Raw genomic sequence first — 55,083 nt, 5'->3', positions numbered from 1 at the left:
GCAGTGCCCAGCAGCGCGATCACCACCACGATGAATTTCACTGCGTAGGGAAAGGTCTGCTCCTGAATCTGCGTGGCCGCCTGCAGAAAGGCCACCAGCAGGCCGGCGATGGCTGCTGCGATGATCGGCGGCGCGGACAGCACCAGCACCAGCCATAGCGCTTCGCGGGCGAGCTGTATTTCCTGGTCGTACATATCGCCCCCTTACTGGTAGGTCAGCACGAGGCCGTGAATCAGCTTGGCCCAGCCGCTGAGCAACACGAACAGCAGCAGCTTGAACGGCAGGGAGACCATGGTGGGCGACAGCATCATCATGCCCATCGCCAGCAAAATGTTGGACACCACCAGGTCGATCACCAGAAACGGCAGAAACAGCAGAAAGCCGATCTGGAACGCCTGCGTCAGCTCGCTCACCGTGAAGGCCGGCACGATCACCATATAGTCCTCGGCGGTGAGGTCTGCCTGGCGGTCGGCCGGCAGCAGGCGCTTGGCGCTCTGCAGAAAGAAGCCGCGCTCGCCTTCATTGCTGTGCTTAATCAGGAACTGGCGCAAAGGCTCTTTGCCGGATTGCACGATCTGGCCAAGCTTTTCCATACTCATCGGCCCCGGCGCCTGCGTGCTCATCTGCGTCTGCACGTCCTTGTAGCTGTCCATGATCACCGGGTTCATCACGTACACCGACAGGATGATCGCCAGCCCGTTGATCACCACATTCGGCGGCACCTGCTGCAGGCCCAGCGCGTTGCGCAACAGGCTGAGCACCACCACGATCTTGGTGAACGACGTCACCATCACCGCCACGAACGGCGCCATCGCCAGCGCCACCACCATGGTGATGACAAGCGCGGGCGAGAAGCTATTGAAGTCCATGTTCACCTTCCCTTTGCGCGATGCGTACGCCGAGCCAGTCGCCCAGCGCCACCAGTACGCCCTCGCCGAAGCGCCGCCCGCCGAGCATGATGCCCACCGTGCTGCCGATCAGCGGCGCGTCGTGATGCAGCGTGCTGCCGGGGCGCAAGGCGCCGACGTCGTCTAGATCCAGCGTGAGGCGCGTCAGCAAAAACAGCGGGCGTGCCGTGTCGCTGCCGACGGCGATCAGCGGCCGATTCGAGATGGTCCATTCGCCCTGGCGGCGCTGCACCGCCCAACCTTCCGGCAGGCCGTAGATGTTGCGCACGGTGTCCTCGTCGGGTTGCAGCCGGCCTTCGCAATCGGCTTCGTGGCCCACCAGCAGCACGTCGCCGGGCTTCAATGCCGTCACCGTGGCGGCGTCGAGCGTGCGTCCGGCCACGATCAGCCGCAGCGACAGCGATGTCGCATCGCTCACCAGGGACGGATAAGTGGCATCACGCGTCCACTCCTGGCGCGCTGCCAGCGTGCGCAACTCAGCGGGACCCAGCGCCAGCCAGCCTTGCAACAATGCGCCCTGATGGTCGCGGAATATCAGCGCCAGCCACAGCCGCTCAAGATCGCCTCCAGCGGCAAGGAACGCCGCTGGCAGCAACTCGTGACCGGTCAGCCGCGCCAGTGCGCTCACCAGCGATTCGTGCGCCAGCGTCCACGCGAGCAGGCGCGCTTCGCCTTCATAGTCCTGCCAGCGCGCATCGCCCAGATTGCTTTCGCCGCTCTCCTGTTCCAGCGCGACCAGCACCGAGCCGTAAGCGTGATCCAGCCGCACACAGGGCAGGCTGGCGGCATGCTGTTGCCCGCGTCCGGCATACAGCATCAGCACGCTCTGCTCGGAAGCTAGTTGCAGAAGATTGCCGCGCGCCAACAGTGCACGCGCCGCGGACAGCAATCCATCGCCAGGTACAGAAGCGGCCACCACGGCCTCCAGGGCGGCCACGGCTTAGCCCTGGCCCAGCACAGCGCGGGTCAGCTCGACCACGTTGTGCGCGCCCAGCTTCGCCATCAGGTTGGCGCGATGCAGTTCGACCGTCTTGGGGCTGATCTTCAGATCGTCGGCGATCACCTTGTTGAGCTTGCCGCTCATGATGCCGTCCAGCACCTGCCGCTCGCGCCGTGTCAGATGCCCCAGCGCGCTGGACGCGGCCTGTGGCGCGTGCGAAGAAAGCGCGGTCTGGATCGCTTCGATCAGCAGCGGCGCATCGAACGGCTTCTCGATGAAATTGGCTGCGCCATGGCGCATCGCATCCACGGCAAGCGGTACATCGCCATGGCCAGTGACAAAGATCAGCGGCAATGCCAGCCCGCGATGCGACAACTCACTCTGTAATTCCAGCCCGCTCATGCCGGGCATGCGGATGTCACTCACGATGCAGCTGCGCGCCGTCGGCGCATTGCGCGACAGCTCCTTGAGCAACGACTCCGCGCTCGAAAACGCCTGCACCTCAAAGCCGGTCTGTTCGAGGATCCAGACGCAGGATTCGCGAAACTCCTGATGGTCGTCAACCAGATAAATACGTGTCCCATTGGCTGGGGTCATCAGACGGTCCCTCGTGGCACGGTGAACACCATCGCGCAGCCGCACCGCCCTTCCGGGTTGGGTTCAGCGAACAGGCGTCCCTCGTGGTACTCGATGATCGAACGGCAGATCGCCAGGCCGATGCCCAGTCCGTCCGGTTTGGTGGTGTAGAGCGGCGTGAACAGGCGGCACAAGTCATCGGCGCCGATGCCGCAGCCTTGGTCGATTACGCGGATCTCGACCATATCGTCGTAATCGAGGCGCGCCGTGACGCGGATACGCCGGTTCGACGGCGGCGTCTCGCGCATGGCCTCGATCGCGTTCTTGATCAGGTTGAGCAGCACCTGCTCGATCATCACGCGGTCGGCGAAGATCGTAGGCAAAGCTTCCGGCAAGGTGTTGGTGATGCTGACCTGGTGTTGTTCGGCCTCCAGTCGCAGCAGCTCGATCACGCCGTGAACCAGGGCGCGCGCATCCAGATTCTGCCGATGCGGTTCGCGACTGCGCACAAACTCGCGGATGCTGCCGATGATCTGCGCCGCACGTTCAGTCTGCCGGCGCGCCAGGCGGATGCCGCGCAGTAATTCCTCGCCGCGCGGATCCTGGCTGATGATCTGCTCGCAGCCACCCAGGTAGTTGATCGCTGCCGCGAGCGGCTGGTTCAGCTCGTGCGCCAGCGTGGTGGCCATCTCGCCGACGCTCATCATGCGCGAGGTCGACAGCAGCTGCTCGTGTTGCTCCTGATGGCGGCGCAAGGCGTCGATGCCTTCGCTCATATTGATAAGGAACACCGCCTCCGCCGCACCATCCAGCGACAGCTCGCTGCGCTCGAGCCGATACCAGCGCCGGGTGTCGTTCGCGTAATAGATCGGGCAACGGCCTTGCTCGCCCACGCGCTCGAACGAGGCGTCGAAGGTGTCGCGTGAAGGCATGTCGTCAAATTGCGGAAACTCGTTGCGGAAGGCGGCGTTGTCGGCCAGTGCGAGTCCGTCTTCCTGGGCGAACACGATGCACGGCCAGGGCAATGCATCAATCCACGCGTATCCCTGCGTATCCTCGGCGGAGGCAATCCCTGCATGCGTCGGCTTGCGGTGAATCCGTGTCACAGGCATCGTGACCATCCCTCGATAAGGCAGGTGTCGCGCTTCGTCCCCCAACGAAAGACACAGTGGCCAAGTTCGGATTGTTCGATAAGGAATAATGCCATGAAGAGATTACTGTGCAACGTCATGGCCGGATTATCTGTGCCGGCCTCCGCATGGGCCGCTGATACTCCCGACGGCGGCAGTCTTTGGTTGGGCCTTTTGTTACCGCTCATTGCAGTGTCGGCGGCCCTCTTGGCGTGGTTATGGTGGTTGCGCAAGGGGCAGTCCCTGCGGGGCCCTGCGGGGCCACTGAAAGTGGTGCAGGCGGTGGCCGTTGGTGCCCGTGAACGCGTGGTAGTGCTTGATGCACAAGGGCGGAGGCTGGTGCTAGGGGTCACTCCGAACCGGGTCGAGCTGATCGCGGAATTACGCAATGATGACATCGCTAAATAATGTGACGAATATCACGATGTAAACGTTATTCAAGCAAACGTTTTGAATATGTCTGTCAAATGATCTTCATATTCACAACGCTGAATTTGAAAACCTAGGGTTTTCCCTAGGTATCGATTTTCCGGGGCGCTGTGTACGTTCCCACTTCACCGAGCGCCGACAGGGGGCGACGGCTGAAGTGGATCGCGTGCTTTCTGTGCGCGGCGGCATCGGCAACGGCAGTGGAGAGCGTGATCGCACGCTCTAGGGATGAGTGTGTCCGGCTGCCGGAGTGGTGTGTTTTGCGTAGCGTTGTCGCACCAGCATCGTGTCGCGTCACGGGTCGTCGCCATGGCATAGGCGGTGATGCCGATAGAGGAGCATCAAGCCATGGCGCTTGAGGCGATCCTCGCGCGCCTGGCGCCCGGTCCGGGCGGCTCGCGCAGCTACAGCGACCTCGTGCTCGTCGCGGGCGTGGTGGCGATCATCGGCTTGATGATCCTGCCGCTGCCTATGGTGGCGATCGATGCGCTGGTCGCGCTGAACATGCTGATCGGCGTCGGCCTGCTGCTGATCGCCATCTATATCCCTGCGCCGGTTGCGTTCTCCAGTTTCCCCAGCGTGTTGTTGCTCACCACGCTGTTCCGCCTCGCGCTGTCGATCGCCATCACGCGCTCGATCCTGCTCAATGCCGACGGCGGCCACATCATCGACACCTTCGGCAACATGGTGGTGGGCGGCAACCTGATCGTGGGCCTGGTGGTGTTCCTGATCATCACCGTTGTGCAATTCATCGTGGTCGCCAAAGGCGCAGAACGCGTCGCCGAAGTCGCCGCCCGCTTCTCGCTGGACGCCATGCCCGGCAAACAGCTATCGATCGATTCCGATCTGCGCTCGGGCCTGCTGGAAAAGGACGAGGCCCGCCGTCGCCGTCGCCTTCTGGAAATCGAAAGCCAGCTGCACGGCTCGCTTGATGGCGCCATGAAGTTCGTCAAGGGCGACGCCATCGCCGGCATCGTGATTATCGTGATCAACCTGCTGGGCGGTCTGGGCGTGGGCGTGATGATGCACGGCATGAGCCTGGGCGACGCAGTGCATACGTACAGCGTGTTGACCATCGGTGACGGCCTGGTGGCGCAGATTCCGGCGCTGCTGGCGTCGATCTCGGCCGGCCTGATCGTGACCCGCACCGCCGGTGATGAGGAAGAACGCAACCTTGGCGCGATCATCGCGAAGCAGATTTCCAGCGAACCGCGCGTAACCATGATCGTCGGCTGCATTGCGCTGGGCATGATGCTGGTGCCGGGCTTCCCGATCATCGTGTTTCTGCCGCTGGGCATGGTGCTGGTGGGCATCGCGGCGTGGCGCATGCGTGAGCGCGTAGGCTTTCTTCGCCGGCTGTTCAAGGTGCCGGAAAGCCAGGCGGAACTGCTGCCGCCCGATGTGGCCGATAGCGATGCACTGCTGCCTTCCGCGCCCTTGATGCTCGAAGTGCACATGTCCGCGTTGCAATCGCTGGGCAGCACCCAGGTGCGCAATCTGTTCCGGCAAGTGGTGGGCAGCTTGCGCGAGGAATACGGCGTGCCGCTGCCCAAGCCAGCCCTGCGCGCCGGATTGAATTTGCCCGAGCACGGCTATGCGCTATACGCCTACGGCGTGCGCATCGCCCATGGTGTGCTGAGACCTGGTCAGTTGTTCCTGCCTGGTCGCGCCGCCCTGCCTTCCGCGCCGGAGGGAGAGGCCAATGCGCTGACTGCCGAAGGCACGCATGGTTTCCCTGGGCGCTGGGTCGCGCGCGACAGCGCGCGTCATGCGCAGGCGCTGGAAGCGCCGCAGATGCTGCACGAACACATCCGCATGGCGCTGGAACGGCATCTGGCCCTGTTCGTCGGCATCCAGGAAACCTCCAATCTCTCCAACGGCCTCAGCCGGGACTATCCGGACCTGGTGCGTGAAATGCTGCGCGTGGTCTCGCCGCAGCGCGTGGCCGAAGTGCTTAAGCGTCTGGTGGAAGAGCGCGTGCCGATCCGTCAATTGCGCGATGTGTTCGAAGCGATCACCGACGCGGCGAGCCGCGAGAAGGACATCGTGCTGGTCGCCGAATACGTGCGCATGGCCCTGCGTCGCCACCTCAGCTATCGGTACTCCGACGACGGTCAGGTGCTGCGTGTGCTGGTGGCGCGTCCGGAATTGGAAGAGCGCCTGCGCCGCTCTGTGCACACCGGCCCGGCTGGCACCCAGCTGGCGGTGGAGCCGGATCTCGCCGCACGCCTGCTGGCGCAGATCGGCGAAGTCGCGCGCGGTGAACACGGCAACTCGATGGTGCTGCTCAGCTCAATGGACGTGCGGCGCCATCTGCGCAAGCTCACCGAAGCTGAGTACGCCGACATCCCGGTGCTTTCTTATCAAGAGCTGGTGCCCGACCTGCGTCTGGTGCCAGTGGGACAACTGGCTGCCTAAGGCGGCCCTCAATCGATGACAGGCAAGGAATCCAGGCAGATGGGCTACATCAGGGGAAGGATGGTCGGCATGGACACCAGGCGGGCATTGACCTGCGTGGTCGCGCTCGGCCTGATGCTGTTCGCCGCGATGACGCAGGCGGCAGCCATACCGTTCAAGAAGAGCACGACGGAGATCCAGACCGATAAATCTTTGCGCGAGATCCTGCCGGATTTCTTCCACGATCAGGGACTGGAGGTCGTGCTCAGTCCGCAGGTCGCCGCGCGCAGCGGTACCGTCAATGGCAGCTTCAAGGGCACCTATGCGCAGGTATGGCGCAAGATCGCCGACACCAATGGCCTGCTCGCCTATTGGGACGGTTCGGCCGTCTATGTCTATCTGGATTCCGAGCGCATCACTGACTACACCAGCGTGCCACTGCCGCTGGAGCAACAGTTCATGTCGGCCATGGCCAGCGTGAACTGGGCCGACTCCGCCAGCGGTAATGTGTGGAAGCTCGAACCCAGCACCGGCCTTGTCACCATCACCGGCACCAAGCGCTTCGGCGAGCAAGTGAAGCAGATGTCGCAGACGGTGGCCGGCCTCGGCCAGAACGTCAGCACGCGCTTCAAGTTCTATCCGCTGAAATATGCCTGGGCCTCGGACACCACCATGACGCTGGGCAATCGCCAGGTCACCATTCCAGGTGTAGCGAGCGTGCTGCGCGCGCTGGTGAGCGAGCAGGGCTCCGGCCAGTTCAGCGGCGCCAGCGAACGCCTGGCCTCGCCGCGCATGCGCGGCCTGCGGGGGCAGGGACTGGCTGGCGCGGGCCAACAACCGCCGCCGCCGCTGGGTAACTACAGCGTGCCGGCACAGGACAATAGCGACGATGGCCTGACACCGCCCAACGCGCCGCTGGGGCCATCCAGTCAGCGCGGCAGCCTGGAGGAGGTATCGGGTGGTGGCGATACGCGCATCGTCGCCGACAGCTTCCGCAACGCCATCATCGTGCGCGACACGCCCGACCGCCTGCCGATGTACGACGAGCTGATCCGCCAGCTTGATATAGCGCCGCAGATGGTGGAGATCGAAGCCACCATCATCGACGTCGACAAGAGCAAGGCGCGGCAGCTCGGCATCAACTGGTTCTATCGCAACCATCGCACCACGGTGGGTTTCACCAGCGGTAACCAGACCCAGGCCGACTCCGTCGCCAACAAGGCGCTGTTGCTGGCCGCGCTTGGCCTCGGCGACACCAGTGGCCTGCCCAGTCTGTTCAACAACGGCCTGCAGATCGGCACGATCCTGGGCAATCCGGCCAAGTTCGTGGCCAACATCAATGCGCTGGAAGACGATGGCATCGCGCATGTGGTCACCCGTCCGCAGGTGATCACGATGAACGATGCCGAGGCGGTCATCCAGAGCAACCAGACCGTCTACGTGCCGGTCGCGGGCGCGTACAACTCCGATCTCTACAACGTGATGGCCGGCACCACCCTGCGCGTAACGCCGCACGTGGTGCAGGAGAACGGTGCGCCGCACATCCGCATGATGGTGCAGATCGAGGACGGCAATATCACCTATTCGCCGAAGGATGCGCAGAACATCCAGTACCCCATCGTCAGCCAGAACGCGGTGAACACGCAGGCATTCATCCAGGACGGACAGGGCCTGCTGCTGGGCGGCCTGATCCAGGATCAGTCGAAGAACAACGAGCACAAGATTCCGCTGCTCGGCGATCTGCCGCTGCTGGGCTATCTGTTCAAGACCGTGGAGAAGCAGCGCGCACATACCGAGCGCCTATTCCTGATCACGCCGCGACTGGTGATGCTCAACCACATCACCGGTCAACAGACGCCGAGTTCACCGCAGGTGAGCATGGAGAGCCAGGAACAGATCGACAAGAAGCAGGCCAGCGACGAGGCCTGGTGGAACCACAAGAAAAGCAACGTGCAACAGCCCACGCCGGTGCCGGTGATCGTGCAGCCGATACCTGCGGCGCCCGCGCCCGTTCCTGCCGCCAAGAATCGCTAGCCCGAGTGATGTCGCCATGAGCGCCCTGCCGACCGCCAAACACCGCCCACCTAGTTCACCACCCAAGGTGCAACTGGCCCTGCGCGTGTTCAGTGGCCTACATGCGGGTGCCGAGTTGCGCCTGCCGCAGCGCGGCATCCTGATGATCGGCCAGGCCGACGACTGCGATCTGATGCTCGGCGATGCCAACATCGCCAACCATCACTGCGTACTCACCGTGATGGGCGACCAAGTGCTGTTGCGTGCGATGGATGGCGCGGTGGAAACCCACGACGGCCATGTGGCGGTGGGCGAGAACGTGAGTCTGGAACACTTCGCCATGGTGCGCCTGGGCGACGTGCAGCTCGCCGTCGGACCGCACTGGAGCGAGCGCTGGCAAGCGCTGGCCGACGCGGCCGATGCAAAGGTATCGGCATTGACCGAACGCCAGCTTGCCGGCCGCCGTCGCGGCGTGCTGGTGATGGCTGGCCTGTTGCTAGCGGTGGCGGGGCTGGTATTGATCGGCAGCTGGAAAGTCACGCATCCCACCGTGCAGGTGCGCAGTGCAAGCGTCGCCGACCAGCTCGACAAGGTGCGCGCCGTGTTGCGTGGCATGTCGTTGATGCATGTCAGCGCCAACAGCGGCGAAGGCGGTCGCCTGATCGTGCGTGGCGTGGTGGGCAACGTGGCGCAGCTGCCCGAACTCAAGCGCAGACTGTCGGACGCCGGCCTGATCACCGAACTGACCGTGCGCGATTGGCCCAGCGTGGAGAAGCAGGTCAATGACATCTTCGCCATGCACGGCTACACGGTGGAAACCAAGCTGCTCGACCAGGGCGGGGTGGAAGTCGGTGGCCATTTCGGCGACATCGCCAAGGCCGAGCGCGTGCAGAAAGACGTGCTCGGCTCCAGCGATATGCAGAACCTCAACACCGATGCGCTGGGCCTCAGCCTGGCGCTGAAGAACTACGACGAGCGCACGCCGGAGCCGGTCAAACCCGATCCGGGCAAGCGCATCCGCCACGTGGTCAGCGGCCACGACCCGTACCTGATCACGCGCGACGAGTCGCGCTACTACCCGGGGAACCTGCTGCCGCAGGGCGGTGTGTTCCTGAATGTCAGCGCGGAGGGAAGCATCCTCATGCGCATGCCCGACAACCGATACATGCAATTGAACAAGCACGACGACTACCAGGTGCCACAACCGCTGGACGACGAGGCCGCGTCGGTATTGCTGCCGCCGGCCAACCCGGCCGCGGCGGTATCGGCGGCAGCGCCTGCCGATACCGCGGAACCTGTGGTTGCCGCGAAACATCACGGCAATGGCAGTCGTTGAAACGAGCAACAGGCGGGCTTTGCAGCCCGCTGGCGCTGGACGGCATCGCCGCCCGACGCCGAACGCGGTGGCCCTGGCCGCCGCATCATCCGGAGCCCACCGTTCGGCGCGGCCCCGTTATCACCTAGGGAGACGAGCATGAGCAGCAACAACTCAATTAATGGCAACGGTAGCGTCAGTCAGTTTCCGAGCATCAACACCACCATCGGCGCCGGCAGCGCCGCCGCGGGCCAGTCGGCCAGCGTCGATCAATCCAAGAGCTGGTTCGAAGCCATGGCCAAGGCCTGGGGCAACGCGCTCGATCAGCAGGCGTCGAAAGTCACCGATCTCTCGTCCAAGGTGAGCGACGGTGGCGCGGATCAGCCGTCGGTGATGACCCAGCTCACCGCCGAGAGCCTGAAGATGCAGTTCCTTTCCACCAATGCCGCCACCTCGAACAACGCCGTGGGCCAGGCGCTGGAAACCCTGGGTCGCAAGCAGTAACCCGGCGCGATGCCAGGAGGGATGACCATGAATGTGCTTCCGACCCAGATGGTGAACGTCGCCCATTTCGCGGCGACCGAACCCAAGGCCGCTACGCCTGCGCACGTCGACGACGTGGCCAAATTCCGCCAGACTTTTGCGGACGCCACGCCCGCCAACGTGGTGCAGAACGAGCAGGTGACGCCGGTGTCGCACGAAATGTCGGCGGGCTTCAAGGCGGTGCTCAGCCAGTTTGACTCGCTCAACGGTCGCGCCAACCAGCTTGGCCGTCTGTCTGAGGCGATGAAGGCGAACGGGCGCGACCTGTCGCCCAGCCAGGTGATCGACATGACGCTGAAATGCCACGAGCTGGTGTTCCAGGCTGAGCTGACCAGCAACGTGGCCAACCGCAGCTCGGAAGGTGTGCAGCAACTGTTCCGGCAGCAGTCCTGAGGCGTATGCGATGACCAAGCCGTGGAACATCGGCCGAATGGGACGGCTTGCGGCCCTGGCACTGCTGCTGGGGCTGCTGGCCGGCTGCAGCCGGGATGTGCTGTACGCCAGGCTGGACGAGCAGCAGGCCAACGACGTGGTGGCCGCACTGATCAACGGCGGTGTCGACGCGGAGAAACGCCCGGCCGAGCGTGGCGAAGGCTGGCAGGTGTTGCTGGATCGCCACGATATGCCGGCGGCGGTAGCAATACTGCGCGACGCCGGCCTGCCGCATCAGGGTGTCGACAACATCGGCCAGATGTTCAAGAAGGACGGCTTCGTGTCGTCGCCGATGGAGGACAAGCAGCGCTTCATCTATGCCCGTGAGCAGCTGCTGGGCAACACGCTGCGCAAACTCGACGGTGTGATCGACGCGTATGTGTACTTGTCACTGCCGGACAAGAGTCCGCTCGACGACAAGCCAGCCAGCGGATCGGCCTCGGTGGTGATCATCGCCCGACCCAACGCCGGCATCGAGAGCCGCGCGCCGGATATCAAGGCGGCGGTGATGACCGGTACCGAGGGCTTGAGCGACCCCAGCCGCGTCACGGTGCAGTTCTTTCAGCGCGCGCCGACCGAGGTGACGCCAGCACCAGCCCACGCTGGTGTGATTGCTGGCGGCATGCGCGGCGACGTGGCCTCGCTGTTGCTGATCGGTTTCGCGGCGTTGGCGGTGTTGCTGGCCGGCTTGCTGCTGTGGCGCAATCGCAACGCGTTGATGGGGCATCCATCGCGCGCGATGACGCGCCGCGAGGCATCCGGTGAACACTGAGCAAGCCATGCGCCGGCAGCATGCACAGGCTTTGCTCGATGGCCTGCATGCGGAGCGTTGCGCTGGTGTGCCTGTCGCGTTGTTAGAACAGGCACGGCGCTCCGCGCTCGGTCGCAGGCATCTGGCGCGCGCGGCATGGCGAGCCGCGCCGACGGTCTTCGCCCCCGATCATGAGCGTTGGCAGGCCTGGATCGAGACGGAAGACTGGTTGCACTGGCCACATACAACGCTGGAAAGCTTCACTCACGAACTGGGCGCCGTTGCTTTCGGTCCCGCCCTGCGTGTCGCGGTGGAGCGCAGCGAAGTGTTGTTTTTGCGAGAAGCCTTCGGACTGGATGCATGGCGCCGCGCGCAGGCAGCCGACCCGTGGCGCGGTGCTGCACCGGAAGCTGTGCGTCATATGGGACGTGCGGCTATGCAGCGTTGCGAGCGTGATGCGCAGGCCTTGCGCGATGCGGTGTTCGAGCGCGGCAAGATCGAGTTCCTCGGTCATGCCGGCCGTAGCGATGCCCGGCTTGCCGAGCGATTGGCGCTGGCTTACGCGAGCGCGCCGGCCTTGCCTTGTATCAAAGAGTGCTGGCTGCCCGCCGGTACCGTGGCCGAATTGCTGGCTTCTTCTCGCGAGAGCGACGAAGCCGGCGCGGCAGAGGCTCCGCCGGAATGAATGCCTTGTTTGCCGATAGCGATCGCTTCCATTTGTACCTCGACACCGGGGTGATCCCCGCCGAGTCCTGGACGCCTTTGCAGGAAGCTCAGCGCATCCTGGATCAGGCGAACGCCGTACTGCGGCAGGCGCAGGCAGAAGTGGAACAGATCCGCGCACAGGCCAAGTTCGAAGGGCTGGTGGAGGGGCGTGAACGCGGCCTGCGCGATTGCGCGCAAGCGCTGGAAGCGCTGGTGGTGGCGCGCGCCGCCGCCACCGTTGAACTGCGCCGCCGCGCCAGCGAGATCGCCATCGCGGTGGTCAAACACATCGCACCGGTCATCGGTGCGGAACGATTGGTCGCTTCGCTGGTGGCCGAGGCGATGCAGAAGCTGGTGTTCGAGCCGCACCTGCTGGTGCGCGTGCATCCCGACGTGGCGGAGCAGGCGCGTGCCGAAGTCGCGGCACTTGGCGCGGCGGCCGCGCCGGATACCGAAATCATCGGCGATCCGGAACTGGATCGCTTCGACTGCATCATCGAATCCGCCGGCGGCATGGTGCGCGCCGGCTTCAACGAACAGCTCGAACAGGCGCGGGTGATCCTTGCCGCCGCCGAGCAGACGGGAGGACGCCGTGAACGTCCCGACGCCTGAAAGCCTCGTGGTGCCTGGCGACGATCCGCTGCTGCTCGCCCTGAGCAAGCGCGACACCCTGCAGCGCGTGGGGCGCGTAGCCGAGGCCTACGGCACGCTGGTACGCGCCACCGGCGTGCGCGCGGCGATCGGTGAACTCTGCCTGCTCGAACAGGCCGATAGCGGTTTCTGCCTGCCGGCTGAAGTGGTCGGCGTGTCGCAGCAGCAGACGCTGCTGACACCGCTGGGTCCGCTGGAAGGTATTTCCACCGCAACGACGGTGACGGCGACCGGTAAACAGGCCACCGCGCCGGCCGGCGTGAGCCTGCTCGGTCGCGTGATCGACGCGCATGGCGATCCGCTCGACGGCCTTGGTCCGCTGGAGCGGGTGGAGCGCGTACCGCTCTACGCGGCATCGCCTAACCCGCTGAGCCGGCAAGCGATCGACGAAGCCATGCCGACCGGCGTGCGCGCCATCGATGCCACGCTCACCATCGGTCGCGGCCAGCGCACTGGCATCTTCGCGGTGGCCGGCGGCGGCAAGAGCACTTTGCTGGGCATGCTGGCGCGCAATGCGCAGGCCGATGTGAACGTGATCGTGCTGGTTGGCGAGCGTGGGCGCGAGGTGGGCGAGTTCCTGCACGACAGTCTGGGCGAGGAAGGCCTGCGGCGCAGCGTGGTGGTGGTGGCTACGTCCGACCGGCCCGCGCTGGAACGCAGCCGTGTTGCCTGGCTGGGTACGGCGATTGCGGAGTACTTCCGCGACCGCGGCATGAATGTGTTGCTGATGATGGATTCAGTGACGCGCTTCGCGCGCGCCTTGCGCGATGTGGGCCTGGCCATGGGCGAGCCACCATCGCGGCGCGGTTTCACGCCTTCGGTGTTTTCCGCGCTGCCGCGGCTGTTCGAGCGCGCCGGTACCAATGAGAAGGGCGCGATCACCGCGTTCTACACCGTGTTGATGGAAGACGAAGACGGCAACGATCCGATCGCGGAGGAAGTGCGTTCGATCCTCGACGGTCACATCTATCTCTCGCGCCGCCTGGCGCAGGCCAACCATTACCCAGCCATCGACGTGCTGGCCAGCGCGAGCCGACTGATGCCGCGCGTTACCCAGGGCACCCATCAGCGCGCTGCCGGTCTACTGCGGCGCTATGTGGCCAAGTACCGCGAGATCGAAATGCTGTTGCAGCTGGGCGAATACAAGCCCGGCGGTGATGCCGACGCGGATACCGCCATCGCGCGCATCGATGCCATCAACCAACTATTGCGCCAAGGCACGCATGAGGCGGCCGATTTCGCTGCCACTCGTTCGCGTCTGGCTGGAGTATGCACATGAGCACCACTTTTCCGCTGGAGCCTTTGTGCGCCGTGCGCGGCATTCGCCTGCGTGCGCTGGAAAGCGAACTCAAGCAGTGCCGCGAGCGCTGGCAGCTCACCGAACAGGAGCGTGCCGCGGCCGACGAGCGGCTGCAGCAGGCCCAGTTCAAGCGGCAGGATTTCGCTGATCGCGCGTGGACCGGCATGTTCGCAACGGGTCAGCCCACGGCGCTGGCGGTGGAGCGCTACGAGCGCCACCTGGCTTTGCTGGATCAGCACATCAGTCAGCGCCGCATCGAACTGGAAACGCGCGAACGCGACTGCGCGGAAGCACAGGCCGCACTCGATCTCGCGGCGACGGCATGGCGTCAGGCGCGCAATAAGCTCAATGCGGTGGATGAAATGAAACAGGGTTGGCTGCGCGAGATGCGCAACCGTGTGGAATTGCGCGAGGAGCACAGCCTGGAAGAGCTGTCCCTGCGCCAGGCCCACCTACGCTGAGGTCGCTATGCGCAATGAATCCAGCTCCACGACGACGCGCGATGTTCATCCCGTGCATCACGCGCATACCCCGCGCGGCGCGAAGGACAAACAGGATCCGGTACGCGGACGTGAAGAGGTGCAACGCTTCCGTAAGCTGATGGACGGTACCGTCACTCAGCACGGCAAGGATGGCGAAGAGACGGTATCGGGCACCACGGTAACCGGGCACAAGTCGTTGCAAGAACAGGAACAGGCACTGCGGGATCTGTTGCAGCGTCAGCTGGATGCTGCAGGTGATGAGGCGCTGGCGCTGCCGCCGCGCGGCGACGGCGACGATCATCAGGAAGCGGACGCCGATAGCGGTCAGGACAATGACCAGGGTTTTGCCGCCGCCGGCCCGCAAGCTTTGCATCAGGCGCAACAAGTGCTGCTGCAAACGGCGGAACAGCCCGCGCCGGCCATGCAGGCGGCATTGTCACCGGCGCTCGCGGAGTTGATCGAACGGCACGTCAAGCAATTGCTGGTGCCGGACGCGAACTCGCGCAGCTCCGCGCAGGCACGCGAGATCATGATCACCCTCAAGAACGGCGTGCTGCCCGGCGCCGAACTGTGGCTTAGCCGTACCGACAAGGGCTGGAAGCTGCGCGCCGATATGCGCGGTACCGAGGCCTACCGGCAATTGCTTGAGAGCGCGCCGCAGCTGATCGAACGCTTCGCCAGCAAACAGCTTGGCGAGCTGGAGATCGACCCCGTGCTGTTGAGCTGAGGTGCCGTCATGGGTATCGAAAGCCTCCTCAAGAACGATCCGGTAATCCAGCTGCTCGGTGGCGGCGGAAGCCACGGCGCGCAAGGCAATGGCCATGTGCTGCTCAACTTCGCAATGTCGCCCGGCGACACGATCAATACCATTGCGGAAAAACTTGGGCTGCCAATCGACGGCCTGCTGCAGTCCAATCCCGGGCTTCGCGCCGACACGCCGCTGACCCCCGGCCTGACCGTGCAGCTGCCGACGTCAAACCTTGGGGATATTCGCAGCGCACTCGGTGGCGACAACGGTCATGGCTACGGCCGCGAAAATAATGATGGCGCGAATGGTCCGTCGAGCCCGCGCGAACTGCCGCTGCCGCCCGATCTTGCCGATGCCCTTCGCGGCAGCGACAAAGTCGATGGTTTGCGTCTCGGCCTATCTTTGTCGCTGGGTGCGAATGCGCAGTCGGTGCCATTGATTGCCGCCGGCCTGCTCAACACGACCGATACCGCGCTGATGGTCGGGCGCGAGCAGCCGCTCGCAGGCAGCGTCTGGCCGGGCGCTACCGGTCCTGGTACCGCGCCGGTGAACTATGTGCCGAGCGCGGATCGTGGCAGCGTGGTGGCCACCGGCCTGCCTTCGTCCTCACTGGCGACGGCGCGCGCTGATGGCGTGATGCTTAGCTTCGCCCAGGTGGCCGGCGCGATGGCGCAGGCAGCGATGAATCAGCAGCACCATTCCGAATCGGTGCCGCCACCGCCGCCCATGCCATGGCTGGATGGCACGCGCCCGAATCTCCTCGCCACGCCGATGGCTTCGCCGGTGGCATTCGCGCAAGTGGCGCCGGCGGTGAACTGGAGCGTCGCGGCGCCGGTAGTCGACGGCAATGAAGCGAAGCTGCAGATCATGGCCTTGCTGGCGGCACAGTTGGGGCAGGCTTCGTCCGGTGGTACCAGTGTGGCGAATGTGCAGGCGCCGGGATTCATCGATCCACAGGCCGTGGCAGCGCATGCAGCGAGCATGCGTGCAGGGCGCAGCATCAATCTGGGCGCGGGGCGCAGTCTTGAGTTCACGCTGGTCAACGATCGCATGCGTCGTGTGGGTGCTATTGGCGATGAAGAGCGCACCTTGGGTGGCCGCCGTGGCGGCAAGACTGAGGTGAATTCGGCGCGTGGCAAGAAGGCCGAAGCGGAAGAGGAAGCGCAGCGGGGGCAGGATCATGATGAGGGGCGGCGTCGGCGTGCGGCGGTGGCGGCGATGCGTCGGCGGCGGCGGAAGTTGAGTGTGCGGTGTCGGCCGCGGAAAGGGGGGCGGTTGCCGTTGCGTGAGGTGGGGAGTGGGCGGTATCCGGCCGGGGTGGATTGGGCGGAGTTTCGGGGGCGATTGCCGCCGAGGTATTTGTGGGGCGATTCGTCGCCCGATGCTTGAAGCCTGCGCCTTTCTTCAGAGGGTTGGGTTGAGAGTTCAACCCTTGCGATATCCCTTCCAACTTCGTCATTCCGGCGAAGGCCGGAATCCAGTGGCGTTATCGCTCGGTCTTAACGTCTGTGTGCCCTGGCTCGCCTGCCGCGGGCTTCCGAACCGCTGCCGCGGTCCGGGTCACTTTCTCTTTGCTGGCCCAAAGAGAAAGTAACCAAAGAGAAATGGCCTGAGAGCAGACGGTGTGCTCTGTAGCTACGCCTTTTCCAGTGTCAGGCGGCGGGATGGTGTTCTTCGGGTTATCCAGGCCTCGCCATCGCACGGACTGCCCGTGCGACGGCTCGCTGCGCATCGCCTTTATGACATCGCCAGAAAATTTCCATCAATCGCGTGGGTCCAGCCACCGGCGTCGAGTTGTACCCATTGGCGGGTGTTGGTGTCTTCGTAGACGCGGGTGCCGTCGTCGGTGGCCCAGTCGAGGAGGCGGCCGAGGATGGGGGTGTTGATGATGCTTAGGGGTTGCGTGCTGTTTTGGTTGAGGTGGTCGACCACGATGGCCTGGTCGCCTTGGGTGATGGTGAGTTTGCTGGAGTAGAACTCGCCGTTGCCGGCGGGGGTGGTGTTGATGGTGAGTTTCGTGCCGTCGTCGAGGCTGAGTGTGAGTGTGCCTTTGAAGGTGCCGATGGCCTGGCCGTTGTTGTCGAAATGTGGATCCCCCCAGATGCGTGTGACTTCGCCGGTGGCTTTGTTGGTCAGCACGAATTGCGAGCTGCTTTGATCGATGTCGAGCGTGTAATGGCCGAGGTCGATGCGTGCGTGCTGGCCGTCGTTGGCTTCCACGTTCCACGGTTGCGTGGTGATGTTGCCTGGGTTGCCGCTGGCGAATTGAATGTAGTCGATGATGATGTTGGCTTCGGCGCGACTGATGTGACCGTCGGCGGAGGCATAGCCGATCAGGCTGAGTACGAAGCGGCGATCATCGGCGCTGAAGTTTGAGAGGTCGGCGTTGTCGAGGGCTTGTGCCACGCGCTGCGCGCCAGTGCTTTGGTCGGTTTCCGCCAGCATGTTGGCGGCGCTGCCGAGAAAGGCGGCGTTGCGGAAGCTCTGCACGGCCTGGTTCACCAGTTGCGTGAAAATGTTGGCGAACAGCGCGCTGCCGGGATACGCGACCGGCATGCGGATCGGTGCGTTGATCGGGGTATGCGCGGGTGTCAGCGCAGGCAGGCCGAAGCCGCTGTTGGGTGTGGCGTAGCCGTGGATCAGGCTGACCAGTGCATCGGCGTCGTTGCCGCTGATGTAGCCGTCGGATGAGAGCGAGCCGGCCAGGCTCTGCAGTACGCGTTTCTCGCTCGGCGAAACCTGGTTCAGATCCACCGAATCCAGTGCGGCGTGCACGCGCTGCGCGCCCAGGCTGGCGCCGGCACGGTCGATAGTGGCGTTGAAGTTGTTGCGGAAAAGCGCATTGTCCAATGCATCGAAAACGGTCGTCATGTCCTTCCCCTTCGCGCGTGATGTGTTGCGGTATCACGGATGATGGGTACGACCGATGCAGCGCGATACTTGGGAAAACCCTTGACTGGGGAAAGCCCTAGGGTGGAAGCAAGAGGCAGGGCGTCACGCTCTCTCCCTGTTCCTGCGTTACTGCACGCCGCGCTCCACACTCACGCCATGCTGGCGCAGCCACTGATCGACCTGCTCATGCTCGGCGCGCGCGGCAGGATTAAGGCCGCCGGCAGGCAGGATATTGAAGTAGGTCTGGAAGGTGGCGCCCTGCTGATTGCGGCGAGTGGCATCCGCGCCGGCCTGCAACAGACGCAGCACGCAATGGGTCTTGTGCACCTTGGCGGCGACGTGCAGCGGTGTGTTGCCGAGACGGTCGGCGCGATTGGGATCGGCGTGATGCATGAGCAAGAGATCGAAGGCGTCGTCCTTCGGGTTCATCAGCGCAGCGGCGAGCGGGGGTGCCTGGGTGACGCCGTGCGGTGCATTGGGATCGGCGCCGTGATCAAGCAGGGATTTCAGGTAGGCGGGATCGTTGGCCATGGCAGCGAGATGCAGCACGGTGGCGCCGCCGACGCCGGGGCGCGTGGGATCGGCGCCGGCCTGCAGCAGGGCGTTCATGCCGCGCAGATCCTGGTGCAGCAGGGTCCACTCCAGCGGCGTGACGCCGCGGTCGCCTTGCGCATTGATGTCGGCGCCAGCGGCCGCGAGTGAGCGCACGCGGGCGGCATCGCCGGTGGCAGCGGCATCGAGCAGCGCGACCACGCGGCTGTCGCTGAAAACCTTGCTTGCGTCCGTGTCGCTCATGGCTTCTCTTCCCGCAGCGGCACCGCTAAGCGCCAGGCTGGTCAGCAGGCACCAGGCGTAGTGCCTGGTGCGTTTGTGCATACGCATCATGCCGGGTTCTCCGGTGTCGGCCCAGCGCCAAACGCCGCACAAGGCGGCGTGGGCGAAGGCAAGTACATCACGGTTGATGTCACGATTTCATGGCGAGGCGCGCAAACCTACGCACGTTGTTCACGGAGACCAGGGGTGATCCTTCTCCATGGCGGCGATGACCGCATCGTCCATGTGCAGATCGACCGAGTGCTTGGCGACGTCAATGGCGTATTTCGCTTCCAGCACTTCGGCCTTGCCGGTGGCCCAGTCATACCAATGGATGTCGGGCTTGGCGACCGGCGCGGGATCGTTGAGCGTGATCTTGTGACCCACGGCATCCGGCAGCGGCGTGTGTTCCTGCGTGGTGGTGAGGATTTCGCCGTTCACGGCGTAGCGGCGGATCAGTCCGTTCTCCGCCTGCTGTTTCAGGGCGGCCGGATCGCCTTCGGGAATGAGCCGGCGGATGGTGGCGTCGTTGAGGCCCGCGGCATTGAACGTGACGCCGGCCGAATCCGTCGCCAGCGAAGCGATGGAGGCGAGACCGCCGCCAAGCGAGTGGCCGGTGATCGCCAGGCTATTGCCGAAAGCAGCTTTGGCCTCGGTGGCGAGCGAAACGGCCTGGTTGTATTGCGCGGCGGAAATGCCGAGGCCCTGTTCCGCGTTGTTCAACCAGTCCTTGGCGTCATTGGAGCCGGCGAAGGCCAGTACATGGTCACCGTTCTTGTCCTGGTAGATCGCTGCGCGAAAACCGGTGGTGGGATCTTCCAGTGAGGCGGGATCGATGCCGGCCCGCATCAACTGATCGTTATTCAGTCGCGTCCAGCCTTCGATGCCCTTGCTGTTGGGGTCGTACACATCCTGGCTGAGCTTGGCCAGCTGCAGATCGATAGCCTTGGCGACGGTGCCGCGCACTTGCGCGTCGAAGTTCGGCGCGGCAGCGGTGGCGGAGTTACCGAACATCGCGTGAGTCAGCCCAGCCAGCTGCGGATTGAACGCGAACTGCGGCAGCGATACGTGCGCATCGGCGCTGGCGACATTCGAGGCGGTGGCGGGTGTCTGTGTGTTGGCGTGATCCACCGGCAATGCGGCGCTGCTGCGATTGGACTGAAGTTCCAGATACATCGCGTCCACCTCCCATGGCGATGCGACGACGATAGCGGCGTGTCTGCAGCAGGCGTCAGCTAGGTCGCTCCCTAGCCTGGGGTTTTCCCGAGGTTAGGGTTCCACCTAGCTCGGGAAAGCCCCAATGGGAGACGGGTGAAAGGCGGTGCTCCAATTCGGCCGCCGCATTTCATTTTCTTTACCGTCCGCGAGGCATTCCATGACTGCTGTCAGCGCTGTCCGCTCCACCCAGACACTCGCCGCAAGCGGCGACAACTCGGCCACCTATACCGTGCAGCATGGCGATTCGCTGTCGGGTATTGCGCAGCGTTTCGGCGTATCGCTCGCGGCGCTGGAGGCAGCCAATCCGCAGATCAGCAATCCGGACCGGATCTATCCAGGCGATCGCGTCACGATTCCAGGTGACCACGGTGGCGGCACGCCAGCGCCGGTCGGCGGCAGCACGCCGCCCGCGGGCAATGCCGGACCGGCCTCGGGGTTCAGCATCAGCCAGAACGGCGTGAAGATGATCGAAGGCTTCGAGGGCTACAGCGAAAAGGCCTACCCCGATCCTGGCACCGGTGGTGCGCCGTGGACGATTGGCTACGGCCATACCGGCGGCGTGCAGCCGGGCCAGACCATCACCCGCGCGCAGGCCGAGGAATATCTCAAGCAGGATCTGGGCTGGGCACAGGATGCCGTGCGCAAGAACGTGCATGTGCCGATCAACCAGAACCAGTTCGACGCCTTGGTCAGCCTGACCTACAACCTTGGTGCCAACGGTTATCCGGGGTTGCTCTCCAAGCTCAACGGCGGCGATTACGCCGGAGCGCAACAGATGTTCGGGCAATACGTACATGGCGGTGGTCACGTGCTGCCGGGGCTGGTGAGCCGCCGTGCGCAGGAAGCGGCACTGTTCGGCAGCTCCGCGCCTGCCGGTGCGCCGGCTCCCGCACCAACGCCTGCTCCCGCTCCTGCACCGGCTCCTGGTGGTGCGCACGGTGGGAGTTACACCGTGCAGCCGGGCGATACCTTGTCGGGTATCGCACAGCGTCAGGGTGTGTCGTTGCAGGCGCTGGAAGCGGCCAATCCACAGATCGGCAATTTCAATCACATCTATCCGAGGCAGGTGATTCATTTGCCTGGCGGCGGCGGTAGTGCGCCGGCGGGTGGAAGCTACACCGTGCGTTCGGGCGATTCGCTGTCGGGTATCGCGACGAGCCATGGCGTATCGCTGGCGGCGCTGGAGGCGGCGAATCCGCAGATCAGCAATCCGAATCGCATCTATCCGGGGCAGGTCATCCACATTCCCGGCGGATCGAGTGGCAGTGCGGCGCCCGCGCCCAAGCCGGCGAGCCACGACTACACGGTGCGTTCGGGCGATACCTTGTCAGGCATCGCTGCACGCAATGGCGTGTCGCTGGCGGCGCTCGAACGGGCCAATCCGCAGATCAGCAATCCGAACCGCATTAGCGTAGGTCAGGTCATCCATGTTCCTGGCGCGGGAAGTACGGGTGGCAGCACAGGTCCGGGTCCGGTGCAGGGATCGAGCGGCGCCAGCGGCAGCAAGGTGGTGGATCTGGCGAAGCAGTTCCTTGGCCGCAATGCCTCCGATCTGAAGCGCAGCGGTCAGTTGCCGATGGAGAGTTGGGTGCCCTCCGACCTGTGCTGCGCCAACTTCGTGACGGCGGTGCTGCAGAAGGCGGGCGCGATCAACTTCCACAGCAACCAAGTGTCCGAAGTGGCTTCCAAGCTACAGGCGCAGGGTTGGCACAAAGTCGACGCGGCGCATGCCAAGCCGGGCGATGTGTGCATCCTCAACAACGGCGGCCACGTCGAACTGGTGGCCAGCAACAACGGCGGCAATGTGCAGCTGATCGGCTCCAACAACTCCAATGCCGATGGCACGCAGAAAGTGGGTTATGGACATCCCTACGGCGGCGCGTGGTACCTCACGCCTCCGTGAGCCTTCGGGCGATGGAACCGATCAGGGGCGGCCATGTGCCGCCCCTGGTTTTTCTGGAAGGCTGAAATCAGTGGTCGAAGATGGCGGCGGGCGCGCCGTATTGCGTGGCCCAGTTTCCCCATGCCACGTCGGTGGGGCCGATCGCTTCGGCTTTCACCGTCCACTGCTGGCCGGAGCGTTGCAGCAGGGCGGCGTAGATGTGGGATTTCATGCCGGCTTGCGCCGCTTCGGCGTACTCGGTGCCGGTGTAGTCCAGCGGTTTGCCGCCTGCGCCCTGCATATGAGCCTGCAGAAAAGCCCAGTCGCCGGAGGTGTTCAGTTGGTCGACTACGAGCAACACGGGCTGGTGCAGGCGTTGCTCCAATGGCGTGCGGGCTGCGTCCAGCAAAACTTTGCGCTCGGCACTGTCGGCGGCGGGCGATTGCACGGCGCTTTGCGCGTGGTTGGCATTCATGGCGGTCACGCTCATCAGCAGAGTGGCGAGAAGGGCAGGAAGGCGTGCGGACATGGCTCGAGTATGCCGCCGGTCTGCCGGTGCCGGACCTGGGGTTTTCCCCAGTGGCGTGGGCCGTAACGGGCGGGGCGTTAGAATGGGCACATGCATATCTTCAAGATTTTCCATATCGAAGCCGCCCACCGCTTGCCGAACGTGCCGCCAGGCCACAAGTGCGCGCGGCTGCACGGCCATTCTTTCCGCGTCGAGATCCATGTAAGCGGCGAACCCGACCCGACCCTGGGCTGGGTGATGGATTTCGCCGACGTGAAGGCAGCGTTCGCACCGCTGTACGACCAGCTGGACCACCACTATCTCAACGACATCGAGGGGCTTGAAAACCCGACCAGCGAGATGCTGGCACGGTGGATCTTCCAGCGCCTGGAGCCGCGCCTGCCGGGGCTGGACAAGGTGGTGGTGCATGAGACCTGCACCTCGGGGGCAAGTTGTAGCCGAAGCAGTTTTTGACGCGTCGCCACATTTCATGGCTTTGTCATAAATAGCCGTGTTACGTGAATTTTTTCCTCCGTGTCAGCTTCTTCACAAAAAATATATTGCACTGCACAAAATGACTTGCTAGGCTTGCTCCACTACCCTAATTCCCGCCGAGGGAGCCAGTCATGACTCAGCAATTCAATACCCAGATTTTTGCCTACGCCAAGCAACTGACCGACAACGCCTTCAAAGCGCAGTCGGTAGCCCTCAAGGGCCTGGAGAAGGTCGCCGAGCTGCAGATGAAGGCGCTCGAGAAGCACTCGCAGGTCACTGCCGATTTCATCACCGAAGCGTTTGAAGCCCGTGACGTCGACGGTCTGCGTGGCCTGTGGGAAAAGGGCACCGCGCTGAGCCGTGAGAACGCCGAGCGCGCCGTGGCCGTGACCCAGGAAATCATCGCTGTGACGCAGAAGACTGCCGAGTCGCTCAATGCGCTCGCGCAGGAGCAGCAGCAGGCCGCCAACGACGCTGTGGCCGCCCCGGTTGCCGCGGTCAAGAAGGCTGCCGCCGGCAAGTAATACGCTTCAACGTCGCTCTCCCTCAGCGACGCCCGAGGCCGGACTGGTTTCCAGTCCGGCCTTTTTCTTGTCCGCACGCCGGGCAGGACAAGTTGTCGCAGGGTGCGCGGCTTGTCGCTCTAAATGCCCCACTGATATACTTTTTGGGATTGGACCGTGGCCCGCAGCTGGATCGGTGCCGCCTAGTGCGAAGCCGCGCGGGGACCTCACGTGCTCAACAGTCTTGCCTCCGGACGTCGTCTTGCGCTGCGCATTGTCTTGCTGCAGCTGCTGGTAGCGGCGTTCGTTGGCCTCGCCTTCCTGACGCAGGGGGTTCGCGATGCGGTCGCGGCCTCTGCGGGTGCCACCATCGTGGCGCTGGGTACTGCGCTGCTTGCGGCGCGTACGTTCTCGGGGTTGGGTGGTGGCGGCATGACCGTGGGGCGCATGTTGTCGGGCATGGTCTTGAAATGGATCGTAATCGGCGGGGGGCTGATCATGATCCTGGGTCAATACAAACTGCCGCCACTGGCCGCTATTACGGGGCTGGTGGCTGCGTACGCAATAAATCTGCTGGCGTTCAGATTCAAGGGTTGAGACATGGCAAGTGAGCCGCAGGGCGGTCTAACCGAATATATCCAGCATCACCTTCATCACAATGTGGTGAGTTTTGGTGACAGCAACTTCATGAAACTGAACCTCGATTCGGTCGTGGTGGCGTTTCTGCTGGGTGCGCTGTTCTGTTTGTGGTTCTGGCTCAAGGCGCGTAAGGCGACCTCAGGCGTACCGTCGAAAGGGCAGGCGTTCGTCGAGTTGATCGTCGAATTTGTCGATACCCAGGTGAAGGACACCTTCCACGGCGACCGTCGCACGGTAACGCCGCTGGCGCTGTCGATCTTCATGTGGGTGGTATTCCTCAACGCGATGGACTTGCTGCCGCTCGATGCGCCGGGCTGGGGCGTGAGGACCGTGGCTGGTGCTGAGACCGCGCATCACACCTTCTTCCGCTGGGTACCGACCGCTGACATCAATACCACGGTGGGTCTGGCGCTGGCTGTGTTCTTCATTGTGATCGGCCATGGCATCAAGGCCAAGGGTGGCCTGGGCTTCGGCAAAGAGCTGATGACCGCGCCGTTCCATGCGCACAACCCGATCGTGGTTGCGATCCTGGTGCCGTTCAATTTTCTGCTCAACGTCGTTGAATACCTGTCTAAGCCGGTGTCGCTCGCCATGCGACTGTTCGGCAACATGTACGGCGGCGAGTTGGTGTTCATGCTGATCGCAGGTTTGTTCGCGAGCTGGTTGAGCTTCCTGCCGGGTGTGATCTTCAACACCGCGTGGGCGATCTTCCACATCCTGATCATCCTGCTGCAGGCGTTCATCTTCATGATGCTGACGATCGTCTACATCGCCACGGCACGTGAACACCACTAAAGCTTTTCGTTTGATTCTGTTTTTTGCTTCATCTTCTTTTGTACTAACTAACCCGTTACCGATTTACAGGAGATCACCATGGAACTCATCGCACACGTGCAGGGCCTGACCGCCATTGCCATCGGCATCATCATCGGCCTCGGCGCTCTGGGCGCTTGCTTGGGTATCGCCATCATGGGTTCCAAGTTCCTCGAGTCCGCTGCCCGTCAGCCGGAACTGGTTCCGCTGCTGCAGGGTCGTATGTTCCTGCTCGCCGGTCTGATCGACGCCGCGTTCATTATCGGTCTGGCCGTTGCACTGCTGTTCGCGTTCTCGAACCCGCTGATCGCGGCGCTCAAGACCGCCGCTGGCGGCTGATTGACGCGAAGTGAGTCGCCGCAGCAATCAGAAGTTGCTGCGGCGATCGGCGGTTTAACGCGTTACCGGAGTTAATTGGAAAGCTCATGGATATCAATCTGACTTTCCTGGGCCAAATGGTGTCGTTCGCCATCCTGGTCTGGTTCACCACCAAGTTCATCTGGCCGCAGCTCAATGCCGCGATCGAAGAGCGTCAGAAGAAGGTTGCCGATGGTCTGGCCGCCGCCGAGAAGGCGCGCGCCGAACTGAAGGATGCCGACGCCAAGGTGGCTGTCGAGATCAAGCAAGCTCGCCAGCAGGCCGCCGAGATTATCGAGCGGGCTCAGCAGCAGGCCAATCAGATCGTGGACAAGGCCCGCGAGGATGCGGTGGCCGAAGCCGTCCGTCTGAAGGCTGCCGCCGCCGACGAGATCGTCAGCATGCAGCAGCGCGCTCGTGAAGAATTGCGTGGCTGGGTGGGTCGTCTTGCGGTGCAGGGCGCCGAGAAGATCGTGCAGCGCGAAGTCGACGCGACGGCCCACAAGGCCATGCTCGACCAACTCGCCGCCGAGATCTAAGCCATGGCCCAGGCAATCACTCTCGCCCGTCCGTATGCACGCGCCGCTTTCGAGCTGGCGCAGGCATCCGGTGCGCTGGCTGCGTGGTCGCAGGCGCTGGCCTTCGCCGCCGTGGTGGCGAAGGATCCTCGCGTCGCCGGCCTCGGCAACGATCCGCGCGTGCTGACTTCGCAGCTGGTCGCACTGCACTTGCCGCAGGGCATGGGCAGCGATACCCCCTTCGCGAAGTTTCTGGGCGAGCTGGCCGAGCATCGCCGTATGGCGCTGCTGCCGGAAGTGGCCGACCTGTTCGAAACCTACAAGCGTGAGTCCGAGTCGCAGCTGCTGGTCAAGGTGACCAGTGCTATGGCTTTGGACGCCGCGCAGGCCGAGCAGCTGAAGACCTCGTTGAAGCGCCGGTTCAAGCGCGAGATCGAACTGGAAACCCAGGTCGATGCCTCGCTGCTCGGCGGCGTGGTGATCGACACCGGCAGCGAAGTGATCGATGGCTCCGTCCGTGGCCGCCTGGCGCGCTTGTCCAGCGCGCTGACGGCTTAGCTTTACGCGAAGTCCATTTCGCGAAGAGCAAAACCGGCCATCCGTGGCCGGACTCTTAAGCAAAGCGACTTTCAAAATTTCAGGATAACGACCATGTCCAGCACCACTCTTAATCCGTCTGAGATCAGCGAACTGATCAAGACCCGCATCGAGCAGTTCAAGCTCGGCGCAGAGGCTCGCAACGAAGGCACGATCATCAGCGTGTCCGACGGCATCGTGCGCATCCACGGCCTGGCCGATGTGATGCAGGGCGAAATGATCGAGCTGCCGGGCAATGCCTATGCGCTGGCGCTGAACCTCGAGCGCGACTCGGTCGGCGCCGTGGTGCTGGGCGAATACCAGCATCTGCGTGAAGGCGATACCGCCAAGACCACCGGCCGCATCCTCGAAGTGCCGGTCGGTCCGGAGCTACTCGGTCGCGTCGTCGACGCGCTCGGCAACCCGATCGACGGCAAGGGTCCGCTCAACGCCAAGCACAGCTCGCCGATCGAAAAGGTCGCGCCGGGCGTGATCTGGCGTAAGTCGGTCGATGAGCCGGTGCAGACCGGTTACAAGTCCGTCGACTCGATGATCCCGATCGGCCGTGGCCAGCGCGAGCTGATCATCGGCGACCGCCAGACCGGCAAGACCGCGCTGGCCATCGACGCGATCATCAACCAGAAAGATTCCGGCATTAAGTGCATCTACGTCGCCATCGGCCAGAAGCGCTCGTCGATCGCCAACGTGGTGCGCAAGCTCGAAGAGCACGGTGCGCTGGCCAACACCATCATCGTGGTGGCTTCGGCCTCCGAGTCGGCCGCGCTGCAGTACATCGCGCCGTACTCTGGCTGCGCCATGGGCGAGTACTTCCGCGACCGCGGCCAGGACGCGCTGATCATTTATGACGATCTGTCCAAGCAGGCCGTGGCCTACCGCCAGATCTCGCTGCTGCTGAAGCGCCCGCCGGGCCGTGAGGCTTACCCGGGCGACGTGTTCTATCTCCACTCCCGTCTGCTCGAGCGCGCTTCCCGCGTGTCCGAGGAGTACGTCGAGAAGTTCACCAACGGCGAAGTGAAGGGCAAGACCGGTTCGCTGACCGCGCTGCCGATCATCGAAACGCAGGCCGGCGACGTGTCAGCGTTCGTGCCGACCAACGTGATCTCGATCACCGACGGCCAGATCTTCCTTGAGACCGACCTGTTCAACGCGGGTATCCGTCCGGCCGTGAACGCCGGTATCTCGGTGTCGCGCGTGGGCGGTGCCGCCCAGACCAAGATCGTCAAGAAGCTGTCCGGTGGCGTGAAGCTGGCCCTGGCGCAGTTCCGCGAGCTGGCTGCGTTCGCGCAGTTCGCTTCGGACCTGGACCCGGCCACTCGCGCCCAGCTGGACCGCGGCCAGCGCGTCACCGAGCTGATGAAGCAGAAACAGTACGCGCCGCTGTCGATCGCCGAACTGGCGCTGTCGGTGTACGCCGCCGAGAAGGGCTACCTCGATGACCTGCCGGTCAACAAGGTGCTGCCGTTCGAGAAGGGCCTGCATGCTTTCATGCACCAGAACCACGCCGAGCTGATGAAGAAGATCGTCGCCACCGGTGACTGGAACAACGAGATCGAAGGCGTCTTCAAGTCGTCCCTGGACGAGTACAAGAAGACCGGTAGCTGGTAAGTAGCAACAGGGTGTACGGCCGTTCAAGCGGCCGTACCGCACTCCGACCGAGCGGTCGGGATCGCAATAACCCAAAAGGTTGAGGCAAACGTGGCAAGCGGACGCGAAATCAAAACCAAGATCAAGAGCACGCAGAACATGCGCAAGGTGACGCGCGCGCTCGAAATGGTCTCGGCCTCGAAGATCCGCAAGGCGCAGGATCTGATGAAGGCGTCGCGTCCGTACGCGCGCCAGATGCGCAAGGTGATCGCGCACGTCGCCCAGGCCAGCACGGATTTCAGCCATCCGTTCCTGACGCAGCGCGAGCCTGTCGCGCGCGTGGGTTACATGGTGATCTCGACCGATCGCGGTCTGTGCGGTGGCCTGAACTCCAACATGTTCCGTCGCCTGCTGCCGGCTATCCGCGAGTGGCAGGACAAGGGTGTTGAAGTCGATGTGGTGGCGGTCGGCCAGAAGGCCGTGCAGTTCTTCCGCCGCATCAAGGGCGTCAACCTGATCGGCAGCATCACGCATCTGGGTGAGAAGCCGAAGGTCGAACAGCTGATCGGCGTCATCAAGGTGCTGCTGGACGCCTATACGGCCGGCAAGCTCGATCGTGTGTTCCTCGCCTACAATGACTTCGTCAACACCATGACGCAGAAGCCGTCGATCGAGGCGCTGTTGCCGCTGCCGCTGGTGGCTGCCGAGTTGCAGGCCGCCGAAGGCACCGGGGAGTCCGCGACGCCGAGCTGGCCGGTGGCTGGTTTGAAGCTGGAACAAACCCACGACTGGGACTACATCTACGAACCGGATGCGGCGACCGTGCTCGAGCACGTGCTTGGCCGTTACATCGAGTCCGTGGTGTATCAGGGCGTGCTGGAAAACCTCGCCAGTGAACATGCCGCGCGCATGGTGGCGATGAAGAGCGCGTCCGACAACGCCAACAAGGTCATCGGCGAACTGACACTGGTCTACAACAAGGCCCGTCAGGCAGCGATTACCCAGGAAATCTCGGAAATCGTCGGCGGCGCAGCGGCTGTATAAGTGCGGTCATCCATGACCGCGAACATCAAAAGCGGTCATCCGTGGCCGCACTGTTCACTAAAAGCACGCGACCGTGATTGGGCGCGAGTAAAACAAACACTTAAAGATCCATCCGGAGCACATCCATGAGCCAGGGCAAAGTTGTACAGATCATCGGCGCGGTTATCGACGTGGAGTTCGCACGCGATCAGGTGCCGCAGGTTTACGACGCGCTGAAGATCGACGGCACCGAGATCACGCTGGAAGTCCAGCAGGTCCTGGGTGACGGTATCGTGCGTACGATCGCCCTCGGTTCCACCGACGGCCTGAAGCGTGGCCTCGTGGCCCGCAACACCGGCGAAGGCATCAAGGTGCCGGTCGGCAAGGCCACCCTCGGCCGCATCATGGACGTGCTCGGCAACCCGATCGACGAAGCCGGTCCGATCGACACGAAGGATCATTGGGTCATCCATCGCGAAGCGCCGAGCTACGACGACCAGGCTGCTGCGAACGACCTGTTGGAAACCGGCATCAAGGTCATCGACCTGGTCTGCCCGTTCGCCAAGGGCGGCAAGGTCGGCCTGTTCGGCGGCGCCGGCGTGGGCAAGACCGTGAACATGATGGAGCTCATCAATAACATCGCGAAGGCTCACTCGGGTCTGTCCGTGTTCGCCGGCGTGGGTGAGCGTACTCGTGAAGGCAACGACTTCTATCACGAGATGAAGGACTCCAACGTTCTGGACAAGGTCGCGATGGTGTACGGCCAGATGAACGAGCCGCCGGGCAACCGTCTGCGCGTGGCACTAACCGGCCTGACCATGGCCGAGTATTTCCGCGACGAGAAGGACGAGACCGGCAAGGGTAAGGACGTTCTGCTGTTCGTCGACAACATCTACCGCTACACGCTGGCCGGTACCGAAGTGTCCGCACTGCTCGGCCGTATGCCGTCCGCCGTGGGTTACCAGCCGACGCTGGCCGAGGAGATGGGCGTGCTGCAGGAGCGCATCACCTCGACCAAGACCGGTTCGATCACCTCGATCCAGGCCGTGTACGTGCCTGCGGATGACCTGACCGACCCGTCGCCGGCCACCACCTTCGCCCACTTGGACGCGACCGTGGTGCTGAGCCGTAACATCGCTTCGCTGGGTATCTACCCGGCCGTGGATCCGCTGGATTCCACCAGCCGCCAGCTCGATCCGAACGTGATCGGCGTGGAGCATTACGAAGTGGCGCGCAAGGTGCAGGGCACGCTGCAGCGCTACAAGGAACTGAAGGACATCATCGCGATTCTCGGCATGGACGAGCTGAGCGAAGAAGACAAGCAGGCCGTGGCCCGCGCGCGTAAGTGCGAGCGCTTCTTCTCGCAGCCGTTCCACGTGGCGGAAGTGTTCACCGGTTCGCCGGGCAAGTACGTGTCGCTGAAGGAAACCATCCGCGGCTTCAAGATGATCGTGGAAGGCGACGTGGACCACCTGCCGGAGCAGGCGTTCTACATGGTCGGCGGTATCGACGAGGCCATCAAGAAGGCCGAGGACATGGCAGCCAAGAAGGCGGCCTAAGAGCGGTAGGGAGGTGAAAGGCGAACCGGCGAGAGCCGTTTGACCATCATCTCCTCACTCCCTCACTTGCTTTAAGAGTAGAAGCGCATGAGTCATACCCTTCGTGTCGACATCGTCAGTGCTGAAGCCGAGATTTTCCATGGCGAAGCGGTCATGGTCGTCGCCACCGGCGAAATGGGCGAGCTGGGCATCGCGCCCCGCCACGCTCCGTTGATCACCCGCCTGAAGCCGGGCCATGTGGACGTGGTGCTGCCGAACGGCGAGCGCCAGCAGTTCTGGGTTTCCGGCGGCATCCTGGAAGTGCAGCCGCAGGTCGTGACCGTGCTGGCCGACACCGCCGCACGCGCCTCGGATCTGGACGAGGCCGCTGCCCAGCGTGCCAAGCAGGAAGCCGAGGACGCCCTGGCCAATCGCACCGACGCGATGGAAATCGCCGAGGCGCAGGCCAAGCTGGCCGAGGCTCTGACCCAGCTGCAGGCGCTGGAGCGCCTGCGCAAGAACCTCAAGCACTGATTCCCGTCCGCCACGCGCGGACTGTGGAAACATAAAAACGCCAGCCTTGTGCCGGCGTTTTTGCTTGGGCATCGTTGCTGCCATCGTTCTTCATAGGGATAGCGCGCGTGGCAGGGATACGTACCGTTATATGCCTGGGACTAGGCAGTCTGCTGCTCGCCGCTTGTGCCACGACAAAGCGGAGTGCGGATATTCCTGCGCCCCCTGCGAGCGGGGACGCGACATGGCACATGGTGCTGCCGGAAGGCACCCAACGCTATGAGCTGGCCATGGGCGACGTATCCAGCGGTGCCGCACCCTTCCATCGCGTCGCGCCGGTCTACCCGCCATCGCTGCTAGCGAGTTGCCCGAGTCCGGTAGACGTTCAAGCTCTGCTGGTCGTCAATCAGGCAGGCAAGGTCGACGATGTCCGCGTGGCCGATGAAGCCACGGCCGATACCGCGCGTCGCCTGTACATCGATGCCGTCCGCGTAGCCGCGCGGCAATGGGACTTCAGCCCGCTCCTGATCACGCACTGGGCGGCCAACGCCAACGGCGAGAGTCACGTGGTCGACAGCGAAACGCGTCGCTTCAGCCTCACTTATGCCTTCCATTTCGAATGCCATGGAGGCCGGGCCGAGGTATCGACGAGCGATGCCCCGCCGGCTGGTGTTCATTGAGTCCGCCACGCGACTGCTATCCTCCACCGCTGACGTAAACAGCCGATATCGCCATGAAGAACATGCCTCTGCACGTCATCGTCCTCGCCGCCGGCGAAGGCAAGCGAATGAAGTCCAAGAAGGCCAAGGTGCTGATGCCTTTGGCCGGGCGTCCACTGCTGGAGCACGTGCTGACCGCCGCGAGGGCGCTGCAGCCCGAAGCGATCCACGTGGTCTACGGTCATTGCGGCGATCAGGTGCTGGCGGCATTCGACGGCCAGGCCGATCTGCGCTGGGTTTTGCAGGTGGATCGCCTCGGTACGGGGCATGCCGTGGTGCAGGCGCTACGCAACGTACCCGACGGTGCCGCCGTGCTGGTGCTTTACGGCGACGTGCCGCTGACTCGCTCAGAGACCTTGAAGCGTCTGGTGAGTACGGAAGGGTCGCTGGCGCTGCTTACGACCCGCGTATCCGATCCCAAGGGCTATGGCCGCGTGCTGCGCGATGGCAACGGCCTTGTGCGTGCGGTGGTCGAGGAGAAGGACGCCGATGACAGCCAGCGTGCGATCAACCTGGTCAATACCGGCATCGTCGCCGCCGAATCCGATGCGCTGAAGCGCTGGACCAGCAAGCTCGACCGTAACAATGCGCAAGGTGAGTACTACCTCACCGATATCTTCGCGATGGCGGCGGAAGAGAGCCGCGCCGCGCAGAACGTCGAATCCGACGATGCGATGGAAGCCGCCGGTGCGAACAATCCCTGGCAGCTGGCCGAGCTCGAGGCGGTGTTCCGCCAGCGTGCGGCGCAGGCGCTGGCGCTGGAGGGTGTGCGCATTGTCGATCCGGCGCGTATTGACGTGCGAGGCACAGTGACCGCAGGCCGCGACGTCGAGATCGACGTCAACGTTATTCTCGAAGGTGAGGTGGCCTTGGGTGAGGACGTGCGCATTGGCGCCTTCACGCGGCTGAAAAATGTGAAGCTCGCCACCGGCACCGTAGTGCAATCACATTGCGATCTGGAAGGCGTGGTCACTCATGGTCCTTGCGTGATCGGCCCCTTCGCGCGCCTGCGCCCCGGCACCGAACTGGCTGCTGGCGTGCACATCGGCAACTTCGTCGAGACCAAGAAGGCGCGGCTGGGCGAAGGCAGCAAGGCAAACCATCTCAGCTATCTCGGCGATACCGTGGTCGGCAGCAAGGTCAACATCGGCGCTGGTACCATCACCTGTAACTACGACGGCGTGAACAAGAGCGTCACGCAGATCGACGATGGCGCTTTCATCGGCTCCAACACTGCGCTGGTGGCGCCAGTGCGTGTCGGTGCGCAAGCCACTATCGGTGCGGGGTCGGTGATCACCAAGGATGCGCCTGCTGGCGAACTGACTATCGCGCGCGGTCGCCAGGCGACGCTGCATGGCTGGCACAGGCCGGAAAAAAAATAATGAGTGGAGAGTAGTGAGAAACGAGAAGAGCGCTTGAGCGGCTCCACTCGTTTCTTCCACTAGGCATAACGCCAGCCGTCGATCTCCACCAGCAATTCACTGCGGCATACATCGCCGTGCAGCATCAGCACCGGCACACCGGGCAGACGGGTTTGCAGAAACTCGAGTACGCGCGGCGCGTCGATAGCGTGCTTTACGTAGGCTTTCAGTGGTGAACGCGTATCGAAGCCAGCGGGCATGCCGGCGCTGGCCAGCAGTGCCTCGAGGTTGGCCAGGGTTTCGTCCAGCTGCGCGTCCAGATCGTCCTGGTGCGCGGAGCTGTGGCCGACGACGGCGGCCGTGCCGGAGATAGCCAGGACATCGTGCGACGGCAGGGACATGGCGCGGGCGAAGCTCGGTGGCGTGCGGCCGTACTGACGCGGGTAGCGCCAGGCGCTGACTTGTCGAGGGTTCTCCACGCGTACGCCCGGGCGGTCGCAGGCCAGCAGGTAAATCTGCAGGGTGTGTGCGTCCGCGTGATGGCCGATGGCCGTGGCGGCGGGAAAGCCTTCGGTGAAGAAATAGCCCATGCCGGCCGCGCGGCCGTCGCAGAACAGCTTATAGCGTTCGCCGTCGCCATCGCCCTGGTTGATCGCGCCCAGGTAATTCCAGATGCGCTGTACGTGCCGCTCCGGGCGTCCGTCGACGAACTCGCGCAATTGCCGGTAGGCCAGTTCGGCGGTGTCACGCGGGCCACCGTGTTTCCGCTCGTCCAGTTCGATCGCGACGAACAGCCAGCCGTCACCGGCAGACCAGCGCAGATCGCCTTCGCGTGCGTGGGTGACCTGGCCCTCGACCTGCCAGACCTCCAGCGGTGCGGGCGCGTCCAGGCACTCCAGCGCGATGGCCATCCAGCGCGGATCGTCGTGTTCCTGCACGCCGGCGCCAAAGCCGAGTACGGCAAGCGTGCCGGCTTCGTTCAGGACGTCCGGAGACGCCGCATTGCGATAAGACACTTGCGGTGCGCGTCGCCTTGGCGAGACGGACAGCGCACTTTCTGAACCGTAAGTCATGCAACTTAGCCCAGGGAAAGTGGGTCGCTATGTTACACTCCACGCCCTGTGCCGACCGGGGGGAGGCATGTTTTGGCAGTACGGAACGAGCATGGCAGAGCAGACCGCGGCACAACATGAACTGGCGACCCTAATCGTGGAGAGCCTCAACCTGGAAGCGGTCACGCCCGAGCAGATCGATCCGGAAGCTCCCCTGTTTGGCGGCGAGCTGGGCCTGGATTCGATCGACGCCCTGGAGATCGCCCTGGCTGTGTCCAAGCGCTACGGCTTCCAGTTGCGTTCCGACAATCCGGACAACGGCCGCATCTTTGCCAGCCTGCGTGCGCTGTCCGAGCACGTCGAACAGTACCGAACTCCCGTTTGAGTCCTGACACGGTGCCTTGCATGGATGGCATCGCCCGGTTGTTTCGCCGTCTTGTGCAGATAGCTGCGCGATGAACGCGTCGACCTATCGCGCCACATTCCGCATCGCTCCCGATCATCCGAGCCTGCCCGGGCACTTTCCTGGGTATCCGCTGGTACCTGGTGTTGTGTTGCTGGAGCAAGTCGCGCTGGCTTTGCGCGCCTGGCGCAACCAGCGTCTGGCCAGGGTGGTGGAAGCCAAGTTTGTCGCGCCACTACTGCCAGCCGAGCAGGCCGAGTTGAGCCTGATCGAGAATGGCACGCGCGTTCGCTTTGAGATCCTCCGCGGTGAGGTATTGCTCGCGCGCGGCATCGTGGAAGGCGCTGAGTCGTGAGCGCGCACTGGCAAAGCCGGCCGGAAGGCGGCGGGCGTTTCGCGCTGTGGCTGATCCGCAGCATCGGCCTGCATGGCGGGCGGCGTTTTGGGCGGCTGTTCCTGTATCCGATCACGCTGTATTTCTTCTTGCGCCGTAAGCCGGAGCGAGAGGCTTCGCGGCAATACCTGGAAAAAGTGCTGCCGCACCCGGTGACCAACTGGCAAGTGATGAAACACATCCACTGCTTTGCGGCGACGATGCTGGATCGCATCTTTCTGCTGGCGCACGGCGAACGTGACTTCCAGATTGAAACCGAAGGGCTGGAGCTGCTGATTGAGCGCGTCGAGCAGGGCAACGGTGTGCTGCTATTTGGTTCACACCAGGGAAGTTTCGAGGCGCTGCGCGCGCTTGCATCACGTCGGCCGGATATAGCGTTGCGAGTACTGCTCGATAAACAGAAGACACCGGCCCTTACGGAACTGTTGGAGGCGCTGGCACCCGACATCGGGAACAAGGTGATCGACGCCTCGAAAGATGGCGCCAGCATGGTGCTGCAGATAGCTGAAGCTTGCGCAGAGGGCGCGATGGTGGCTCTGCTCGCCGATCGTGGCCGTGAGCACGAGGTGCTGCGCCGCGCCGAATTGCTTGGTCAGCCGGCGCCGTTCCCGGTAGGCCCCTGGCTGCTTGCGCATACGTTGCAGGTGCCGGTGGTGCTGTGTTTCGGCTTGTACCTCGGCGGCAACCGCTATCGCCTGATTTTCGAGCCGTTTGCCGAGCGCGTGGACATCCCGCGTCATGATCGCGCGCCGGCGCTGGACGCGGTCATTGGCCGTTATGCCCAGCGCGTGGAGCATTACATCCATGTCGCTCCCTACAACTGGTTCAACTTCTATGACTTCTGGCAGCAAGATCTTTGCGCTTCTGCTCGGCCTCAGCCTGCCGTGGCTGGCGAACGCCTCGGCGGCTGAAGGCGATGCTGCGGCGCAGTCGCTGATCGCTTCGCTGGGCCGCCCGGCACCCGCGCGTACGGCCTTCGCGGAGGTACGCTTCATGAAGATACTGGAGCAGCCACGAGTGTCCTCCGGCGAGCTGAGCTGGCTGGGCGGCGACCGGCTGGAGCGCCGCGTGGAACAGCCGGCCAAGGAAGTGGCCACCATTGCCGACGGCGAAGTTACGCAACAGCGCGAAGGGCGCAAGCCGCGCAGCTTTTCATTGAATCGAGCGCCGCAACTCCAGGTGTTGCTGGACAGCTTCGTTGCCTTGCTCGGCGGTGATGCTTCGCGCCTGAATCAGGCATTCGCCATTCATCATGATGGCAATGCGGAGCGCTGGACGTTGATCCTTACACCGCGCGATACACGCGTCGCCAAGGTGATCGCCAGCATCCAGATTGATGGTCGCGGCAACGAGCCTCGTTGCATGCGCATGCAGGAAGCAGATGGCGATCTGGCTATCGATTTGCTGGGCGAGCTTGCCGCGCGCATGCCGGCCGCGCCGACGCGCGAAGCGCTGGCAGCCTTGTGCCAGGGCGGCTGATCATGCCGCGTCGGGGGCAGGCCATCTTGCTGGCGCTGTGGTTGCTGGCGCTGGCGGGGCTCGGCGCGCTGGTCGCACAACGGCTGAAGGTCAGCACCGATCTGCGCGATTTCATGCCGGCGCCAACCACGCCAGATCAGCGGCTGTTGATGGAGCAAGTGGGTGAAGGTCCGGGTTCGCGCCTGTTGTTGCTGGCGCTGAGCGGCAAGTCCGATGCGGAGCTGGCGGCGCTGAGTCAGGGCCTGGTAGCCGCGCTTCGCAAGGATCCGCGTTATAGCCAGGTGCTCAACGGCAGCTTCGATCTCGCGACGCTGGACGAACGCTTGTTGCCGTATCGCTATCTACTGTCACCGACGCTGGATAGCGACTCGATGGACGAGGCTTTCCTGGCGGATCAACTACAGCAGCGATTGGACGATCTCTCATCGCCGGCTGCCAGCTTGTTGAAGGGCTTGTTACCTCGAGACCCAACGCTAGAGGTGCTGAAGCTGGCGGAGCGCTGGACGCCGCCGAAATCTCCCGAGTTGCGCGAGGGTGTCTGGTTCTCCGCACAGCACGAAGCGTTACTGCTGGTGCAGACGCGTGCTGCGGGCTTTGATCCGGATGCGCAGGTAGATGCGGTCGCCGGTATCGAGCAGGTATTCCACGCTTTGCCAGGCAGCGCCGGCGCAAAACTGATAACCAGCGGACCTGGCTATTTCAGCGTGGTGGTGAGCCAGCAGACGCGTGGGCAGGCGGAGTGGATCGGCAACGTCTCCACTGTCGGTTTCATCCTGCTGCTGTTGCTGGCTTATCGCAGCGTGAGTTCGTTGTTGCTGTCGGCCTTACCTATCGCCAGTGCGGCGCTGGCAGGTATTGCCGCGCTGGTGCTGCTGTTTCCGCAAGTGCACGGCATCACGCTCGCCTTTGGTTTCACCTTGCTGGGCGTGGCGCAGGAATATCCCATCCGCGTGCTGAGCCATCGGCGCGCGGGAGAGGATGCGGTAGCCAGCGTACGCGGGCTATGGCCGCTGCTGCTGACCGCCATCGCTTCGGCCTGCATCGCCTATCTCGCGTTCTATGCGTCCGGGGTGAACGGCTTGAAGCAATTGGCCGTGTTCACCATCACCGGTTTGCTGGTGGCGGGATTCAGTACCCGTTATTTGCTCCCGCATTTGTTGCCGGGCAGAGTGCGTGATGTGGCAGCCATGCCATGGCTGTTGCGCGCGAGACGTTTCGTCGATCACTTGCCGCGGCCGCGTTGGGTGCCGTTGCTGGTAGCCGCGGCGACGGTGTTGATGCTGGTGCTGGCCCCCGGCTCGTTCTGGCAGAACAACCTCGCTGCATTGACGCCGCTGCCGCAGGATCTGCTGCAGCGTGATGCCCGGTTACGCGAAGCGCTGGGTGCGCCGGATGTGCGCTACTTGTTGATCCTGCAGGCGGCGGATGCGCAGGGGGTGTTGAAGCTCTCCGAGCAGATGGAGCCGAAAGTCGAGGCATTGGTGGCCCGCCATGCAGTGGATGCGGTAGAGCTGCCGTCACGCTACTTGCCCAGCGAAGCCACGCAGCGTGCGCGCCAGCAAAAGTTGCCGGATCGGGCTGTTCTACAGAAGGCGTTGGACGATGCCACCCAGGGGTTGCCGTTCCGCAAGGATCTGTTCGCGCCGTTCGTTGACGATGTGGAAACAGCACGTCATCTGCCGCTGCTGACGCCGGAGGTATTTGCGCAAAGCACGCTGGGACAGCGCCTGTCCGCCATGCTGGTGGCGCGTGATGGTCACTGGCTGGGTCTGGGTACACTCAGCGGCGTGCACGACGTGGCGGCGCTGGAGCACCTGGCGAACGAGAGCAATGGCACTATGCGCCTGCTCGATCTGAAGCAGGCATCCGAATCGCTGGTGGTCGATTACCGCACACGCATCCTTCGCGCGTTGCTGGTTGCCACCGTATTGATGGTTCTGACCATTACTTTTGCACTGCGCAGCCTGCGCCGCGCCTGGCATGTGCTGGCGCCGATGACTCTGGCGACGTTCCTGGTGCTGGCGGTGGAACGCGCGATGGGTATCGAGATATCGCTGTTCCATCTTGTCGCGCTGATTCTCGCCGCCGGCCTCGGGTTGCACTATGCGCTGTTCTTCGAGCGCGACACAGGCGACCCCGCCGAGCAGCGCCGTACCCTGCATGCCACTCTAGTCTGCGTGCTGTCCGCCTTGCTGGTGTTTGGCATGTTGGCGTGGAGCAGCATCCCGGTACTGCGTGCGATCGGCCTCACCGTAAGTCTAGGTGTGGCCTTTCATTTCTGCCTTTCCATTCTGATGGCACCGCATGCGGGACATGGGCATGCTCGACAAGACTGACTGGGCGCATCTGATTCCGCATGCGGGCACGATGTGTCTGCTGGATGCCGTCGTGGCGTGGAGCGACGCCTCGATTCATGCCGTCAGCGGTGGTCATGCCGATACCCTGCATCCATTGCGAACAGACGAGGGCCTGCATGCCGTGCATCTGGCCGAATACGGTGCTCAGGCCATGGCGGTGCATGGTGCTCTCGGTCAACGCGTGCGTGGCGTCGAAGTGGCGCGCGGGGGGCGGCTGGTCAGCCTTCGCGATCTGAAGCTTGAAGTGGAGTACGTCGATGCCGGTGCGGGGCGTCTGGACGTCCATGCGGAACGCTTGGCCGCCGATGACAGTGGTGCGCAATATGTTTTCCGTGTCGAGCAAGCCGGCCAGTTGCTCGCGAGCGGCCGTGCCGCCGTGCTCTACGTCGACGCTTAAGTCTTAGTGCTTCAGGCCGACGCTGCGGTGTCGAACACCACTGGCTGGCTGGCCCGGGAACGCCGATAGCTCGCCCACGCGTCGCCATAGTGCAGGATGCGACCCACCGTATAGATAGTGATGCGCGCCACGTCGCGCACCGGGTTGAAATGACTGATGCGGAACTCGCCGTTATAGCGGGATGCGATGGGTACCGAGGCGACGCCCAGACCTTTCTCGCGCGAAGCGGCGATCAGGATCGCGGCCTCGAATACAAAGTTTTCCGCCGGCAGATCCACCAGGTCCAGCGCCGCGCGCGGATACCAGCGCTGTCCGCTCTGCGTATCGGCCACCGGTTGCGCACAGGCCCAGGAGATACCCCAGTCGGCCACGGCGTTGGCATGGCGGCGAGCCTTGGGTTGCTGTTCGCGATCGATCAAGCGCGCGCCGATCACGATGTGATTGGGATAGCGCTGCGCGGCCGCCACGATGCGCGGCACGTCGCTGGCGAGATGCTGGCCGTCACCGTCCATAGTCACCACGGCATCGAAGCCCTGGCGCAACGCTTCGTGGAAACCGGTGCGCAGCGCTCCGCCTTTGCCGCTGCGTTGTGGATGGCGTAGCAGGGTGACGGGCATCGCCCCAACGATATCGGGTGTGCGGTCGTCCGAGCCGTCATCCACCACGATCACCGGCACGCCGAGTGCGAGGGCTGAATTGACCACGCCCTGGATGGCCGCCTCTTCATTGAGGCAGGGAATCAACACGCACCATCGGGCGGTTGGTGAACTCAAGCAACCTCTTCCAGATGAATGTCCAGGCCGACCGATCCGGCTGTAGCCAAAGTGTAATGAGCCCCGTGGCCGGCCAACAGCAGCAATAAAGGCAGCGCTGCGGCGGCAGTAACGTTGGCTTCATGCCAGGTGGCGGGCAAAGGCGAGGGAGCTGCGGTTGCCGCCGACTGCCTGGTGGGCGTCAGCTCGAGGCGGGCGAGGCTGTGTGGGCTTGCTTGCGGGACCAGCACCAAGGCGCAGCCAAAGGCCTGGCGGCTCTCGGTCATCGTGCCCAGCGGGCCGGTGCCCGCGATATCGCTGCATACCAGCAGTACCGGCCTTTGGTCGGCGATGGTTTGCATCGCGGCTTCCAGCAAACCGGCCCCAAGGCTGGCGCGATAGCCGCAGACGGCGGCCGAAGGCGCATGGCAGTCGGTGGCGATGGTCCAGTAACCGGCTGGCGCGTTGTGTACCGAATTATGAAAACGAGTGGGCGATAGCGCTGAGGGGTCCCGCGCCAGGGTTTCGCACATGTAGTCGGTGATGGCTTGGTCGCCGTAGGCGGAACTGAACACGCAGGCCAAGTCGCTGGCCTGGCGTCCGCTCATGGCGACGGCCTGGCCGGCGACTTCGGTGGCAAGCAACACGCTTTCCGGTGCACGGCGGCGTTCGTTGGCCGGCAACACGTTGGCGGCCGGCCGGGCGGCTGGTGGCGGCAAGGGGGCGCCGGCGAGCCAGGCGCGTAGGGCGGCGAAATCCGCCAGTTGTGGCGACCACAGGCCAACACCTTCCACATAAACCGGCCAATGGCTCATGCTGCGGCCTTGCCGAACGCTAGGCAGGCGTTGTTGCCGCCGAAGCCGAACGAATTGCTGAGGGCGATATCGATACGCTTCTGCTCGTTGCGCCACGCGAACTGCGGGCCGCAGGCTGGATCGGGATCGTTGCAGCCCAGGTTGCCGGGCACCAGCCCATGCTCCATGGCGAGCAGGGCGAACGCGGCTTCCAGGATGCCTGCTGCGCCCAGCGTATGTCCGGTAAACGCCTTGGTGGAGCTGGCGCGTGTGGTGGCGGGAAAGGCACGGGAGACCAGCGCGGCTTCCACCTCGTCATTCTTCTGGCTCGCGGTGCCATGCAAGTTGATGTAATCGACCTGTGCCGCTTCCAGGCCGGCGCGCGCCAGCGCATCGCGCAGCGCGAACTCGGCGCCAAGACCTTCCGGATGCGGTGTGGACATGTGGTGAGCATCGCTGGATTCGCCGTAGCCCAGCAGGCGTGGCGCATCGGGATGGGCGTCGGTGCGCTCGAGCAGGGCGAAGCCCGCCGCTTCGCCGATGGATATGCCGCGCCGTGCGCGATCAAACGGCTGGCACGGTTCGGGTGAAACGAGTTCCAGTGCGTTGAAGCCAAACAGCACGCTGTCGCACAAGGTGTCGACGCCACCGACCACGGCCGCATCGACCAGGCCGAGACGGATCATCCGCTCCGCGCTGGCAAATACCTTGGCGCTCGACGAGCAGGCGGTTGACATGGTCAGTGCCGGGCCTTCCAGCCCGAGTGCCTCCGCGACAAAGGCCACCAGCGAATGCGGCACATGGATGGCCGGGCGGCGCAGATCCGCCGGCATGCGACCGTCGGCGTCGAGGCGGCGGTAGGCCTCTTCCGTGGCGCCGATGCTGGCGGTGGACGTGCCCAGGACCAGTGCGACGCGCTCCGCGCCGTAGCGTTCGCGTGCCGCGCGGACGCGGTCGGCGAAGCCGTCCTGGTTCAACCCTAGCCACGCCAGGCGGTTATTGCGGCACTCCCAGGCGGCAAAAGCGCTGGGCAGTGTGATGTTCTCCACGCCAGCGACACGGCCGATCCAGCATGCCAGTGGCGCGCTGCTGAAATCATTGGCGCGCAGGTCGCTCCGGGCGGTATCGAGGGCGTGCAGATGGTCGTGGAGACCGTGGCCCAGCGCGGAGGTGACGGTATACGCGCTGACGGCGAGCGGATGGATGGGTACGGACATCGCGGGAGCCTAGCGAGCGACCCTAACCCTGCCTAGTCTGGCGAGGTCTTGCGGCAGCTTGCGTTCATTTTTGGACGAAGAAAGACTGCCGATTGCAGCTTTCCTGGCGCTTGCCCACACTGCGGCACCTTCCTGCCGCCCATCACCGTGTCCCGCCTTATCGTCCCTTTGAAACGCGGTCCCTGGCGCTATCTGAGCGATCGCGATGTATTGCATGCGGCGGTCGTGGCGGTGCTGGCCGTGGTGTTGACGGGTGGTCTGGTGTGGGTGGCTTATGCCATCCATGTCTGGCGGATCGCCAGGCGCAGTCCGGTGGTGCCGCCCGGGCGCATGACCTTGCTGGTGTTCGGTCGTCGGCTGGTGCAGGACTGGCCCGAACGCGATTACCAGCAACGCCTGGAGCGCGCTCTGGCGCTGATCCGCCAGGAACTGGCTGACCCTGTGTTGTTGTTGGGTGGGTGCAGCGGCGGACGGATCACTGAAGCCGCTGCCGGAGCGGCCTGGTTGCGGCAGCGGGGTCTCCCGGCGGGAGTCGACCTTAAGCTTGAACAGGCGTCGGTCGACTCGTTGGAAAACCTGCGCCACGCACGCAGTCTGCTGCAAGAGAGCGGGCCGCTGTCGGGCGGCCTGCCGCCGGTGGCCCTGGTCACCAATCGCTACCACCTGGCGCGCTGCCAATGGCTTGCGCGGCATCTGGGTTTCGCTGAATGCGTGCCGGTAGCTGCCGAACCGGAGCTGCGTCTGGATCGACGCTATGTGCTGCGCCTGTTGCTGGAATCGGGCTATGTGATGTGGATCGATCTGGCGCTGCGCTGGGCGCGTCTGATCGGCCATCGGCGGATCGCCGCAAGGTTGAGTTGACCGCCATCAGCATCGCGCGACGCCCCGCCACATCGGCGCACGGCGGCGGGCTTGCTAAGCTCGCGCCGTTGAACCGACCAAGAGCGTTGCGATGAGTCAGCAAGCCGATCAAGTCGAACTGTTTCTGCGCGAGTTGCAGGATCGCATCTGTGCCGCCGTCGAAAAGCTGGATGGCAGTGCGCGATTCGAGGAAGACGCCTGGACGCGTGCTGCCGGTGGTGGCGGGCGAACGCGCGTGTTGCGCGAGGGCGCGGTGTTCGAGCAGGCGGGAGTGAACTTCTCGCGCGTCTATGGCAACAAGCTGCCGCCCAGCGCCACCGTGCATCGGCCGGAGCTGGCTGGTGGGAGTTTCGTTGCGACCGGGGTTTCCCTGGTGCTGCATCCGCGCAATCCGTATATGCCGACCACGCATGCGAATGTGCGTTACTTCGAGGCGAGCAAGGAAGGCGTAGAGCCGGTGTGGTGGTTTGGTGGTGGCTTTGATCTCACGCCCTTCTATCCGTTCGACGAGGATGTGGCGCACTGGCACACCGTCGCGCGCGATGTCTGCGCGACGTACGGTGCGGATGTTTATGCGCGCTACAAGCAGTGGTGCGATGAGTACTTCTATCTCAAGCATCGCAACGAGACGCGCGGCGTCGGTGGCTTGTTCTACGACGATCTCAACGAGGGTGGGTTCGAGCGTTGCTTTGCTTTCACCCGTGACGTGGGGCAGGGCTTTCTTGATGCGTACCTGCCGATCGCCGAACGCCGCAAGGACACACCTTATGGCGAGCGCGAGCGTGAGTTTCAGCTGTACCGTCGCGGCCGCTATGTGGAATTCAACCTGGTCTACGACCGCGGCACCTTGTTTGGCCTGCAGTCCGGCGGGCGCACCGAGTCGATCTTGATGAGCCTGCCGCCGCGCGTGCGCTTCGAATACGCATATACGCCGGAGGCTGGATCAGCGGAAGCGCGACTTAGTGATTACCTGAAGCCGCGCGACTGGGTCTGAAGCGGAGCGTTGGCGGCAACGGCAGAGCGCCGCGCCGCCAACACGTCGTCAATCCACCGAGGGCGCGTCACCGCTGAACTTCGCTGGCGTGGCGCCCTTCACTGGGCCGATCTGTGCGCTGTCGCTCACCTGCAGCACCACTTCGCGGCGGAACTCCAGCGTGCCCTGCACAACGGCATGCGGCCCGATCACAACATGCGGCGGACGGCTGTTGTTGTTGAACCAGCCGCCGGGCTTCTCGACCAGGATGCCGCCCTCGACCCGCGAATTGGCACCGACGTAAATGCTGCCGCTGACCGTCTCAATGCCCTTGGCCACATGCGCAGCATCAAGGCTGATGGTGCCGTTGACGTTGGCGACCTTGCCGGCCACCTCCGCGCCCTTGCCGAGCTTGATGGTGCCGTTGGTGGTGCCCACCTCGCCAGTGATGCGGCTGCCGGCACCCAGGGTGGCCGAGCCGTTGACGGTCGAGATCTCTGTGGCCTGGGACTTCTCGCCCAGCTCCACCGAGCCATTCACGGTGCTGGCCTTTTGCACGGTGGCGTTGTCGCCAATGCGCACCGAGCCATTCACGGTGCTGACGTCGCCGACCTGCTGGCCGTTTTCGACGCGCACGGTGCCGTTGATCTTGTCGATATCGTTGTCCCGGGCCAGCGCGGCCAGTGGCAGGACGAGGGCAAGGGCGAGCAGGGTACGGCGCATGGTGGACTCCATAAGGTGGATGTATCAGTCCATAGGATGCTCCAGTGTCTCGCTGGGTTTAGCATGACCTTCGACAGGGGCGCATTTGACGGCTGCCGGGCCGGGCCTCACCATTTCGGGTTTCCCGCCTACCATTCGCCGCCATGCACAAACTCGTACTGATCCGTCACGGCCAATCCCAGTGGAACCTCGACAACCGCTTCAGCGGCTGGGCTGACGTCGACCTCACCGAACAGGGCATGGCCGAGGCGCAGGAAGCGGGCCGCCTGCTCAAGGACGCCGGCTATAGCTTCGACGTGGCGCATACCTCGTTGCTCAAGCGCGCCGTGCGCACGCTGTGGGGCGTGCAGGACGCGATGGATCTGATGTGGATTCCGGTGCTCACCGATTGGCGCCTCAACGAGCGTCACTACGGTGCGCTCACGGGCCTCAACAAGGCGGAAACCGCAGCCAAGTACGGCGACGACCAGGTCAAGATCTGGCGCCGCAGCTATGACATTCCGCCGCCGCCGCTCGATCGCGCGGCCAACGAGTCGGTGCATGATCCGCGCTATGCCACGCTGGATCCCAAGGACATTCCCGATACCGAATGCCTCAAGGACACCGTGGCCCGTGTGTTGCCGTACTGGCATGAAGTGCTGGCACCGGCGATCCGGGCCGGGCAGCGCGTGGTGGTCGCCGCGCACGGCAATTCGCTGCGCGCGCTGGTGAAGTATCTGGACAATATTTCCGATGAAGCCATCGTCGAACTCAATATCCCCAACGGCGTGCCGCTGGTGTATGAATTCGACAGGGAGCTGAAGCCGCTGCGCAGTTACTACCTCGGCGATGCTGACGCGATTGCCGCCAAGATGGCCGCGGTGGCCAATCAGGGCAAGGCAAAGTAAGCGTTCGATGCGCGGGTGACAGGCGTCACCTGCGATGGTTGTGTGGCGTCAATCGTTACGCGTTGGCTCGTCCGCTAGCCTGATGCCACTTTCCCACAGAGTGTCCGGTCATGGCGCCCACCGTGTTTCCCCTGATCATGGTCCCGTTGATGGCTTACGCCGTATGGCGGCGCGTGCGCGGCAACTTCGGGCCGCAGCCGATCAGGCGCAAGCGCATGGTGGCGCGCATCGTGATTTTCAGCCTGGTGGCCGGCCTGATGGCACTGGGTGGGCTGTACAACTTCAAGCTGCTGGAGGGCTTGCTCGGCGGCTTGGTCGGCGGCGCGGCGCTGGGCTTACTTGGCCTGCGCCTGACCCGTTTTGGCCAGGATCCGAAGGGAGTGGACGTCTACATCCCGAATCCCTGGCTCGGCGCGGCACTGACCGCACTGCTGGTCGGCCGCTTGGCCTGGCGTTTCCTAGTGGTGGTGCCGCAGATGCAGGACCCCGCAGCCGCTTATGCAGGCCCTCCGTTCGGCAATAGTCCGCTGACGGTCTTGGTGTTCGGCTTGATGATTGGCTACTACATCACCTACTACGCCGGCCTGCTGGTGCATCACCGGCGTTTTCAGCGCGAGCACGTGCCGGTTACTTCGGACTGATCAGAGCGCGTCGTTGTCGAGCTCGCCGGTGCGGATCCGGATGACCTGCTCAAGCGTACTGACGAAGATCTTGCCGTCGCCAATCTTACCCGTACGGGCCGACTGCGTGATGGCTTCAACCACCCGTTCCAGTTGATCATCGGCCACGGCCACTTCCACCTTGATCTTGGGTAGGAAATCGACCACGTACTCGGCGCCCCGATAGAGCTCGGTGTGCCCCTTTTGACGACCGAAGCCTTTTACCTCGGTCACTGTGATGCCCTGCACGCCAACTTCGGCCAGCGCTTCGCGCACATCGTCCAGCTTGAAGGGTTTGATGACCGCGACCACCAGCTTCATGGGTATTCCTCGTTAAAGAGTCCCGGGCGTTTCCCGACCCGATACAGACAGGCATTTTGCCTGCCATGGATGTCATTTGTCGCCTAGGCCAACCCTGTGTAGGAGAATGCCTACACATTTCAGTGGAGCAAGCCGATGGCGCCTGAATTTCACATTTATCTAAACTTCTCCCTGACGAGTTCGAGGTGCTATCCATGATGGATAGGCAGGATATCGATCAGATTGCCTTACGACTTGCCTCGTTGGTTCCGCCAGGATTGGCTCAGGCGCATCAGGATCTCCGCGCCAACTTTTCCGATGTCCTGGCGCAAGGATTGCGCCGCCTTGACCTAGTCACCCGCGAGGAATTTGAAGTTCAGAGTCTTTTGCTGGCGCGTACCCGCGCCAAGGTAGATGAACTCGAACGGCGTGTCGCTGATCTTGAGGCGAACGCCACGGCCCGCGGGAACTAGCCAGTCTCCCTCCCGGGAGCCGTCCCCGATCCGTCACCCTCACCCCGAGAACGATCGGGGGCGGTCATTTTTCACCGCCTGCCGAAGGGAGTCGCCCATCTTGCCGTCTGGACGCGACTTCATCCTGTCTGCGGGCTCGTTACGCCGATGAGTCTCGCCGTTACCCTCAGCCGGGCTCAGGAAGGCGTATCCGCGCCGCAGGTGATGGTGGAAGTGCATCTTTCCGGTGGACTGCCGGGGACCAATATTGTGGGTTTGCCCGAAGCGGCCGTGCGTGAAGCGCGGGATCGGGTCCGTGTAGCGATTCAGAACACGGCGTTCGAATACCCCAACCGCAGAGTCACGGTGAATCTGGCGCCGGCCGAGCTGCCTAAAGACGGTGGGCGCTTCGATCTGGCGATTGCCCTGGGCATTCTGGCTGCGGGCAACCAAGTACCTCGGGAAAAGTTGGACGACTGCGAATTTCTGGGTGAACTGGCGCTGTCAGGTGCCTTGCGTGGTGTTTCCGGCGTACTGCCAGCCTTGCTGCGCGCCCGTGCACGTGGCCGCAAAGTAGTTGTGCCGCGGGCGAATGCCGCAGAAGCGGCGCTGATTCCCGATGCCGATGTGCGTGTGGCCGACACGCTTGCGGAGGTTTGTGGCTGGTTGCGCGGTGGGCAGGACCTCGCGCCTCCGGTAGGGGCCGAGATTGCTGTTGACGCCACGTACGGTCCGGACCTGATCGATGTGCGCGGCCAGCGGCAAGCGCGCCGGGCACTGGAGATCGCTGCTACCGGCGGACACCACTTGTTGCTGATGGGGCCGCCGGGAACCGGCAAGACCATGTTGGCCGAACGCCTGCCGGGCGTTCTCCCTCCGCTGACGGAGTCAGAGGCGCTGGAGAGCTGCGCGATCTTGTCGGTGGCGGGGCAGGATGTAGACCCCGCGAGGTGGCGCCGACGTGCATTCCGCGCTCCGCACCACACGGCTTCGGCGGTGGCGCTGGTCGGTGGTGGATCGCAGCCTCGGCCGGGCGAGATCTCGCTGGCACATAATGGGGTGCTCTTCCTGGATGAGTTGCCGGAATTCAGCCGCCATGTGTTGGAGGTGTTGCGCGAGCCGTTAGAGTCCGGCTCGATCGTGATTTCGCGAGCCTTGCGCCAATCGACGTTTCCGGCGCAATTCCAGCTGGTAGCGGCAATGAATCCTTGCCCCTGCGGTTACGCGGGCGATTCACGTAACCGTTGCCAATGCACGCCTGATCAGATCCAGCGTTATCGCGCGCGTATCTCGGGTCCGCTGCTGGATCGTATCGACATGTGCGTGGACGTACCCCGCCAGCCATTGACCGAGTTGGGCGCCAAGCGCGGTGCGCACGACGAGGATTCCGCAACGGTGCGCGCTCGCGTAGTGAAGGCGCGCCACCAGGCTCTGGTGCGCGCAGGCCGTTCCAATGCGGAGATCAGTACACGCGAACTTGAACGGGATTGCGCGCTGGGTCCGGCGGAACGTGCCTGGTTTGAAGGGGCGCTCGAGCGCCTGGGGCTATCGGCGCGGGCCTATCACCGTACGCTACGGGTGGCGCGCACCATTGCCGACCTTGATGGCGGGGCAGCTGCACTGGATCGAGTTCATCTGGCCGAGGCGCTGCAGTACAGGCGCTTCTAGGGCTTTGATAAACAAAATTTAATCTTCAGATAGGCAATTTCTGTACCGATAGGTATTGACTTGATAGAGGATGATATTAATATCTGCACCGACTAGTTCTCTTATGGACTTAGTCCCGCCACCCCGGTATCGGCCCCCCTCCCTCCCCCCGTCCGATACCGGGGTTTGGCATCTCCCGGAACCCCCCTCGCTCGATTTCGCTTTCGGATGTGTCCGATAGATGGCTTTGCGCGACACTCGGGATACTGCGCGGCTGCTGGCTTCCCCAAGCCCGGTTCGTCCAGACATCGCAAACGACATGACGTCGCCCAGGGGGCAGTAAATGACGCTTCAAATTGGCCTGATGCTCGTGGGCATGCTCGGCATCGGCTTTCTGGCGCAATGGCTGGCCTGGCGGGTTCGCCTGCCGGCGATCCTGTTTCTGCTGCTGGCCGGTATTCTGCTCGGGCCGGTAAGCGGTGTGCTGAAACCTGACCATCTGCTCGGCGACCTGTTATTTCCAGTGGTTTCGCTTTCAGTGGCGCTGATCCTGTTCGAAGGCAGCCTGACCCTGCGCTTCCATGAGTTGCCTGGCATCGGACGTGCCGTGCGCGGCTTGGTGTCCTATGGCGCCGTGGTGGCAGTGGTGTTGCTGGCTGTCGCAGGGCATTACCTGGCGGGGTTGCGCTGGGAAATCGCCTGGCTGTTTGGCGCACTGACCTGTGTGACCGGTCCGACGGTGATCGCACCGATGCTGCGCACCGTGCGCCCCAATGCGCGTATCGCCAATACGTTGCGCTGGGAAGGCATCGTGATCGATCCGCTTGGCGCGTTGTTTGCCGTACTTATTTATGAAGCCATCGTGTCGCGACATCAGGGCCACACCATCGGCGTGTTTCTGGCGACCATTCTGTGTGGTTGTCTGATTGGCGCCTTGGCCGCCTGGGCACTCGGCTTCCTGCTGCGCCGCCAGCTGATTCCAGATTACCTGCAGAACTACGGCACGCTTGTCACAGTGCTGCTGGCTTTCACCGTATCCAACACCATCACGCACGAATCGGGCCTGCTCACCGTGACCATCATGGGTATCGCACTGGGCAACATGCGCGGCGTGCATATCGATGACATCCTGGACTTCAAGGAAAGCCTGACCACACTGCTGGTCTCCACCTTGTTTATCCTGCTGGCTGCGCGACTGGAATGGCCATTACCGGATGGCATGCTGTGGGCCGGCATCGCGGTATTTATCGCGGCACAGGTTGTCGTGCGTCCAGTGACTGTAGCGATCTCCAGCATCGGCAGTGCCTTGAGCTGGCGCGAACGCGCCTTGATCGCCTGGATCGCGCCGCGAGGCATTGTGGCCGCCTCAGTATCCGCTCTGTTTGCGCTCAAGCTGGAAGCACTGGGCATGCACGACGGCGCCGCGTTTGTCCCGCTGGTATTCATTCTGATCATCGGTACGGTGGTACTGCAAAGTGCCACTTCGAGACCTTTGGCGTTGTGGTTGAAGGTGGCCGAGCCCGAGCCCAATGGCGTGCTGGTATTCGGTTCCGATGGCGTAGCACGAGCCATTGCCAAAGTGCTCAAGGACGCTGGCTTCCGTGTCGTAGTGGCTGATGACGAGTGGGATGGCGTGCGCCGCGCGCGCATGGAAGGTCTGACCACGTTCTACGGCAATCCAGCATCCAGTTACGCCGAGCGCAATCTCGATCTCACGGGCATTGGCCGCCTATTGGCGATGTCGACGCATCGCGAACGCAATTCGTTGGTGTGCGTGCATTATCGCCAGGAATTTGGCCGCGAAAGGATCTACCGCCTACGCAATCTTCCACAGCAGGAAGGTAACAACGATCGCACCATGCTGGCTGGCACGCTGCTGGCGCCGCCGTTGTTCGCCGAGGACATGACGCACGCGCGCTTTGCCGAGTTGCTTGAGCAAGGCTGGCGCATCAAATCCACCCGGCTCACCACCACCTTCGATTGGCCGCATTTCATTGAACAGTACGGCTCGGACGTGGTGTTGCTGTTCGGCGTGGAAGAGAAGGGCGCCCTACGGGTGGCTTCCGCCAAGCGTACGCTGGAACCCCGGCCTGGCTGGCTGGTGATTGCGCTGGTGCCCGCGGAAACCGCAAAAGCACCAGCACGCACTGAATAGTCCGCGCAGTTATTGCTCCCTACGCAGCGAGCGCCGACAGGGAGCCCCTGTCGGCGCTCGCGCCAGCGTCCATGCCGGCCAGGCGTCAACACTCAGGCTGCGGTGGCCTGTTTGTGGAACTGCGCTTCCTCAGTGGAGCCCTTCAGCGCGGTAGTCGACGACAGACCCTGCTGAATCGCCTGCGTCACCTGATCGAAATAGCCGGTGCCCACTTCACGCTGATGCTTCACTGCCGTGAAACCACGTTCGGCCGCAGCGAACTCGCGTTCCTGCAGTTCGACGAAGGCACTCATCTGGCGCCGGGCATAACCATGAGCCAGATCGAACATGCCGTAATTAAGGCTATGGAAGCCGGCCAGGGTGATGAACTGGAACTTGTAGCCCATCGCGCCGAGTTCCTTCTGGAATCTTGCGATCGTCGCGTCATCCAGATTCTTCTTCCAGTTGAAGCTGGGCGAGCAGTTGTAGGCCAGCAACTTGCCCGGGAATCTTGCGTGGATCGCCTCGGCGAACCTGCGCGCCTCTTCCAGATTCGGCTTGCTGGTCTCGCACCAGATCAGATCGGCATACGGTGCGTACGCCAGGCCGCGGCTGATCGCCTGCTCCAGTCCCGGACGCACGCGGAAGAAGCCCTCCACGGTGCGTTCGCCAGTGATGAATGGTTTGTCGTTGTCGTCGACGTCCGAGGTGAGCAGGTCGGCGGCGTCGGCATCGGTACGCGCGACCAATAGCGTCGGCACACCCAGCACGTCAGCGGCGAGGCGCGCGGCATTCAACTTGTCGACGGCTTCGCGCGTCGGCACCAATACCTTGCCACCCATGTGGCCACACTTTTTGACCGACGCCAGCTGATCCTCAAAATGCACGCCAGCGGCGCCCGCTTCGATCATCGCCTTCATCAGCTCGAAAGCGTTCAGCACACCACCGAAACCCGCTTCCGCGTCAGCCACAATCGGCACCATCCAGTCGGTGTCGTCGTTGCCCTCGGCGTGATGCAGCTGGTCGGCCCGCAGCAGCGTGTTGTTGATGCGCTTGACCACCTGCGGTACCGAATTGGCCGGATACAGCGATTGGTCGGGATACATCTCGCCGGCGAGATTGGCATCGGCCGCCACCTGCCAGCCGGAGAGATAGATCGCCTGCAGCCCTGCCTTTACCTGCTGCATGGCCTGATTGCCGGTAAGGGCGCCCAGGGCGTTGACGAAGTCTTCCTTGTGCAGTGATTTCCAAAGACGCGCCGCGCCGCGGCGCGCAAGCGTGTGTTCCACCGCTACCGTGCCGCGCAAGCGCACCACATCCTCGGCGTTGTAGTTGCGCTGGATACCGGCCCAACGCGGATTGTTCTTCCAGTCGAGCGTGAGTTGTTCGGCGGTGGGGAGTTGGTTCTTCATGACGTGACTCCGTGGCATTCGTAGGTCTGCGGCGCGACTGACGTGTGCGATTAGGCCAGACGGTCATAGGCAGGCAGGGTGAGGAAGTCGCCGAGTTGGTCGGCGTGAGTCAGGGAGGTGAGCAACGCGGCGGCTTCATCGGCACGTGCGGAGCCAGGAAGGCCGCTTTCGCGCAAACGATGTGTATGGGCGGCCAGCGCGTGATCGAACAGCGCAAAATTGATCGGCGCGTGATCGGTGAATTCGATACTGCCGTGGTGCAACCACTGCCACAGCTGTGCGCGAGCAATTTCGGCGGTGGCGGCGTCTTCCATCAGGTGATGGATCGGCACGCAACCTTGGCCATCCAGCCAGGACGCCGTGTAGCGCAGCGCCACCTCAACGTTGTTGTCAAATCCCGCACGGCTGATCGAACCGGCGCAGGGTGCGATCAGCTGATCGCGGGTTACCTTCACATCGGCCCGTTCCACGCCGAGCTGGTTCGGCGACGGCATGTACTTGTCGAAAATCTCCTGCGCCACCGGCACCAGTGCGGGATGTGCGACCCAGGTACCGTCATGGCCGGCCTGCACTTCGCGCAGCTTGTCCGCGCGTACCTTGGCCATGGCGGCTTCGTTGGCGGCCTCGTCACCCTTGATCGGAATCTGCGCGGCCATGCCGCCCATGGCGAAGGCGCCGCGGCGATGGCAGGTCTGGATCAGCAGTTCCGAATAGGCCTTGAGGAAAGGCACCGTCATCAACACCTGGCCGCGCTCCGGCAGCAGGCGATCGCGATGGCCGCGCAGGGTTTTCAGGTACGAGAAGATGTAATCCCAGCGGCCGCAGTTGAGGCCGACGGCACGGTTGCGCAGCGCATGCAGGATCTCGTGCATCTGGAACACGGCCGGCAACGTCTCGATCAGCACCGTGGCCTTCATGCAGCCGGACGGAAGGCCAACCTCATCTTCCGCGGCGGACATCACGTCATCCCATAGCGCGGCTTCTTCCATCGCCTCCAGCTTGGGCAAGTAGAAGTAAGGGCCGCGATCGAGTGCCTGCAGCGTGCGCGCGTTGTGGAAGGCGTATAGACCGAAATCGACCAACGCTCCTGCCATCGGCTCACCGTCGACGGTGATATGCCGCTCCGGCAGATGCCAGCCGCGCGGGCGCACCACCAGCACGGCAGGATTGCCGTTAACGCGGTACACCTTGCCCTCCGGGGAAGTGAACTCAATGCTGCCGTTCACCGCGTCGCGCAGATTGATCTGGCCGTCCAGCTGATTGGCGAAGGTGGGCGCGCTCGAATCCTCGAAGTCGGCCATGAACACCTTCGCGCCGGAGTTCAGCGCGTTGATGATCATCTTGCGCTCGACCGGGCCGGTGATCTCCACACGGCGGTCCTGCAGGGCGGCCGGGATCTTGGCTACGGTCCAGCGGCCTTCGCGGATCTCGGCCGTATCGGCACGGAAGTCGGGCAACACGCCGGCGTCATAGCGGGCCTGCCGCTCGCTACGGGCCGCCAGCAAGGCGCGCCGGCGGACGTCGAAGCGGCGGTGCAGACCGGCCAGGAAAACCAGGGCCTCGGGGGTGAGGATGCGGTCGTGCCCGGGGCCGGTCTGGCCCTCGATGCGGGCCGGCTGGGTGATGACAAGTTCCTTGGGAACAGCCATGGCGATCTCCGTGATGACGATGGGATGACACTAGGTCACGGAGGTTTACTTTGACAAAGCAAATGTTTCAATTTTTGATATTATCTATGTCAATGTTACTTGTAACTCATTGAGTACAAAGCATTGAAAAGCGCATCTGACAAGCTGAATAAGTCGAAGAAGCCGCGAAAAACGACCTCGAAGCGACGCGTGGGTGAAGAAAAGTCCGCCGCCGAAACCGGGCGCTTCTACTACAAGGGCAACCGCCAGAAGCAGCTGCGCGCGTTCGTTTACACCGTCAAGCTGGGTACTTTGACCCGCGCCGCGGAGGCGCTCTACCTGTCCCAGCCCAGCGTGAGCCTGCAGTTACAAGCGCTGGAGCGCGAGCTTGGCGTCCAGTTGCTGGAGCGCAGCCGGCGCCGCATCAATCTCACCGATGCCGGCGAGGCGCTCTACGAGCTGGCGCGGCCACTGGTAGAGGGCTGGGAAACACTGGATCGCGACTTCCAGGCCAAGGTCAAAGGCATGCAGGCTGGCCGCCTGACCATCGCGGCCGGAAGCTCCACCATCCAGTACCTGCTGCCAGAGTTGGTGCGTCGCTATCGCGAGCGTTTTCCAGCGGTGCAACTGCAGTTGGCCAACGTCACCGGCAAGGATGGGATGGCCCTGCTGCGCGCCGATCAGGCGGATTTCGCCGTGGGGTCCATGCTCGACGTGCCCAACGACATCGCCTGGGCGCCGGTCTACCACTACGACCCGATGCTGATCACGCCGCTGGATCACCCATTGGCCAGCAAAACCAGCATCACGCTTGAGGATCTGTCGCCCTATGGCCTGATCTTGCCGCCGCAGCGCCTGTCCACCTATCGCCTGGTGGATCTGGTGTTCCAGCAGCGCCAGGTGCCTTATCACGTAGCTATCGAAGTGGGCGGCTGGGATGTGATCAAGGAGTATGTCGCGATGGGCCTGGGCATCTCCATCGTCACCGGCATCTGCATCACCGAAGCCGATCGCAGTCGTCTGGCCGTCCGCAATCTACGCCAGTACTTCCCGCAGCGCAGTTACGGCGTGGTGATGCGCAAAGGCAAATTCCTCAGCGCGGAAGCGCGCGCCTTCGTGGACCTGATCCGGCCCGGCCTGTTGACCCATCGCGACTACGACGAGTCGGGGCATTCCGAGCGTTGAGACACACGCATTCGTAGGAGCGCACCCTGTGCGCGACCCGGGGCTATCGCTACGTGAGGTCGCGCACAGGGTGCGCTCCTACAG

General features: G+C 63.6%; 58 protein-coding genes (1 of these 58 only partly in view). 41 read left to right on the top strand and 17 right to left on the bottom strand.

Annotated elements, in window-relative coordinates; genetic code table 11:
• The 5 genes in view from sctS to BM338_RS04680 are tightly spaced (at most 9 nt apart) and all read right to left on the bottom strand, a layout consistent with a single transcriptional unit that may run on beyond the window.
• Window positions 1–194, bottom strand: the 5' portion of a protein-coding gene (gene sctS / locus BM338_RS04700; protein ID WP_090449644.1) for a type III secretion system export apparatus subunit SctS. It extends 73 nt beyond the left edge of the window; 194 of the gene's 267 nt are visible here — the first part of the coding sequence; its start codon is at window positions 192–194; the stop codon falls past the left edge of the window.
• A gap of 9 nt (window positions 195–203) precedes the next feature.
• Entirely contained in the window at window positions 204–869 is a 666-nt protein-coding gene (sctR, locus tag BM338_RS04695) for a type III secretion system export apparatus subunit SctR (RefSeq protein WP_090449643.1), read from the bottom strand.
• Window positions 856–1,845, bottom strand: coding sequence for a hypothetical protein (locus BM338_RS04690; RefSeq protein ID WP_090449642.1), 990 nt, complete (start codon window positions 1,843–1,845; stop codon window positions 856–858). The genes sctR and BM338_RS04690 overlap by 14 nt, the downstream gene beginning before the upstream one ends.
• Window positions 1,846–1,848: 3 nt before the next feature.
• Window positions 1,849–2,445: a response regulator transcription factor gene (locus BM338_RS04685; protein WP_090449641.1), complete on the bottom strand. Its 597-nt coding sequence runs from the start codon at window positions 2,443–2,445 to the stop codon at window positions 1,849–1,851.
• A complete protein-coding gene (locus BM338_RS04680) occupies window positions 2,445–3,536 on the bottom strand; it encodes a sensor histidine kinase (RefSeq protein WP_177229220.1) in 1,092 nt (363 codons plus the stop codon). Before BM338_RS04680 ends, BM338_RS04685 begins: the two co-directional genes overlap by 1 nt.
• 93 nt (window positions 3,537–3,629) lie before the next feature.
• Here BM338_RS04680 and BM338_RS04675 point away from each other — a divergent pair, with 93 nt between their 5' ends.
• The 13 genes from BM338_RS04675 to BM338_RS04615 all read left to right on the top strand — a co-directional run bounded on the left by BM338_RS04675 (window position 3,630) and on the right by BM338_RS04615 (window position 16,709).
• Window positions 3,630–3,962, top strand: coding sequence for a FliO/MopB family protein (locus tag BM338_RS04675; protein ID WP_177229219.1), 333 nt, complete (start codon window positions 3,630–3,632; stop codon window positions 3,960–3,962).
• 369 nt (window positions 3,963–4,331) lie between these two features.
• Entirely contained in the window at window positions 4,332–6,401 is a 2,070-nt protein-coding gene (gene sctV, locus BM338_RS04670; RefSeq protein ID WP_177229218.1) for a type III secretion system export apparatus subunit SctV, read from the top strand.
• Window positions 6,402–6,470: 69 nt separating this feature from the next.
• Entirely contained in the window at window positions 6,471–8,414 is a 1,944-nt protein-coding gene (gene sctC, locus BM338_RS04665; RefSeq protein WP_177229217.1) for a type III secretion system outer membrane ring subunit SctC, read from the top strand.
• 16 nt (window positions 8,415–8,430) lie between these two features.
• Window positions 8,431–9,729 (top strand): FHA domain-containing protein, encoded by a 1,299-nt coding sequence (locus tag BM338_RS04660; RefSeq protein WP_090449637.1) that lies wholly within the window; start codon window positions 8,431–8,433, stop codon window positions 9,727–9,729.
• A gap of 138 nt (window positions 9,730–9,867) precedes the next feature.
• Window positions 9,868–10,212 carry a hypothetical protein gene (locus BM338_RS04655; RefSeq protein WP_218156292.1) on the top strand — a complete coding sequence of 115 codons (345 nt, stop codon included), beginning with the start codon at window positions 9,868–9,870 and terminating at the stop codon, window positions 10,210–10,212.
• A 27-nt stretch (window positions 10,213–10,239) separates the two neighbouring features.
• The gene (locus BM338_RS04650; protein WP_090449636.1) at window positions 10,240–10,644 is read left to right on the top strand and encodes a hypothetical protein; all 405 of its coding nucleotides are present in this window, start codon (window positions 10,240–10,242) and stop codon (window positions 10,642–10,644) included.
• A 10-nt stretch (window positions 10,645–10,654) separates the two neighbouring features.
• Window positions 10,655–11,455, top strand: a complete 801-nt coding sequence (gene sctJ / locus BM338_RS04645; protein ID WP_090449635.1) for a type III secretion system inner membrane ring lipoprotein SctJ — start codon at window positions 10,655–10,657, stop codon at window positions 11,453–11,455.
• A 7-nt stretch (window positions 11,456–11,462) separates the two neighbouring features.
• Window positions 11,463–12,119 (top strand): hypothetical protein, encoded by a 657-nt coding sequence (locus BM338_RS04640; protein WP_090449634.1) that lies wholly within the window; start codon window positions 11,463–11,465, stop codon window positions 12,117–12,119.
• Complete coding sequence (locus BM338_RS04635; RefSeq protein WP_090449633.1) at window positions 12,116–12,751, top strand: FliH/SctL family protein; 636 nt, start codon at window positions 12,116–12,118, stop codon at window positions 12,749–12,751. The genes BM338_RS04640 and BM338_RS04635 overlap by 4 nt, the downstream gene beginning before the upstream one ends.
• Before the next feature lie 10 nt (window positions 12,752–12,761).
• The gene (locus BM338_RS04630) at window positions 12,762–14,069 is read left to right on the top strand and encodes a FliI/YscN family ATPase (RefSeq protein WP_090450113.1); all 1,308 of its coding nucleotides are present in this window, start codon (window positions 12,762–12,764) and stop codon (window positions 14,067–14,069) included.
• Entirely contained in the window at window positions 14,066–14,551 is a 486-nt protein-coding gene (locus BM338_RS04625) for a hypothetical protein (RefSeq protein WP_090449632.1), read from the top strand. Before BM338_RS04630 ends, BM338_RS04625 begins: the two co-directional genes overlap by 4 nt.
• 7 nt (window positions 14,552–14,558) lie before the next feature.
• Window positions 14,559–15,299, top strand: a complete 741-nt coding sequence (locus BM338_RS04620; RefSeq protein ID WP_090449631.1) for a hypothetical protein — start codon at window positions 14,559–14,561, stop codon at window positions 15,297–15,299.
• Window positions 15,300–15,308: 9 nt separating this feature from the next.
• Entirely contained in the window at window positions 15,309–16,709 is a 1,401-nt protein-coding gene (locus tag BM338_RS04615; RefSeq protein ID WP_090449630.1) for a LysM peptidoglycan-binding domain-containing protein, read from the top strand.
• A 348-nt stretch (window positions 16,710–17,057) separates the two neighbouring features.
• Here BM338_RS04615 and BM338_RS04610 read toward each other — a convergent pair whose 3' ends face one another.
• The 3 genes from BM338_RS04610 to BM338_RS04600 form a co-directional block, all read right to left on the bottom strand.
• Entirely contained in the window at window positions 17,058–18,191 is a 1,134-nt protein-coding gene (locus BM338_RS04610; protein WP_090449629.1) for a DUF1521 domain-containing protein, read from the bottom strand.
• 147 nt (window positions 18,192–18,338) lie between these two features.
• The gene (locus tag BM338_RS04605) at window positions 18,339–19,097 is read right to left on the bottom strand and encodes an ankyrin repeat domain-containing protein (protein WP_090449628.1); all 759 of its coding nucleotides are present in this window, start codon (window positions 19,095–19,097) and stop codon (window positions 18,339–18,341) included.
• Between the two features lie 120 nt (window positions 19,098–19,217).
• Window positions 19,218–20,201: a Tle-like phospholipase domain-containing protein gene (locus BM338_RS04600; protein WP_090449627.1), complete on the bottom strand. Its 984-nt coding sequence runs from the start codon at window positions 20,199–20,201 to the stop codon at window positions 19,218–19,220.
• A 199-nt stretch (window positions 20,202–20,400) separates the two neighbouring features.
• Between BM338_RS04600 and BM338_RS21680 the strand changes: the two genes are divergently transcribed.
• Entirely contained in the window at window positions 20,401–22,146 is a 1,746-nt protein-coding gene (locus BM338_RS21680) for a LysM peptidoglycan-binding domain-containing protein (protein ID WP_218156291.1), read from the top strand.
• Window positions 22,147–22,213: 67 nt separating this feature from the next.
• Here BM338_RS21680 and BM338_RS04580 read toward each other — a convergent pair whose 3' ends face one another.
• Complete coding sequence (locus tag BM338_RS04580; protein WP_090449626.1) at window positions 22,214–22,654, bottom strand: hypothetical protein; 441 nt, start codon at window positions 22,652–22,654, stop codon at window positions 22,214–22,216.
• Window positions 22,655–22,744: 90 nt separating this feature from the next.
• On the opposite strand from BM338_RS04580, the gene queD reads away from it, so the two are divergent.
• The 13 genes from queD (at window position 22,745) to glmU (ending at window position 33,314) form a co-directional block, all read left to right on the top strand.
• Window positions 22,745–23,107, top strand: coding sequence for a 6-carboxytetrahydropterin synthase QueD (gene queD / locus BM338_RS04575; protein WP_090449625.1), 363 nt, complete (start codon window positions 22,745–22,747; stop codon window positions 23,105–23,107).
• 152 nt (window positions 23,108–23,259) lie between these two features.
• The gene (locus BM338_RS04570; protein WP_090449624.1) at window positions 23,260–23,652 is read left to right on the top strand and encodes a phasin family protein; all 393 of its coding nucleotides are present in this window, start codon (window positions 23,260–23,262) and stop codon (window positions 23,650–23,652) included.
• Window positions 23,653–23,862: 210 nt separating this feature from the next.
• A complete protein-coding gene (locus BM338_RS04565; protein ID WP_090449623.1) occupies window positions 23,863–24,228 on the top strand; it encodes a hypothetical protein in 366 nt (121 codons plus the stop codon).
• Between the two features lie 3 nt (window positions 24,229–24,231).
• Window positions 24,232–25,065: a F0F1 ATP synthase subunit A gene (gene atpB / locus BM338_RS04560; protein ID WP_090449622.1), complete on the top strand. Its 834-nt coding sequence runs from the start codon at window positions 24,232–24,234 to the stop codon at window positions 25,063–25,065.
• 78 nt (window positions 25,066–25,143) lie between these two features.
• Window positions 25,144–25,422, top strand: coding sequence for a F0F1 ATP synthase subunit C (gene atpE / locus BM338_RS04555; protein ID WP_090449621.1), 279 nt, complete (start codon window positions 25,144–25,146; stop codon window positions 25,420–25,422).
• 86 nt (window positions 25,423–25,508) lie between these two features.
• The gene (locus BM338_RS04550) at window positions 25,509–25,979 is read left to right on the top strand and encodes a F0F1 ATP synthase subunit B (RefSeq protein WP_090449620.1); all 471 of its coding nucleotides are present in this window, start codon (window positions 25,509–25,511) and stop codon (window positions 25,977–25,979) included.
• A 3-nt stretch (window positions 25,980–25,982) separates the two neighbouring features.
• Window positions 25,983–26,516, top strand: a complete 534-nt coding sequence (locus BM338_RS04545; protein WP_090449619.1) for a F0F1 ATP synthase subunit delta — start codon at window positions 25,983–25,985, stop codon at window positions 26,514–26,516.
• Between the two features lie 93 nt (window positions 26,517–26,609).
• Entirely contained in the window at window positions 26,610–28,160 is a 1,551-nt protein-coding gene (gene atpA, locus BM338_RS04540) for a F0F1 ATP synthase subunit alpha (RefSeq protein WP_090449618.1), read from the top strand.
• Window positions 28,161–28,250: 90 nt separating this feature from the next.
• Window positions 28,251–29,183, top strand: a complete 933-nt coding sequence (gene atpG, locus BM338_RS04535) for a F0F1 ATP synthase subunit gamma (protein ID WP_090449617.1) — start codon at window positions 28,251–28,253, stop codon at window positions 29,181–29,183.
• A gap of 125 nt (window positions 29,184–29,308) precedes the next feature.
• On the top strand, window positions 29,309–30,721 hold the full coding sequence (gene atpD / locus BM338_RS04530; RefSeq protein ID WP_090449616.1) for a F0F1 ATP synthase subunit beta: 1,413 nt from the start codon (window positions 29,309–29,311) through the stop codon (window positions 30,719–30,721).
• Window positions 30,722–30,808: 87 nt separating this feature from the next.
• Window positions 30,809–31,234, top strand: a complete 426-nt coding sequence (locus tag BM338_RS04525; RefSeq protein WP_090449615.1) for a F0F1 ATP synthase subunit epsilon — start codon at window positions 30,809–30,811, stop codon at window positions 31,232–31,234.
• A gap of 230 nt (window positions 31,235–31,464) precedes the next feature.
• A complete protein-coding gene (locus BM338_RS04520) occupies window positions 31,465–31,893 on the top strand; it encodes a hypothetical protein (protein WP_255367186.1) in 429 nt (142 codons plus the stop codon).
• Between the two features lie 53 nt (window positions 31,894–31,946).
• Window positions 31,947–33,314 carry a bifunctional UDP-N-acetylglucosamine diphosphorylase/glucosamine-1-phosphate N-acetyltransferase GlmU gene (gene glmU, locus BM338_RS04515; RefSeq protein ID WP_090449613.1) on the top strand — a complete coding sequence of 456 codons (1,368 nt, stop codon included), beginning with the start codon at window positions 31,947–31,949 and terminating at the stop codon, window positions 33,312–33,314.
• 59 nt (window positions 33,315–33,373) lie between these two features.
• On the opposite strand, the gene BM338_RS04510 is transcribed toward glmU, so the two are convergent.
• Window positions 33,374–34,366 (bottom strand): chorismate transformation FkbO/Hyg5 family protein, encoded by a 993-nt coding sequence (locus tag BM338_RS04510; RefSeq protein ID WP_090449612.1) that lies wholly within the window; start codon window positions 34,364–34,366, stop codon window positions 33,374–33,376.
• 91 nt (window positions 34,367–34,457) lie between these two features.
• Between BM338_RS04510 and BM338_RS04505 the strand changes: the two genes are divergently transcribed.
• From BM338_RS04505 to BM338_RS04480, 6 genes are all read left to right on the top strand, one after another.
• The gene (locus BM338_RS04505; protein ID WP_090449611.1) at window positions 34,458–34,730 is read left to right on the top strand and encodes a phosphopantetheine-binding protein; all 273 of its coding nucleotides are present in this window, start codon (window positions 34,458–34,460) and stop codon (window positions 34,728–34,730) included.
• A 70-nt stretch (window positions 34,731–34,800) separates the two neighbouring features.
• Window positions 34,801–35,103 carry an ApeI family dehydratase gene (locus BM338_RS04500; protein ID WP_090449610.1) on the top strand — a complete coding sequence of 101 codons (303 nt, stop codon included), beginning with the start codon at window positions 34,801–34,803 and terminating at the stop codon, window positions 35,101–35,103.
• Entirely contained in the window at window positions 35,100–36,053 is a 954-nt protein-coding gene (locus tag BM338_RS04495) for an LpxL/LpxP family acyltransferase (protein ID WP_090449609.1), read from the top strand. Before BM338_RS04500 ends, BM338_RS04495 begins: the two co-directional genes overlap by 4 nt.
• Complete coding sequence (locus BM338_RS04490) at window positions 35,977–36,621, top strand: LolA-related protein (protein WP_090449608.1); 645 nt, start codon at window positions 35,977–35,979, stop codon at window positions 36,619–36,621. The genes BM338_RS04495 and BM338_RS04490 overlap by 77 nt, the downstream gene beginning before the upstream one ends.
• A gap of 2 nt (window positions 36,622–36,623) precedes the next feature.
• On the top strand, window positions 36,624–38,957 hold the full coding sequence (locus tag BM338_RS04485; protein WP_090449607.1) for an MMPL family transporter: 2,334 nt from the start codon (window positions 36,624–36,626) through the stop codon (window positions 38,955–38,957).
• Window positions 38,941–39,375 (top strand): hotdog family protein, encoded by a 435-nt coding sequence (locus BM338_RS04480; RefSeq protein ID WP_090450111.1) that lies wholly within the window; start codon window positions 38,941–38,943, stop codon window positions 39,373–39,375. Before BM338_RS04485 ends, BM338_RS04480 begins: the two co-directional genes overlap by 17 nt.
• 11 nt (window positions 39,376–39,386) lie before the next feature.
• Here BM338_RS04480 and BM338_RS04475 read toward each other — a convergent pair whose 3' ends face one another.
• The 3 genes from BM338_RS04475 to BM338_RS04465 are packed head-to-tail and all read right to left on the bottom strand — an operon-like array spanning window position 39,387 to window position 42,138.
• Complete coding sequence (locus tag BM338_RS04475) at window positions 39,387–40,148, bottom strand: glycosyltransferase family 2 protein (RefSeq protein WP_090449606.1); 762 nt, start codon at window positions 40,146–40,148, stop codon at window positions 39,387–39,389.
• Window positions 40,145–40,942, bottom strand: a complete 798-nt coding sequence (locus tag BM338_RS04470; RefSeq protein WP_090449605.1) for a beta-ketoacyl synthase chain length factor — start codon at window positions 40,940–40,942, stop codon at window positions 40,145–40,147. The genes BM338_RS04475 and BM338_RS04470 overlap by 4 nt, the downstream gene beginning before the upstream one ends.
• Window positions 40,939–42,138, bottom strand: coding sequence for a beta-ketoacyl-[acyl-carrier-protein] synthase family protein (locus BM338_RS04465; protein ID WP_177229216.1), 1,200 nt, complete (start codon window positions 42,136–42,138; stop codon window positions 40,939–40,941). Before BM338_RS04465 ends, BM338_RS04470 begins: the two co-directional genes overlap by 4 nt.
• A gap of 168 nt (window positions 42,139–42,306) precedes the next feature.
• On the opposite strand from BM338_RS04465, the gene BM338_RS04460 reads away from it, so the two are divergent.
• Complete coding sequence (locus tag BM338_RS04460; RefSeq protein ID WP_255367185.1) at window positions 42,307–42,999, top strand: YdcF family protein; 693 nt, start codon at window positions 42,307–42,309, stop codon at window positions 42,997–42,999.
• A 91-nt stretch (window positions 43,000–43,090) separates the two neighbouring features.
• Window positions 43,091–43,993, top strand: a complete 903-nt coding sequence (hemF, locus tag BM338_RS04455) for an oxygen-dependent coproporphyrinogen oxidase (RefSeq protein WP_090449604.1) — start codon at window positions 43,091–43,093, stop codon at window positions 43,991–43,993.
• A 48-nt stretch (window positions 43,994–44,041) separates the two neighbouring features.
• On the opposite strand, the gene BM338_RS04450 is transcribed toward hemF, so the two are convergent.
• Window positions 44,042–44,695, bottom strand: a complete 654-nt coding sequence (locus BM338_RS04450) for a DUF4097 family beta strand repeat-containing protein (protein WP_090450108.1) — start codon at window positions 44,693–44,695, stop codon at window positions 44,042–44,044.
• A 143-nt stretch (window positions 44,696–44,838) separates the two neighbouring features.
• Here BM338_RS04450 and gpmA point away from each other — a divergent pair, with 143 nt between their 5' ends.
• Together gpmA and BM338_RS04440 are read left to right on the top strand one after the other, a co-directional pair.
• The gene (gene gpmA / locus BM338_RS04445; RefSeq protein WP_090449603.1) at window positions 44,839–45,582 is read left to right on the top strand and encodes a 2,3-diphosphoglycerate-dependent phosphoglycerate mutase; all 744 of its coding nucleotides are present in this window, start codon (window positions 44,839–44,841) and stop codon (window positions 45,580–45,582) included.
• A gap of 110 nt (window positions 45,583–45,692) precedes the next feature.
• A complete protein-coding gene (locus BM338_RS04440) occupies window positions 45,693–46,223 on the top strand; it encodes a CcdC protein domain-containing protein (RefSeq protein WP_090449602.1) in 531 nt (176 codons plus the stop codon).
• Here the strand turns inward: BM338_RS04440 and glnK are convergent, their stop codons facing one another.
• Window positions 46,224–46,562, bottom strand: a complete 339-nt coding sequence (gene glnK, locus BM338_RS04435; RefSeq protein WP_090449601.1) for a P-II family nitrogen regulator — start codon at window positions 46,560–46,562, stop codon at window positions 46,224–46,226.
• 194 nt (window positions 46,563–46,756) lie between these two features.
• Here glnK and BM338_RS04430 point away from each other — a divergent pair, with 194 nt between their 5' ends.
• From BM338_RS04430 to BM338_RS04420, 3 genes are all read left to right on the top strand, one after another.
• Entirely contained in the window at window positions 46,757–47,014 is a 258-nt protein-coding gene (locus BM338_RS04430; RefSeq protein ID WP_090449600.1) for an accessory factor UbiK family protein, read from the top strand.
• 147 nt (window positions 47,015–47,161) lie between these two features.
• Entirely contained in the window at window positions 47,162–48,661 is a 1,500-nt protein-coding gene (locus tag BM338_RS04425) for a YifB family Mg chelatase-like AAA ATPase (protein ID WP_090449599.1), read from the top strand.
• A gap of 322 nt (window positions 48,662–48,983) precedes the next feature.
• Window positions 48,984–50,795 (top strand): cation:proton antiporter, encoded by a 1,812-nt coding sequence (locus BM338_RS04420; RefSeq protein ID WP_090449598.1) that lies wholly within the window; start codon window positions 48,984–48,986, stop codon window positions 50,793–50,795.
• A 92-nt stretch (window positions 50,796–50,887) separates the two neighbouring features.
• On the opposite strand, the gene aceA is transcribed toward BM338_RS04420, so the two are convergent.
• Both aceA and aceB read right to left on the bottom strand, forming a co-directional pair.
• Window positions 50,888–52,186 carry an isocitrate lyase gene (gene aceA / locus BM338_RS04415; protein WP_090449597.1) on the bottom strand — a complete coding sequence of 433 codons (1,299 nt, stop codon included), beginning with the start codon at window positions 52,184–52,186 and terminating at the stop codon, window positions 50,888–50,890.
• Window positions 52,187–52,236: 50 nt separating this feature from the next.
• Window positions 52,237–53,835: a malate synthase A gene (aceB, locus tag BM338_RS04410; RefSeq protein WP_090449596.1), complete on the bottom strand. Its 1,599-nt coding sequence runs from the start codon at window positions 53,833–53,835 to the stop codon at window positions 52,237–52,239.
• 189 nt (window positions 53,836–54,024) lie between these two features.
• Between aceB and BM338_RS04405 the strand changes: the two genes are divergently transcribed.
• On the top strand, window positions 54,025–54,999 hold the full coding sequence (locus BM338_RS04405; protein WP_255367184.1) for a LysR family transcriptional regulator: 975 nt from the start codon (window positions 54,025–54,027) through the stop codon (window positions 54,997–54,999).
• Window positions 55,000–55,083: the final 84 nt, after the last annotated feature.

This window comes from Dyella sp. OK004 (genome assembly GCF_900114495.1).
In the GTDB taxonomy this organism is placed as follows: Bacteria; Pseudomonadota; Gammaproteobacteria; order Xanthomonadales; family Rhodanobacteraceae; genus Dyella_D.
This window is presented reverse-complemented; position numbering and strand designations above follow the sequence as displayed.

Excerpts from the sequence above, each read along its gene's own strand:
- sctR (WP_090449643.1), bottom strand. The coding sequence starts at position 869 with ATGGACTTCAATAGCTTCTCGCCCGCGCTTGTCATCACCATGGTGGTG.
- BM338_RS04685 (WP_090449641.1), bottom strand. The coding sequence starts at position 2,445 with ATGACCCCAGCCAATGGGACACGTATTTATCTGGTTGACGACCATCAG.
- BM338_RS04680 (WP_177229220.1), bottom strand. The coding sequence starts at position 3,536 with ATGCCTGTGACACGGATTCACCGCAAGCCGACGCATGCAGGGATTGCC.
- BM338_RS04675 (WP_177229219.1), top strand. The coding sequence starts at position 3,630 with ATGAAGAGATTACTGTGCAACGTCATGGCCGGATTATCTGTGCCGGCC.
- sctV (WP_177229218.1), top strand. The coding sequence starts at position 4,332 with ATGGCGCTTGAGGCGATCCTCGCGCGCCTGGCGCCCGGTCCGGGCGGC.
- sctC (WP_177229217.1), top strand. The coding sequence starts at position 6,471 with ATGGACACCAGGCGGGCATTGACCTGCGTGGTCGCGCTCGGCCTGATG.
- BM338_RS04660 (WP_090449637.1), top strand. The coding sequence starts at position 8,431 with ATGAGCGCCCTGCCGACCGCCAAACACCGCCCACCTAGTTCACCACCC.
- BM338_RS04655 (WP_218156292.1), top strand. The coding sequence starts at position 9,868 with ATGAGCAGCAACAACTCAATTAATGGCAACGGTAGCGTCAGTCAGTTT.
- BM338_RS04650 (WP_090449636.1), top strand. The coding sequence starts at position 10,240 with ATGAATGTGCTTCCGACCCAGATGGTGAACGTCGCCCATTTCGCGGCG.
- sctJ (WP_090449635.1), top strand. The coding sequence starts at position 10,655 with ATGACCAAGCCGTGGAACATCGGCCGAATGGGACGGCTTGCGGCCCTG.
- BM338_RS04640 (WP_090449634.1), top strand. The coding sequence starts at position 11,463 with ATGCGCCGGCAGCATGCACAGGCTTTGCTCGATGGCCTGCATGCGGAG.
- BM338_RS04635 (WP_090449633.1), top strand. The coding sequence starts at position 12,116 with ATGAATGCCTTGTTTGCCGATAGCGATCGCTTCCATTTGTACCTCGAC.
- BM338_RS04625 (WP_090449632.1), top strand. The coding sequence starts at position 14,066 with ATGAGCACCACTTTTCCGCTGGAGCCTTTGTGCGCCGTGCGCGGCATT.
- BM338_RS04620 (WP_090449631.1), top strand. The coding sequence starts at position 14,559 with ATGCGCAATGAATCCAGCTCCACGACGACGCGCGATGTTCATCCCGTG.
- BM338_RS04615 (WP_090449630.1), top strand. The coding sequence starts at position 15,309 with ATGGGTATCGAAAGCCTCCTCAAGAACGATCCGGTAATCCAGCTGCTC.
- BM338_RS04610 (WP_090449629.1), bottom strand. The coding sequence starts at position 18,191 with ATGACGACCGTTTTCGATGCATTGGACAATGCGCTTTTCCGCAACAAC.
- BM338_RS04605 (WP_090449628.1), bottom strand. The coding sequence starts at position 19,097 with ATGATGCGTATGCACAAACGCACCAGGCACTACGCCTGGTGCCTGCTG.
- BM338_RS04600 (WP_090449627.1), bottom strand. The coding sequence starts at position 20,201 with ATGTATCTGGAACTTCAGTCCAATCGCAGCAGCGCCGCATTGCCGGTG.
- BM338_RS21680 (WP_218156291.1), top strand. The coding sequence starts at position 20,401 with ATGACTGCTGTCAGCGCTGTCCGCTCCACCCAGACACTCGCCGCAAGC.
- BM338_RS04580 (WP_090449626.1), bottom strand. The coding sequence starts at position 22,654 with ATGTCCGCACGCCTTCCTGCCCTTCTCGCCACTCTGCTGATGAGCGTG.
- queD (WP_090449625.1), top strand. The coding sequence starts at position 22,745 with ATGCATATCTTCAAGATTTTCCATATCGAAGCCGCCCACCGCTTGCCG.
- BM338_RS04570 (WP_090449624.1), top strand. The coding sequence starts at position 23,260 with ATGACTCAGCAATTCAATACCCAGATTTTTGCCTACGCCAAGCAACTG.
- atpB (WP_090449622.1), top strand. The coding sequence starts at position 24,232 with ATGGCAAGTGAGCCGCAGGGCGGTCTAACCGAATATATCCAGCATCAC.
- atpE (WP_090449621.1), top strand. The coding sequence starts at position 25,144 with ATGGAACTCATCGCACACGTGCAGGGCCTGACCGCCATTGCCATCGGC.
- BM338_RS04550 (WP_090449620.1), top strand. The coding sequence starts at position 25,509 with ATGGATATCAATCTGACTTTCCTGGGCCAAATGGTGTCGTTCGCCATC.
- BM338_RS04545 (WP_090449619.1), top strand. The coding sequence starts at position 25,983 with ATGGCCCAGGCAATCACTCTCGCCCGTCCGTATGCACGCGCCGCTTTC.
- atpA (WP_090449618.1), top strand. The coding sequence starts at position 26,610 with ATGTCCAGCACCACTCTTAATCCGTCTGAGATCAGCGAACTGATCAAG.
- atpD (WP_090449616.1), top strand. The coding sequence starts at position 29,309 with ATGAGCCAGGGCAAAGTTGTACAGATCATCGGCGCGGTTATCGACGTG.
- BM338_RS04525 (WP_090449615.1), top strand. The coding sequence starts at position 30,809 with ATGAGTCATACCCTTCGTGTCGACATCGTCAGTGCTGAAGCCGAGATT.
- BM338_RS04520 (WP_255367186.1), top strand. The coding sequence starts at position 31,465 with ATGGTGCTGCCGGAAGGCACCCAACGCTATGAGCTGGCCATGGGCGAC.
- glmU (WP_090449613.1), top strand. The coding sequence starts at position 31,947 with ATGAAGAACATGCCTCTGCACGTCATCGTCCTCGCCGCCGGCGAAGGC.
- BM338_RS04510 (WP_090449612.1), bottom strand. The coding sequence starts at position 34,366 with ATGACTTACGGTTCAGAAAGTGCGCTGTCCGTCTCGCCAAGGCGACGC.
- BM338_RS04505 (WP_090449611.1), top strand. The coding sequence starts at position 34,458 with ATGGCAGAGCAGACCGCGGCACAACATGAACTGGCGACCCTAATCGTG.
- BM338_RS04500 (WP_090449610.1), top strand. The coding sequence starts at position 34,801 with ATGAACGCGTCGACCTATCGCGCCACATTCCGCATCGCTCCCGATCAT.
- BM338_RS04490 (WP_090449608.1), top strand. The coding sequence starts at position 35,977 with ATGACTTCTGGCAGCAAGATCTTTGCGCTTCTGCTCGGCCTCAGCCTG.
- BM338_RS04485 (WP_090449607.1), top strand. The coding sequence starts at position 36,624 with ATGCCGCGTCGGGGGCAGGCCATCTTGCTGGCGCTGTGGTTGCTGGCG.
- BM338_RS04480 (WP_090450111.1), top strand. The coding sequence starts at position 38,941 with ATGCTCGACAAGACTGACTGGGCGCATCTGATTCCGCATGCGGGCACG.
- BM338_RS04470 (WP_090449605.1), bottom strand. The coding sequence starts at position 40,942 with ATGAGCCATTGGCCGGTTTATGTGGAAGGTGTTGGCCTGTGGTCGCCA.
- BM338_RS04465 (WP_177229216.1), bottom strand. The coding sequence starts at position 42,138 with ATGTCCGTACCCATCCATCCGCTCGCCGTCAGCGCGTATACCGTCACC.
- hemF (WP_090449604.1), top strand. The coding sequence starts at position 43,091 with ATGAGTCAGCAAGCCGATCAAGTCGAACTGTTTCTGCGCGAGTTGCAG.
- BM338_RS04450 (WP_090450108.1), bottom strand. The coding sequence starts at position 44,695 with ATGCGCCGTACCCTGCTCGCCCTTGCCCTCGTCCTGCCACTGGCCGCG.
- gpmA (WP_090449603.1), top strand. The coding sequence starts at position 44,839 with ATGCACAAACTCGTACTGATCCGTCACGGCCAATCCCAGTGGAACCTC.
- BM338_RS04440 (WP_090449602.1), top strand. The coding sequence starts at position 45,693 with ATGGCGCCCACCGTGTTTCCCCTGATCATGGTCCCGTTGATGGCTTAC.
- glnK (WP_090449601.1), bottom strand. The coding sequence starts at position 46,562 with ATGAAGCTGGTGGTCGCGGTCATCAAACCCTTCAAGCTGGACGATGTG.
- BM338_RS04430 (WP_090449600.1), top strand. The coding sequence starts at position 46,757 with ATGATGGATAGGCAGGATATCGATCAGATTGCCTTACGACTTGCCTCG.
- BM338_RS04425 (WP_090449599.1), top strand. The coding sequence starts at position 47,162 with ATGAGTCTCGCCGTTACCCTCAGCCGGGCTCAGGAAGGCGTATCCGCG.
- BM338_RS04420 (WP_090449598.1), top strand. The coding sequence starts at position 48,984 with ATGACGCTTCAAATTGGCCTGATGCTCGTGGGCATGCTCGGCATCGGC.
- aceA (WP_090449597.1), bottom strand. The coding sequence starts at position 52,186 with ATGAAGAACCAACTCCCCACCGCCGAACAACTCACGCTCGACTGGAAG.
- aceB (WP_090449596.1), bottom strand. The coding sequence starts at position 53,835 with ATGGCTGTTCCCAAGGAACTTGTCATCACCCAGCCGGCCCGCATCGAG.